The sequence below is a fragment of the Streptomyces rectiviolaceus genome (assembly GCF_039533825.1).
GTDB classification, from domain to species: Bacteria; Actinomycetota; Actinomycetes; order Streptomycetales; family Streptomycetaceae; genus Streptomyces; species Streptomyces rectiviolaceus.
In genome coordinates this window covers 111,563-158,889 of the sequence record NZ_BAAAUG010000031.1, presented here as the reverse complement: position 1 = coordinate 158,889, position 47,327 = coordinate 111,563, and the positions used below count along the sequence as shown (strand labels likewise).

42 protein-coding genes, 1 tRNA gene and 1 pseudogene are annotated in these 47,327 nt (G+C 69.9%); 30 read left to right on the top strand and 14 right to left on the bottom strand.

Features of this window, described 5'->3' with window-relative positions; genetic code table 11:
* A partial coding sequence (locus tag ABD378_RS11025) for a helix-turn-helix domain-containing protein (RefSeq protein ID WP_344520421.1) occupies positions 1 to 306 on the top strand: 306 nt, incomplete at its 5' end.
* Between the two features lie 151 nt (positions 307 to 457).
* On the top strand, positions 458 to 1,246 hold the full coding sequence (locus ABD378_RS11020) for a phosphatase (protein WP_344520420.1): 789 nt from the start codon (positions 458 to 460) through the stop codon (positions 1,244 to 1,246).
* A gap of 1 nt (position 1,247) precedes the next feature.
* Here the strand turns inward: ABD378_RS11020 and ABD378_RS11015 are convergent, their stop codons facing one another.
* From ABD378_RS11015 to ABD378_RS11000, 4 genes are all read right to left on the bottom strand, one after another.
* Positions 1,248 to 2,237, bottom strand: coding sequence for a cation diffusion facilitator family transporter (locus tag ABD378_RS11015; RefSeq protein WP_344520418.1), 990 nt, complete (start codon positions 2,235 to 2,237; stop codon positions 1,248 to 1,250).
* A 20-nt stretch (positions 2,238 to 2,257) separates the two neighbouring features.
* Positions 2,258 to 3,127, bottom strand: coding sequence for an acyl-CoA thioesterase (locus tag ABD378_RS11010; protein WP_344520417.1), 870 nt, complete (start codon positions 3,125 to 3,127; stop codon positions 2,258 to 2,260).
* A gap of 41 nt (positions 3,128 to 3,168) precedes the next feature.
* Complete coding sequence (locus ABD378_RS11005) at positions 3,169 to 4,326, bottom strand: acyl-CoA dehydrogenase family protein (protein WP_344520416.1); 1,158 nt, start codon at positions 4,324 to 4,326, stop codon at positions 3,169 to 3,171.
* Positions 4,327 to 4,455: 129 nt separating this feature from the next.
* Positions 4,456 to 5,046 carry an SACE_7040 family transcriptional regulator gene (locus tag ABD378_RS11000; protein ID WP_344520415.1) on the bottom strand — a complete coding sequence of 197 codons (591 nt, stop codon included), beginning with the start codon at positions 5,044 to 5,046 and terminating at the stop codon, positions 4,456 to 4,458.
* A gap of 87 nt (positions 5,047 to 5,133) precedes the next feature.
* Here ABD378_RS11000 and ABD378_RS10995 point away from each other — a divergent pair, with 87 nt between their 5' ends.
* The 9 genes from ABD378_RS10995 (at position 5,134) to ABD378_RS10955 (ending at position 17,274) form a co-directional block, all read left to right on the top strand.
* On the top strand, positions 5,134 to 6,750 hold the full coding sequence (locus ABD378_RS10995) for a carboxyl transferase domain-containing protein (protein ID WP_344520414.1): 1,617 nt from the start codon (positions 5,134 to 5,136) through the stop codon (positions 6,748 to 6,750).
* A 35-nt stretch (positions 6,751 to 6,785) separates the two neighbouring features.
* Complete coding sequence (locus tag ABD378_RS10990) at positions 6,786 to 8,732, top strand: acetyl-CoA carboxylase biotin carboxylase subunit (RefSeq protein WP_344520413.1); 1,947 nt, start codon at positions 6,786 to 6,788, stop codon at positions 8,730 to 8,732.
* Positions 8,729 to 9,727, top strand: coding sequence for a hydroxymethylglutaryl-CoA lyase (locus ABD378_RS10985; protein WP_344520412.1), 999 nt, complete (start codon positions 8,729 to 8,731; stop codon positions 9,725 to 9,727). The genes ABD378_RS10990 and ABD378_RS10985 overlap by 4 nt, the downstream gene beginning before the upstream one ends.
* A gap of 6 nt (positions 9,728 to 9,733) precedes the next feature.
* Positions 9,734 to 10,888 (top strand): acyl-CoA dehydrogenase family protein, encoded by a 1,155-nt coding sequence (locus tag ABD378_RS10980; protein WP_344520411.1) that lies wholly within the window; start codon positions 9,734 to 9,736, stop codon positions 10,886 to 10,888.
* Positions 10,889 to 11,007: 119 nt separating this feature from the next.
* Positions 11,008 to 12,045: an ABC transporter substrate-binding protein gene (locus ABD378_RS10975; protein WP_344520410.1), complete on the top strand. Its 1,038-nt coding sequence runs from the start codon at positions 11,008 to 11,010 to the stop codon at positions 12,043 to 12,045.
* Between the two features lie 175 nt (positions 12,046 to 12,220).
* A complete protein-coding gene (locus ABD378_RS10970) occupies positions 12,221 to 13,669 on the top strand; it encodes a pyridoxal phosphate-dependent decarboxylase family protein (protein ID WP_344520409.1) in 1,449 nt (482 codons plus the stop codon).
* Positions 13,653 to 14,936 carry a lysine N(6)-hydroxylase/L-ornithine N(5)-oxygenase family protein gene (locus ABD378_RS10965; protein ID WP_453086959.1) on the top strand — a complete coding sequence of 428 codons (1,284 nt, stop codon included), beginning with the start codon at positions 13,653 to 13,655 and terminating at the stop codon, positions 14,934 to 14,936. The genes ABD378_RS10970 and ABD378_RS10965 overlap by 17 nt, the downstream gene beginning before the upstream one ends.
* On the top strand, positions 14,933 to 15,511 hold the full coding sequence (locus ABD378_RS10960; protein ID WP_344520408.1) for a GNAT family N-acetyltransferase: 579 nt from the start codon (positions 14,933 to 14,935) through the stop codon (positions 15,509 to 15,511). The genes ABD378_RS10965 and ABD378_RS10960 overlap by 4 nt, the downstream gene beginning before the upstream one ends.
* Positions 15,508 to 17,274 (top strand): IucA/IucC family protein, encoded by a 1,767-nt coding sequence (locus ABD378_RS10955; protein ID WP_344520407.1) that lies wholly within the window; start codon positions 15,508 to 15,510, stop codon positions 17,272 to 17,274. Before ABD378_RS10960 ends, ABD378_RS10955 begins: the two co-directional genes overlap by 4 nt.
* Before the next feature lie 76 nt (positions 17,275 to 17,350).
* Here the strand turns inward: ABD378_RS10955 and ABD378_RS10950 are convergent, their stop codons facing one another.
* Entirely contained in the window at positions 17,351 to 18,976 is a 1,626-nt protein-coding gene (locus ABD378_RS10950) for a beta-N-acetylhexosaminidase (protein WP_344520406.1), read from the bottom strand.
* A 129-nt stretch (positions 18,977 to 19,105) separates the two neighbouring features.
* On the opposite strand from ABD378_RS10950, the gene ABD378_RS10945 reads away from it, so the two are divergent.
* From ABD378_RS10945 to glmS, 3 genes are all read left to right on the top strand, one after another.
* A complete protein-coding gene (locus tag ABD378_RS10945) occupies positions 19,106 to 19,990 on the top strand; it encodes a DUF4429 domain-containing protein (protein WP_344520405.1) in 885 nt (294 codons plus the stop codon).
* 133 nt (positions 19,991 to 20,123) lie between these two features.
* Positions 20,124 to 20,381, top strand: coding sequence for a hypothetical protein (locus tag ABD378_RS10940; RefSeq protein ID WP_344520404.1), 258 nt, complete (start codon positions 20,124 to 20,126; stop codon positions 20,379 to 20,381).
* A gap of 10 nt (positions 20,382 to 20,391) precedes the next feature.
* Positions 20,392 to 22,209: a glutamine--fructose-6-phosphate transaminase (isomerizing) gene (gene glmS / locus ABD378_RS10935; RefSeq protein WP_344520403.1), complete on the top strand. Its 1,818-nt coding sequence runs from the start codon at positions 20,392 to 20,394 to the stop codon at positions 22,207 to 22,209.
* A 117-nt stretch (positions 22,210 to 22,326) separates the two neighbouring features.
* Here the strand turns inward: glmS and ABD378_RS10930 are convergent, their stop codons facing one another.
* Positions 22,327 to 22,896: a GPR1/FUN34/YaaH family transporter gene (locus ABD378_RS10930; RefSeq protein ID WP_344520402.1), complete on the bottom strand. Its 570-nt coding sequence runs from the start codon at positions 22,894 to 22,896 to the stop codon at positions 22,327 to 22,329.
* Positions 22,897 to 23,048: 152 nt separating this feature from the next.
* Entirely contained in the window at positions 23,049 to 23,573 is a 525-nt protein-coding gene (locus ABD378_RS10925; RefSeq protein WP_135333169.1) for a universal stress protein, read from the bottom strand.
* 447 nt (positions 23,574 to 24,020) lie between these two features.
* Between ABD378_RS10925 and ABD378_RS10920 the strand changes: the two genes are divergently transcribed.
* The 6 genes from ABD378_RS10920 (at position 24,021) to ABD378_RS10895 (ending at position 28,051) form a co-directional block, all read left to right on the top strand.
* Positions 24,021 to 24,398, top strand: coding sequence for a hypothetical protein (locus ABD378_RS10920; protein WP_386546798.1), 378 nt, complete (start codon positions 24,021 to 24,023; stop codon positions 24,396 to 24,398).
* A gap of 450 nt (positions 24,399 to 24,848) precedes the next feature.
* The gene (locus ABD378_RS10915) at positions 24,849 to 26,084 is read left to right on the top strand and encodes a GlxA family transcriptional regulator (protein WP_344520401.1); all 1,236 of its coding nucleotides are present in this window, start codon (positions 24,849 to 24,851) and stop codon (positions 26,082 to 26,084) included.
* Between the two features lie 10 nt (positions 26,085 to 26,094).
* Complete coding sequence (gene orn / locus ABD378_RS10910; RefSeq protein ID WP_344520400.1) at positions 26,095 to 26,697, top strand: oligoribonuclease; 603 nt, start codon at positions 26,095 to 26,097, stop codon at positions 26,695 to 26,697.
* A 111-nt stretch (positions 26,698 to 26,808) separates the two neighbouring features.
* A tRNA-His gene (locus ABD378_RS10905) sits at positions 26,809 to 26,881 on the top strand.
* 213 nt (positions 26,882 to 27,094) lie between these two features.
* Positions 27,095 to 27,343: a chaplin gene (locus ABD378_RS10900; RefSeq protein ID WP_344520399.1), complete on the top strand. Its 249-nt coding sequence runs from the start codon at positions 27,095 to 27,097 to the stop codon at positions 27,341 to 27,343.
* 201 nt (positions 27,344 to 27,544) lie between these two features.
* Positions 27,545 to 28,051 (top strand): response regulator, encoded by a 507-nt coding sequence (locus ABD378_RS10895; RefSeq protein WP_344520398.1) that lies wholly within the window; start codon positions 27,545 to 27,547, stop codon positions 28,049 to 28,051.
* A gap of 238 nt (positions 28,052 to 28,289) precedes the next feature.
* Here ABD378_RS10895 and ABD378_RS10890 read toward each other — a convergent pair whose 3' ends face one another.
* On the bottom strand, positions 28,290 to 29,345 hold the full coding sequence (locus ABD378_RS10890; protein ID WP_344520397.1) for a LacI family DNA-binding transcriptional regulator: 1,056 nt from the start codon (positions 29,343 to 29,345) through the stop codon (positions 28,290 to 28,292).
* A gap of 324 nt (positions 29,346 to 29,669) precedes the next feature.
* Between ABD378_RS10890 and ABD378_RS10885 the strand changes: the two genes are divergently transcribed.
* The 4 genes from ABD378_RS10885 to ABD378_RS10870 all read left to right on the top strand — a co-directional run bounded on the left by ABD378_RS10885 (position 29,670) and on the right by ABD378_RS10870 (position 34,481).
* Positions 29,670 to 30,983 (top strand): ABC transporter substrate-binding protein, encoded by a 1,314-nt coding sequence (locus ABD378_RS10885; RefSeq protein ID WP_344520396.1) that lies wholly within the window; start codon positions 29,670 to 29,672, stop codon positions 30,981 to 30,983.
* 5 nt (positions 30,984 to 30,988) lie between these two features.
* A complete protein-coding gene (locus ABD378_RS10880; protein WP_344520395.1) occupies positions 30,989 to 31,993 on the top strand; it encodes a carbohydrate ABC transporter permease in 1,005 nt (334 codons plus the stop codon).
* Positions 31,990 to 32,937, top strand: a complete 948-nt coding sequence (locus ABD378_RS10875; protein WP_386545015.1) for a carbohydrate ABC transporter permease — start codon at positions 31,990 to 31,992, stop codon at positions 32,935 to 32,937. Before ABD378_RS10880 ends, ABD378_RS10875 begins: the two co-directional genes overlap by 4 nt.
* Before the next feature lie 122 nt (positions 32,938 to 33,059).
* Positions 33,060 to 34,481 carry a GH1 family beta-glucosidase gene (locus ABD378_RS10870; protein ID WP_344520394.1) on the top strand — a complete coding sequence of 474 codons (1,422 nt, stop codon included), beginning with the start codon at positions 33,060 to 33,062 and terminating at the stop codon, positions 34,479 to 34,481.
* Between the two features lie 88 nt (positions 34,482 to 34,569).
* Here the strand turns inward: ABD378_RS10870 and ABD378_RS10865 are convergent.
* The 3 genes and pseudogenes from ABD378_RS10865 to ABD378_RS10855 form a co-directional block, all read right to left on the bottom strand.
* Positions 34,570 to 35,514: pseudogene (locus ABD378_RS10865) on the bottom strand (chitinase); the annotation flags it as partial.
* A gap of 302 nt (positions 35,515 to 35,816) precedes the next feature.
* On the bottom strand, positions 35,817 to 37,208 hold the full coding sequence (locus ABD378_RS10860; RefSeq protein ID WP_344520393.1) for a sensor histidine kinase: 1,392 nt from the start codon (positions 37,206 to 37,208) through the stop codon (positions 35,817 to 35,819).
* Positions 37,205 to 37,894, bottom strand: coding sequence for a response regulator transcription factor (locus ABD378_RS10855; RefSeq protein ID WP_249589774.1), 690 nt, complete (start codon positions 37,892 to 37,894; stop codon positions 37,205 to 37,207). Before ABD378_RS10855 ends, ABD378_RS10860 begins: the two co-directional genes overlap by 4 nt.
* An 87-nt stretch (positions 37,895 to 37,981) precedes the next feature.
* Here ABD378_RS10855 and ABD378_RS10850 point away from each other — a divergent pair, with 87 nt between their 5' ends.
* Positions 37,982 to 38,506, top strand: a complete 525-nt coding sequence (locus tag ABD378_RS10850; RefSeq protein WP_344520392.1) for a hypothetical protein — start codon at positions 37,982 to 37,984, stop codon at positions 38,504 to 38,506.
* A 38-nt stretch (positions 38,507 to 38,544) separates the two neighbouring features.
* Here the strand turns inward: ABD378_RS10850 and ABD378_RS10845 are convergent, their stop codons facing one another.
* A complete protein-coding gene (locus ABD378_RS10845) occupies positions 38,545 to 39,405 on the bottom strand; it encodes a spermidine synthase (protein WP_344520391.1) in 861 nt (286 codons plus the stop codon).
* A 66-nt stretch (positions 39,406 to 39,471) separates the two neighbouring features.
* Positions 39,472 to 39,966: a hypothetical protein gene (locus ABD378_RS10840; RefSeq protein WP_344520390.1), complete on the bottom strand. Its 495-nt coding sequence runs from the start codon at positions 39,964 to 39,966 to the stop codon at positions 39,472 to 39,474.
* A gap of 268 nt (positions 39,967 to 40,234) precedes the next feature.
* On the opposite strand from ABD378_RS10840, the gene ABD378_RS10835 reads away from it, so the two are divergent.
* A complete protein-coding gene (locus ABD378_RS10835) occupies positions 40,235 to 41,680 on the top strand; it encodes an NsdA family TPR-like regulatory protein (protein ID WP_344520389.1) in 1,446 nt (481 codons plus the stop codon).
* A 13-nt stretch (positions 41,681 to 41,693) separates the two neighbouring features.
* Here the strand turns inward: ABD378_RS10835 and ABD378_RS10830 are convergent, their stop codons facing one another.
* Complete coding sequence (locus ABD378_RS10830; protein ID WP_344520388.1) at positions 41,694 to 42,290, bottom strand: histidine phosphatase family protein; 597 nt, start codon at positions 42,288 to 42,290, stop codon at positions 41,694 to 41,696.
* Positions 42,291 to 42,549: 259 nt separating this feature from the next.
* On the opposite strand from ABD378_RS10830, the gene ABD378_RS10825 reads away from it, so the two are divergent.
* The 4 genes from ABD378_RS10825 to ABD378_RS10810 all read left to right on the top strand — a co-directional run.
* A complete protein-coding gene (locus tag ABD378_RS10825; RefSeq protein ID WP_344520424.1) occupies positions 42,550 to 43,554 on the top strand; it encodes a phosphatase PAP2 family protein in 1,005 nt (334 codons plus the stop codon).
* Positions 43,505 to 44,632, top strand: coding sequence for a hypothetical protein (locus tag ABD378_RS10820; RefSeq protein WP_344520423.1), 1,128 nt, complete (start codon positions 43,505 to 43,507; stop codon positions 44,630 to 44,632). Before ABD378_RS10825 ends, ABD378_RS10820 begins: the two co-directional genes overlap by 50 nt.
* Before the next feature lie 124 nt (positions 44,633 to 44,756).
* Positions 44,757 to 46,352, top strand: a complete 1,596-nt coding sequence (locus tag ABD378_RS10815; RefSeq protein ID WP_344520387.1) for a hypothetical protein — start codon at positions 44,757 to 44,759, stop codon at positions 46,350 to 46,352.
* The coding region (locus ABD378_RS10810) for an AAA domain-containing protein (RefSeq protein ID WP_344520386.1) at positions 46,349 to 47,327 on the top strand (979 nt) is incomplete at its 3' end. The genes ABD378_RS10815 and ABD378_RS10810, both read left to right, overlap by 4 nt.

The window sequence follows — 47,327 nt, the reverse complement described above, 5'->3', positions numbered from 1 at the left end:
GCCGAGGCCACCCGCGCGCCGCTGGTCCGGCACCGCGAGGCGGGCATCGCAGCTCTGGTGGAGCCCGCCGAGGCCGCCGCCCACGCGCGCGTGCTGCTCGCCCCGCTCGGCGGCAGCGAGGCGCTCACCGAGACCCTGCGCACCTGGCTCTCCCTGCACGGCAGTTGGGACCGCACGGCAACGGCGCTGGGGGTACACCGCAATACGGTGCGGCAGCGCATCACCCGGTGCGCGGCACTACTGGGGTCGGACTTGGACGACCCGGACGTACGGATGGAACTGTGGTTCGCGCTGAGGGCCCCGTAAGGGGCGCGGGGAACTGCACGACAAGCCACAACGCCCGCAGACAAAGAAGGCCCCACCCCGCCCAAGCCAAGCGCAGCGCATCGCGCAGGTCACAAGTCCACGGTTCGGGACTGCCCGCCACCAGCCGGTCACCGACGGCAGAATGGGACCCATGCCAATACCCAGCCGCGCCGCGCTTGTCGACCACCTCGTACGCTCCCGCATCGCGGGAGACGTCGCCACGCCCCGCGAGAACAACCTCAGCCACTACAGGAAGCTCGCGAACGGCGACCGCCACTACTGGCTCGGCCTGGAGCTCGGTGACCGCTGGACCGACGAGCAGGACGTCCTCGCGGTGATGGCCGAGCGGTGCGGCGTGATCGACGACGCCGAGTTCCGGCACGGGCAGGACACCATCGACCCGGAGCTGACGGTCGACGCACTGGAGCGGATGGCGGCGCGCCTGCGCAAGGCGGCCGCCGGCAAGGAGAGGGTCCTTTTCGCCACCGGCCACCCCGGGGGCCTGCTCGACGTGCACCGCGCGACGGCGGCCGCCCTGCGCACGGCGGGCTGCGAGATCGTCGTCATCCCGGAGGGCCTCACCGCCGACGAGGGCATGGTCTTCCAGTTCGCGGACGTGGCGATGCTGGAGCGCGGCGCGACCCTGTGGCACACCCACTCCCCCGAGCCGATGAACGCGATCCTGGACGGCCTGGAGCGCGAGGGCCGCCCGCTGCCGAACCTGGTCGTCGCGGACCACGGCTGGGCCGGACGGGCGGGCCAGCGCGGCATCGACTCCGTCGGGTACGCGGACTGCAACGACCCCGCGCTGTTCATCGGCGAGGCCGAGGGCACCGTCCAGGTGACGGTCCCGCTGGACGACCACGTCACGAGCCCGCGCCTCTATGACCCGATGACGGCCTACCTCCTTGACGCCGCGGGCCTCACGCCGGAGGCCTGAGTCACGGCCACGGGTTGAGCCCTTCCTCGCGCCGCTGGGCGTACCCCGGCGTCGGGTCCAGATAGACCCGGCGTACGCCGGGAAACCGCTCCCGCAGCCGACGCTCGGCCTGTTCGCAGGCCCACTCGATCTCCGCGGCCGTGGAGGCATCACGGAAGTCGACCTTGGCGGCAACCAGTGCCTCGCGCGGCCCCTGGAGCAGCGTCGTCAGTTCGAGCACGGCCTCGACGTGCTCGGAGGCAAGCAGCACGTCACGGATCTCCTTACGCATGGGCTTCGGCAGCGGACACCCGATGAGGAGCTGGGCGTTGCTGCGGCCGAGCACCCAGGCGACGTACAGGAGCAGCGCGCCGATGCAGAGCGAGGCCACGCCGTCCCACACGCCGGACCCCGTGAGCTGACCGCCCAGCAGCCCGCCGACGGCGAGCACGAGGCCGGTGAGCGCGGCGGCGTCCTCCAGGACGACGGCCTTCACGGCTGTGTCGGGCGTGTAGCGGAGATAGCGCCCGAAGGACGTCTCGAAGCGCGCCGCCTCGCCGCGCGCCTGTCTGACGCCGGTGCGCAGCGAATAGCCCTCCAGGAGGAAGGCGACGGCGAGCACGATGTACGAGATGAGCGGGTCGCCTAGCTCCTCGCCCGCCACCAGCGTGTGGATGCCGTCGTAGATCGAGAAGACGGCGCCGCCTACGAAGGTGGCGACGGCCGCGAGCATCGCCCAGATGTAGCGCTCGGGGCCGTAGCCCAGCGGATGGTCCTCGTCGGCGGGCTTCTCGCTCCGTTTCAGGGCGGTGAGGAGCAGCACCTCGGTGACGGTGTCGGCCAAGGAGTGCGCCGCTTCGGAGAGCATCGCGCTCGACCCGCTGATGACACCTGCGACGGCCTTGGCGACGGCGATCCCGAGATTGGCGACAGCGGCGACGATGACGGTGAAGGTGCTCTCGCCGCTGCCTTCTGACGGCTCGGGCTGACTGCTGTCCACCGGCTCACTCATGTATCGGACCGTATGTCCGATCAGCGCGGGACGCGAACGACGCCTTCCTGAATCACCGTCACCGCGAGCTGCCCGTCCCGCGTCCAGATCCGCGCCTGCCCCAGGCCACGCCCTCCGGACGCCGAGGGCGACTCCTGGTCGTACAGGAGCCATTCGTCGGCCCTGAAGGGGCGGTGGAACCACATCGCGTGGTCGAGCGAGGCGCCGACGACGTCACCGACCGCCCAGCCGCCCCGGCCGTGCGCGAGCAGCACCGAGTCGAGCAGCGTCATGTCGGAGACGTACGTGGCGAGGCACACGTGCAGCAGGGACTCGTCGATACCGCCGTCGAGCTTGCCGTTCGTGCGGAACCACACCTGGGAGCGCGGCTCGCGCGGCTGCCCGACCGATGCCCAGGGCGGTGCGTCCACGTAGCGCAGGTCGACGGCCGCGCGGGCCTCGATCAGACGGTCGGCTACGTGCTGCGGCAAGTGGCGCGGCAGCATCTCGGCGGCGGTCGGCAGTGTCTCCGGGTCCGGCGCCGAAGGCATCCCCGTCTGGTGCTCCAGGCCCTCCTCGTACGTCTGGAAGGACGCGGAAAGGTGGAATATCGGCTGCCCGTGCTGGACGGCGACGACCCGGCGCGTGGTGAAGGAGCGGCCGTCGCGGATCCGGTCGACGGTGTAGACGATCGGCGCGCCCGGGTCCCCCGCACGCAGGAAGTACGCGTGCAGGGAGTGGGCGGGCCGGTCGGCGGGGACCGTGCGTCCTGCCGCCACCAGCGCCTGGGCGGCTACCTGGCCGCCGAAGACGCGCGGGACGAGCGCCGAACGGCTCACGCCCCGGAATATGTCCTCCTCGATCTGCTCCAGGTCGAGCAGATCGAGGAGTGACTCAAGTGCCTTGTTCATGAATCCAGTTCTACAGGGCGGTCTTTACAGGCCCATGTCCTTTACAGGCCCATGTTCTTGGCGATGATCATCTTCATGACCTCGCTGGTGCCGCCGTAGATGCGGTTGACGCGGTTGTCCGCGTACAGGCGGGCGATGGGGTACTCGTTCATGAAGCCGTAGCCGCCGTGCAGCTGGAGGCACTTGTCGATGACGCGGTGCGCGACCTCGGTGTTGAACAGCTTCGCGGACGCGGCCTCGGCCGCGGTCAGCTCGCCCGCGTCCAGGGCCTCCAGGGCGCGGTCGGCGACGGCCTCGGCGGCGTCCACCTCGGCCTGGCAGGCGGCAAGCTCGAACTTGGTGTTCTGGAAGGAGGCGACCGTCTTGCCGAAGACGGTGCGGTCCTGCACGTACTCCTTGGCGAACCGGACGGCGGCCTTGGCCTGCGCGTACGCGCCGTAGGCGATGCCCCAGCGCTCGGAGGGCAGGTTGCTGCCGAGGTAGTAGAAGCCCTTGTTCTCCTCGCCGAGGAGGTCCTCGACGGGGACCTTGACGTCGACGAACGCCAGCTCGGCGGTGTCGGAGGTCTTCAGGCCGAGCTTGTCGAGCTTGCGGCCGATGGAGTAGCCGTCGGACTTGGTGTCGACGGCGAAGAGGGAGATGCCGAAGCGGCGGTCCTCGGCGGTGGGCGCGGAGGTACGCGCGCAGACGATCACGCGGTCGGCGTGCACACCGCCGGTGATGAAGGTCTTGGAGCCGTTGAGGACGTAGTGCGTGCCGTCCTCGGAGAGCTTGGCCGTGGTCTTCATGCCCGCGAGGTCGGAGCCGGTGCCCGGCTCGGTCATCGCCAGGGCCCACATCTCCTCGGCGGAGACGAACTTCTCGAGGTAGCGCTTCTTCTGCTCGTCGGTGGCGAGCGCCTTGATGTACGGCAGGGCGAGCAGCACGTGCACACCGGAGCCGCCGAAGCTGACGCCCGCGCGGGCCGTCTCCTCGTACTGGATGGCCTCGAACTTGTGCGACTCGATGCCCGCGCCGCCGAACTCCTCGGGGACGCTGATGCCGAAGATGCCGAGCTCGGCGAGCTTGTAGTAGAACTCGCGCGGCACCTGACCCGCGGCGAACCACTCCTCGTGGACCGGGACGACCTCGGCCTCGATGAAGGCGCGCAGGGTCTCCCGGAACGCCTCGTGGTCCTCATTGAAAACGGTACGGCGCACGGAGCACTCCTTCGATACGGCACCAGGCTCGACCAAGCGCCACACGACTAAGCGCTTGCTCAGACAAACGTTACCCGCCGGTCACCGGGCCGTCCAGAGAGAAGTCCTGTCGCTCCCGTCACGCCGCCGTCACGTCGCCGTCGCCGCGAACGCCCCGCGCGCGAGGCTGTGCAGCAGCTCCGCCATGGCCGTCCGGCTGGGCAGCGCGTCGCGCCGGCTCAGGTGCGGCGTGGAGTTGAGCAGCCCGAAGACCGCGTGCACGGAGACGCGGGCCGCGTTCTCGGCGAGGTCCGGATAGACCTTGCGCACGACGTCGACCCAGATCTCCACGTACTGCCGCTGGAGCTGGCGGACCAGCTTGCGGTCGGTGTCCCGCAGCCGGTCGAGCTCGCGGTCGTGCAGGGTGATCAGGGAGCGGTCGTCCAGGGCGAAGTCGATGTGCCCCTCGATGAGCGCGTCGAGCACCCGCTCCGGCGACCCGTCCGCTTCGGCCACACACCGCTTGCCGCCGGTCAGGAGCTGCCCGCTGATGCCGACGAGCAGCTCGGCGAGCATCGCGTCCTTGCCCGCGAAGTGGCGGTAGAGGCCCGGCCCGCTGATGCCGACGGCCGCTCCTATCTCGTCCACTCCGACTCCATGGAAGCCGCGCTCGGCGAAGAGCCGGGCGGCTTCCCTGAGGATCTGCTCGCGACGGGTGGGGGCGTCGGTTCTGGTGGCCATGGAATCAATTCTAGACAGGGCGGTTAGCGCTCGTTAACCTATTGGAAATGCGTTAACGCTCATTAACCGAGCAAGGGGGCTCGACTGATGCTGCAGGCACCGGTGCTGGTGAGCGCGGCTGATCCCGCGTCCGAAGCATGGCGGACGAACGAGGCGGCGCACACCGCCCTCGTCGACGACCTGCGGGCCAAGCTCGCCGCGGCCAGGCTCGGCGGTGGCGAGCGGGCCCGGGCCCGTCATGTCGCGCGCGGCAAGCTGCTGCCCCGCGACCGCGTGGACGCCTTGCTCGACCCCGGATCACCCTTCCTGGAGCTGGCACCGCTCGCGGCCGACGGCCTGTACGGCGGGGACGCCCCGGCGGCCGGGGTCATCGCCGGCATCGGCCGGGTCTCCGGGCGCACGTGCGTGATCGTCGCCAACGACGCCACCGTCAAGGGCGGGACGTACTACCCGATGACGGTGAAGAAGCATCTGCGCGCCCAGGAGGTCGCGCTGGAGAACCGCCTCCCCTGCCTGTATCTGGTGGACTCGGGCGGCGCCTTCCTGCCCATGCAGGACGACGTCTTCCCGGACCGCGAGCACTTCGGGCGGATCTTCTACAACCAGGCGCGGATGTCCGGTGCGGGCGTCCCGCAGATCGCGGCCGTGCTCGGCTCGTGCACGGCGGGCGGTGCCTATGTCCCCGCGATGAGCGACGAGGCCGTGATCGTCCGCAATCAAGGGACGATCTTCCTCGGCGGCCCGCCCCTGGTGAAGGCCGCGACCGGCGAGGTCGTGACGGCCGAGGAGCTGGGCGGCGGCGAGGTCCACTCCCGGGTCTCCGGGGTGACGGACCACCTCGCGGAGGACGACGCGCACGCGCTGCGGATCGTGCGGACGATCGTCTCCACGCTCCCCGACCGCGCCGAACTCCCCTGGTCCGTCCGCCCGGTCGAGGAGCCGAAGGCCGATCCGGCCGGGCTCTACGGAGCGGTGCCGACGGACTCCCGCACCCCCTATGACGTCCGCGAGGTCATCGCGCGCGTGGTCGACGGCTCGCGCTTCGCCGAGTTCAAGGCGGAGTACGGCCAGACGCTCGTGACGGGCTTCGCCCACCTCCACGGCCACCCGGTCGGCATCATCGCGAACAACGGCATCCTGTTCTCCGAGTCCGCCCAGAAGGGCGCCCACTTCATCGAGCTGTGCGACCAGCGCGGCATCCCCCTGGTCTTCCTGCAGAACATCTCCGGCTTCATGGTCGGCCGGGACTATGAGGCGGGCGGCATCGCCAAGCACGGCGCCAAGATGGTCACGGCGGTGGCCTGCACACGCGTGCCGAAGCTGACGGTCGTGATCGGCGGTTCGTACGGCGCGGGGAACTACTCGATGTGCGGCCGGGCCTACTCCCCCCGCTTCCTGTGGATGTGGCCGAACGCCAAGATCTCCGTCATGGGCGGCGAGCAGGCGGCCTCGGTCCTCGCGACCGTCAAGCGCGACCAGTTGGAGTCGCGGGGCGAGGAGTGGTCGGACGCGGACGAGCAGGCCTTCAAGGACCCGGTCCGCGCCCAGTACGAACAGCAGGGCAACGCCTATTACGCCACCGCGCGGCTGTGGGACGACGGCGTGATCGACCCCATGGAGACCCGGCAGGTCCTCGGCCTCGCCCTGACCGCGTGTGCCGAGGCTCCGCTGGGCGAGCCCGGCTTCGGCGTCTTCCGGATGTGAGGCGGACGATGACTGACTTCAGCAGGAGAGGGACGATGTTCGACACCGTGCTGGTCGCCAACCGAGGCGAGATCGCGGTCCGCGTGATCCGGACGCTGCGGGCGCTCGGCGTGCGCTCGGTCGCCGTGTTCAGCGACGCGGACGCGGACGCCCGGCACGTCCGGGAGGCCGACACGGCGGTACGGATCGGCCCGCCCCCGGCCGCCGAGAGCTACCTGTCGGCCGAGCGGCTGCTCGAAGCGGCGGCCCGCAGCGGCGCCCAGGCCGTCCATCCGGGGTACGGCTTCCTCGCGGAGAACGCGGAGTTCGCGCGGGCCTGCGCGGATGCGGGCCTGGTCTTCATCGGGCCGCCCGCCTCGGCGATCGACCTGATGGGCGACAAGATCCGCGCCAAGGAGACGGTCAAGGCCGCCGGGGTCCCGGTGGTCCCCGGCTCATCGGGCAGCGGCCTGACCGATGAACAACTGGCCGCCGCCGCCCGGGAGATCGGCATGCCGGTGCTGCTCAAGCCATCAGCGGGCGGCGGCGGCAAGGGCATGCGGCTCGTGCGGGACGCATCGCTGCTCGCGGACGAGATCGCCGCCGCGCGGCGCGAGGCGAGGTCCTCCTTCGGTGACGACACGCTGCTCGTGGAGCGGTGGATCGACCGCCCCCGGCACATCGAGATCCAGGTCCTCGCGGACGGCCACGGCCATGTGATCCACCTCGGCGAGCGCGAGTGCTCGCTCCAGCGCCGCCACCAGAAGATCATCGAAGAGGCACCCAGCGTCCTGCTCGACGAGGCCACGCGCGCGTCGATGGGCGAGGCGGCGGTCCAGGCGGCGCGCTCCTGCGGGTATGCGGGCGCGGGCACGGTGGAGTTCATCGTGCCGGGCAAGGACCCGGCTTCGTACTACTTCATGGAGATGAACACACGTCTCCAGGTGGAGCACCCGGTCACGGAGCTGATCACCGGCATCGACCTGGTGGAGTGGCAGCTGCGAGTCGCCGCCGGTGAGGAACTCCCGTACGGGCAGGACGACATCACGCTCACGGGCCACGCGATCGAGGCGCGCGTCTGCGCCGAAGACCCATCCCGCGGCTTCCTGCCGTCCGGCGGGACGGTCCTCGCGCTGCACGAGCCGCAGGGCGACGGCGTGCGGACCGACTCCGGGCTGAGCGAGGGCACGGAGGTCGGGAGCCTGTACGACCCGATGCTGTCGAAGGTCATCGCGTACGGCGCCGACCGCCCGACCGCGCTGCGCAAGCTGCGCGCCGCCCTTGCGGAGACGGTCACCCTGGGCGTGCCGACCAACGCGGGGTTCCTGCGGCGGCTCCTCGCCCACCCGGCGGTGGTCTCCGGGGAGTTGGACACGGGCCTGGTGGAGCGCGAGGCGGACGGCCTGATCCCCGAAGGGGTACCGGACGAGGTGTACGGGGCCGCGGCAGCGGTCCGCACCGCCGCCCTGGAACCCACCGGCGACGGCTGGCGAGACCCCTTCTCGGTGCCGGAGGGCTGGCGCCTTGGCGGCACCCCGGCCCCGCTCACGCACCACTTCCGCGTGCCGGGGCACGAGCCTGTCGCGCACATCGCGGGCGAGGGCCCGCGCACGGTGGAGCCTGGCCGCGTCACGGTCCATGTGGACGGCATCACCCATACGTTCCACCGCGCGGGCGACTGGCTGGGCCGGGACGGCGACGCCTGGCACGTCCAGGACTTCGACCCCGTCGAGGCGAGCCTCACCGGCGCCGCCCACAGCGGGGCCGACGCCCTGACCGCCCCCATGCCCGGCACGGTCACGGTCGTCAAGGTGTCCACCGGCGACCGCGTGACCCAGGGGCAGAGCCTCCTCGTGGTGGAGGCCATGAAGATGGAGCACGTCATCTCCGCCCCGCACGCGGGCACCGTCAGCGAACTCGACGTCACACCGGGCTCGACCGTCGCCATGGACCAGGTCCTGGCCGTGGTGATCCCCGACGAGGCGGAGGAGGACAAGAAATGACCGCCGAAGCAACCACCGGAGCACGGCCCGGCGGCCTCCCCATGGTCGTCCCCGCCCAGGACCTCCCACCCCGCGTCCGCATCTACGAAGTGGGCGCACGGGACGGCCTGCAGAACGAGAAGGCGGTCGTCCCCACGGAGATCAAGGCGGAGTTCATCCGCCGCCTCGCCGCCGCGGGCCTCACGACCGTCGAAGCGACCAGCTTCGTGCACCCCAAGTGGGTGCCCCAACTTGCCGACTCCGAGCAGCTGTTCCCGCTCGTACGGGACCTCGAACAGGACCTCGAACGGGACGGGGCGGCGAAGCTCCCCGTCCTGGTGCCGAACGACCGCGGCCTGGACCGCGCCCTGGCGCTCGGCGCCCGCGGCATCGCCGTCTTCGTCAGCGCCACGGAGTCCTTCGCCAAGGCCAACCTCAACCGCACGATGGCCGAGGCGCTCGCGATGTCGGAGCCGGTCGTGGCCCGCGCCCACGAGCAGAAGGTGCATGTGCGGGGCTATCTCTCCATGTGCTTCGGCGACCCGTGGGAGGGCCCGGTGCCCATCGCCCGGGTCGTCCGCACCGCGAAGGCCCTGCTCGACATGGGCTGTGACGAGCTGAGCCTCGGCGACACCATCGGCGTGGCCACGCCGGGCCATGTCCTCGCCCTGCTCGCCGAGTTGAACGAGGAGGGCGTGCCGACGGACCGCATCGGCGTGCACTTCCACGACACGTACGGCCAGGCGCTCTCCAACACCCTCGCCGCCCTGCAGCACGGCGTGCGCACGGTCGACTCCTCGGCGGGCGGCCTCGGCGGCTGTCCGTACGCGAAGAGCGCCACCGGCAACCTCGCCACGGAAGACCTCGTTTGGATGCTCGACGGCCTCGGCATCGAGACCGGCGTCGATCTCGGCCGGCTCACCGCCACCAGCGCGTGGATGGCCGAACAACTGGGCCGACCCAGCCCGTCCCGCACCGTCCGTGCCCTGACGGGCACCTCCCACCAGGAGCAGTGAAGAACGATGGACCACCGTCTGTCCCCTGAGCACGAGGAACTCCGCCGCACGGTCGAGGAGTTCGCGCACGACGTCGTCGCCCCGAAGATCGGCGACCTCTACGAACGCCACGAGTTCCCGTACGAGATCGTGCGCGAGATGGGCCGCATGGGCCTGTTCGGCCTGCCCTTCCCCGAGGAGTACGGCGGCATGGGCGGCGACTATCTCGCCCTCGGCATCGCGCTCGAAGAGCTGGCGCGTGTCGACTCCTCGGTGGCGATCACCCTGGAGGCGGGCGTATCCCTCGGCGCCATGCCGATCCACCTCTTCGGCACGGAGGAGCAGAAGCGCGAGTGGCTGCCCCGGCTCTGTTCCGGTGAACTCCTGGGCGCCTTCGGCCTGACCGAGCCGGACGGCGGCTCGGACGCGAGCGGCACCCGTACGACCGCGGTGCGGGACGGCGACGAGTGGGTGATCAACGGCTCCAAGTGCTTCATCACCAACTCCGGCACGGACATCACGGGGCTGGTCACGGTCACCGCCGTCACCGGCCGCAAGGCGGACGGCCGTCCGCTCATCTCCTCGATCATCGTGCCGTCCGGGACCCCCGGCTTCACGGTCGCGGCGCCGTACTCGAAGGTCGGCTGGAACGCGTCGGACACCCGCGAGCTGGCCTTCTCGGACGTGCGGGTCCCGGTGGCGAACCTCCTGGGCGAAGAGGGGCGCGGCTATGCCCAGTTCCTGCGGATCCTCGACGAGGGCCGGGTCGCGATCTCCGCGCTCGCGACGGGCCTCGCGCAGGGCTGCGTCGACGAGTCCGTGAAGTACGCCAAGGAACGGCACGCCTTCGGGAAGCCGATCGGGGCGAACCAAGCGATCCAGTTCAAGATCGCGGACATGGAGATGCGGGCGCACATGGCCCGGGTCGGCTGGCGGGACGCGGCGTCGCGCCTCGTCGGCGGCGAGTCCTTCAAGAAGGAGGCGGCCATCGCGAAGCTCTACTCCTCCACGGTCGCGGTCGACAACGCCCGTGAGGCCACGCAGATCCACGGCGGGTACGGCTTCATGAACGAGTACCCCGTGGCACGGATGTGGCGGGACTCCAAGATCCTGGAGATCGGCGAGGGGACCAGCGAGGTCCAGCGCATGCTGATCGCCCGGGAGCTGGGGTTCGCGGGATAACACCCGCACACCTGGGAAGGCGACCGCGGGGGCCACTGGACAGCTGCTTAGGTTAGGTTAACCTAAGCGCTAGTTCCGGCCAGTGGCCCGCCGTCGTCTTCACGAAAGCAGAGACCCATATGTCCCACTCCCGCCTCCCTCAGCCCTCCCGCCGCGGCATTCTCGCCGCCGGCGGCGCCCTCGGCCTCACGGCCCTGCTGGCAGCCTGCGGGGACGAGAAGAAGGACGGCTCGGGCGCGGCCGACTCCGGGGACTCCGGCCCCTGGAGCTTCAAGGACGACCGCGGCACGACCGCCAAGAGCAAGGGGACGCCGAAGAACATCGTCGCCTTCACCGGCGTCGCCGCGGCCCTCTTCGACTACGGCATCGAGGTCAAGGGCGTCTTCGGCCCGACGAAGACCAAGGACGGCAAGGCCGATGTCCAGGCCGGTGACATGGACATCAGCAAGCTGACGATCCTCGGCAACGAATGGGGCAAGTTCAACATCGAGAAGTACGCGGGCCTCGCCCCCGACCTCCTCGTCTCCACGATGTTCGACGAAGCGGGCACCCTCTGGTCCGTTCCCGAGGAGAGCAAGGACAAGATCCTCAAGCTCGCCCCCAGCGTCGGCATCAGCGTCTACGACCGCCAGATGACACAGCCCCTCCAGCGCCTCCTCGCACTCGCCGAGTCGCTCGGCGCGGACGTGAAGGCCGACAAGGTCGTCAAGGCGAAGAAGCGCTTCGAGGCCGCCGCCGAGCGGCTGCGCAAGGTCGCCAAGGCGAACAAGGACATCAAGGTCCTCGTCGGCTCGGCGAGTCAGGACATCTTCTACGTCTCCGGGACGAACCTCTCCGCGGACCTGGAGTACTTCAAGTCCCTCGGCGTGAACTTCGTCGAGCCGTCCGAGCGCGCCAAGAAGGCGAGCGGCGGCTGGTTCGAGAACCTGAGCTGGGAGAACGTCAACAAGCACGCCGCGGACGTCATCATGATGGACAACCGCACCGCCACCATCCAGCCCGCCGACATCGAGAAGCCGACCTGGGCGAAGCTGCCCGCGGTCAAGGCCGGCCAGGTCATCCCCCGCGTCACCGAGCCCATTTACTCGTACGACAAGTGCGCCCCGATCCTCGAGGACCTCGCCGACGCGATCGAGAAGGCCAAGAAGGTCAGCTGACCCGCTCTCCCCCACACGCGAGCGCATGCGCACAACAGCCCTCTCCGCATTCCGGAGAGGGCTGTTCCGTTTTTGTGCCTCCTGGTGACCACAGGGACCCCCTGGGTTTAACACGCAAGGAAGTTAGGTTAGGCTTACCTCACTTCCCCCAAGTCCCCTCACCCAGAGGAAGTTCATGCGCTCGCACCTGCTCAACGACACCACCGCGGAGCGTTACCGCAGTTCCGTGACCGAAGGAGTCGAGCGGGTGGCGGCCAGGATCGCCACCACGTCCCGCCCTTTCACCGGCATATCCGTCGACGACCTCGCGCCCCGCATCGAGGCCGTCGACCTGGACGAGCCGCTGCACGACACCATCGCCGCCCTGGACGAGCTCGACGAGCTCTACCTGCGCGACGCCGTGTACTTCCACCATCCCCGCTACCTCGCGCACCTCAACTGCCCGGTCGTCATCCCGGCCGTGCTCGGCGAGGCCGTGCTCTCCGCCGTCAACTCTTCCCTCGACACCTGGGATCAGTCCGCGGGCGGCACACTGATCGAGCGCCGTCTCATCGACTGGACAGCCGAACGCATCGGGCTCGGCCCGGCCGCCGACGGCGTGTTCACGAGCGGCGGCTCGCAGTCCAACCTCCAGGCCATGCTGCTCGCCCGCGAGGAAGCGGCCAAGGCGGGCAAGCCCGCCGACCAGCTGCGCATCTTCGCCTCTGAGGTCGGTCACTTCAGCATCCAGAAGGCCGCGACGCTGCTCGGCCTCGGCGAGGACGCCGTGATCGTCATCCCCACCGATCACAACAAGCGCATGCAGACCGTGGCACTCGCCCACGAACTGGAGCGCTGCCTGGACGACGACCTCACCCCCATGGCGGTCGTCGCCACCGCGGGCACCACCGACTTCGGGTCCATCGACCCGCTCCCCGAGATCGCCGAACTGTGCGAGCAGTACGGCACCTGGATGCACGTCGACGCGGCATACGGCTGCGGTCTGCTCGCCTCGCTCAAGAACCGTCACCTCATCGACGGCATCGAGCGCGCCGACTCCGTGACCGTCGACTACCACAAGTCCTTCTTCCAGCCGGTGAGTTCCTCCGCCGTCCTGGTCCGGGACCGGGCGACGCTGAGCCACGCGACGTACCACGCGGAGTACCTCAACCCGCGCCGCATGGTGCAGGAGCGCATCCCCAACCAGGTCGACAAGTCCCTCCAGACCACGCGCCGCTTCGACGCCCTGAAGCTGTGGATGACACTGCGCGTGATGGGCGCCGACGCCATCGGCGAACTCTTCGACTCCGTCTGCGACATGGCGGACGACGGCTGGCGGCTGCTCGCCGCCGACCCCCGCTACGACGTCGTCGTGGAGCCCCAGCTCTCCACGCTCGTCTTCCGCTACATCCCCGAGTCGATCTGCGACCCGTCCGCCATCGACCGCGCCAACCTGTACGCCCGCAAGGCCCTGTTCGCCTCCGGTGACGCCGTCGTCGCGGGCACCAAGGTCGGCGAGCGCCAGTACCTCAAGTTCACCTTGCTCAATCCCGAGACCACGGTCGCCGACATCACGGCCGTCCTCGATCTGATCGCCGGCCACGCCGAGCAGTACCTGGGAGAGACCCTTGACCGCGCTTCCTGATCACCGAGAATCACTGGAACCTCTGGACTTCATCGGTATCGGCCTTGGCCCCTTCAACCTCGGTCTCGCCTGTCTGACCGAACCCATCGACGAGCTGAACGGCCTCTTCCTGGAGTCCAAGCCGGACTTCGAGTGGCACTCGGGCATGTTCCTGGAGGGCGCTCACCTCCAGACCCCGTTCATGTCGGACCTCGTCACCCTGGCGGACCCGACGTCCCCCTACTCCTTCCTCAACTACCTGAAGGAATCGGGGCGGCTCTACTCGTTCTACATCCGCGAGAACTTCTATCCGCTGCGCACCGAGTACAACGACTACTGCCGCTGGGCCGCCGCGAAGCTCTCCTCGGTCCGCTTCAGCACGACGGTGACGGAGGTGACGTACGCCGATGATCTGTACGTCGTCCACACCACGACCGGCGACACCTTCCGCGCCCGCCACCTCGTCCTGGGGACCGGCACCCCGCCGCACATCCCCGAGTCGTGCGCGGACCTCGGCGGGGACTTCATCCACAACTCCCGCTATCTGCAGTCCAAGCAGGAGCTCCAGCGGAAGGATTCGATCACGCTCGTCGGCAGCGGCCAGTCCGCCGCCGAGATCTACTACGACCTCCTGAGCGAGATCGACGTCCACGGCTACAAGCTCAACTGGGTCACGCGCTCCCCGCGCTTCTTCCCCCTCGAGTACACGAAGCTGACGCTGGAGATGACCTCTCCGGAGTATGTCGACTACTTCCACGCCCTGCCGGAAGCGACCCGCTACCGCCTGCAGGATCAGCAGAAGACGCTCTTCAAGGGCATCGACGGCGACCTGATCAACGAGATCTTCGACCTGCTCTACCAGAAGAACCTCGGCGGCCCGGTGCCGACGCGTCTGCTCACCAACTCCTCGCTGCAGAGCGCGCGTCACGAGAACGGCACCTACAGCCTGGGCCTGCACCAGGACGAGCAGGGCAAGGACTTCGAGCTTGAGTCCGAGGGCCTGATCCTCGCCACCGGCTATCAGTACGTCACGCCCGACTTCCTTGAGCCGGTGCGCGACCGGATCCGCTGGGACGGCCGCGGCCGCTTCGAGGTCGCCCGCAACTACTCGATCGACACCACGGGACGCGGCATCTTCCTGCAGAACGGCGCCGTGCACGCCCACTCCCTGACCAGCCCCGATCTGGGCATGGGCCCGTACCGCAACGCGTACATCATCGGTGAGCTGCTCGGCTCCGAGTACTACCCCGTCGAGAAGTCCATCGCGTTCCAGGAGTTCGCCGTATGAGCAACACTTCAGAACACACTTCAGACCTGACCCTGCGCCCCCTCGATCCGCTGAAGGACGCCGAGCTCCTGCACGGCTGGGTCACCCACCCCAAGGCCTCGTTCTGGATGATGCAGGACGCCACGCTGCCGGACGTCGAGCGCGAGTACATGGCGATCGCCGCCCACGAGCACCACGACGCGTTCATCGGCCTGCACAAAGGCGTCCCCGCCTTCCTGATGGAGCGCTACGACCCGCGACACGTCGAGCTGGTCGGCCTCTACGACCCCGAGCCCGGCGACGTGGGCATGCACTTCCTCACCGCGCCCTCCGACGTCCGCATCCCCGGCTTCACGCGTGACGTGATCACCAAGGTCATGGCGACGCTCTTCGCCGACCCTGCGGTCCAGCGCGTGGTGGTCGAGCCCGACGTCGACAACAAGGCCGTGCACGCCCTCAACGAAGCCGTCGGGTTCCGCGCGGCCGAGGTCATCCAGAAGCCGGAGAAGAAGGCTCTGCTGAGCTTCTGCACCCGGGAGCAGTTCGAAGCAGCAGTACGCGAACAAGCAGTACGTGAAAGGGAATCGGCGATATGACCCTGTCCGACGCCACGGCGCACCTCTCCCCCGAGCGCTGGGAGCAGGCCAACCGCCTCCTCATCCGCAAGGCCATCGCCGAGTTCGCCCACGAGCGGCTCTTCACCCCGGAGCCCCTGGGTGACGACAAATACGTCATCCGCAGCGACGACGCCCTGACCCGCTACCGCTTCACCGCCAAGCGGCTCAGGCTCGACCACTGGCAGGTGGACGCCGACTCCATATCCCGGCACCGCGACGGCACCGAACTCCCGCTGAACGCCCTCGACTTCTTCATCGAGCTGCGTACGGCGCTCGGCTTGAGCGACGAGATCCTGCCGGTCTACCTGGAGGAGATCTCCTCCACCCTCTCCGGCACCTGCTACAAACTCACCAAGCCCGCGATCCCGGCCGCCGAGCTCTCCCGCTCCGGCTTCCAGGAGATCGAGACGGGCATGACCGAGGGCCACCCCTGCTTCGTCGCCAACAACGGGCGGCTCGGCTTCGGCGTGCACGAGTACCTCTCGTACGCTCCCGAGACCGCGAGCCCCGTACGCCTCGTGTGGCTGGCGGCGAGCAAGGAGCGCGCCGCGTTCACGGCGGGCGCGGGCATCGACTACGAGTCGTTCTTCCGGGCCGAGCTGGGCCAGGAGACCCTGGAGCGCTTCGACCGCAAACTCCGCGACCAGGGCCTGGACCCGGAGGACTATCTCCTGATCCCGGCACACCCCTGGCAGTGGTGGAACAAGCTGTCGGTGACCTTCGCGGCCGAGGTCGCCCAGCGGCATCTGGTCTGCCTGGGCGAGGGCGACGACGAGTACCTCGCCCAGCAGTCGATCCGTACGTTCTTCAACCAGAGCGACCCGGCCAAGCACTACGTCAAAACGGCCCTCTCGGTCATCAACATGGGCTTCATGCGCGGGCTTTCGGCCGCGTACATGGAGGCGACCCCGGCGATCAACGACTGGCTCGCGAACCTCATCGACACCGACGAGACCCTGAAGTCGACCGGCCTCACGATCATCCGCGAGCGCGCGGCCGTCGGCTATCGCCACCTGGAGTACGAGGCCGCGACCGACCGCTACTCCCCGTACCGCAAAATGCTCGCGGCCCTGTGGCGCGAGAGCCCCGTCCCGTCCCTCGCGGAGGGCGAGCAACTGGCCACGATGGCCTCGCTCCTGCACACCGACCGCGACGGCGCGTCCTTCGCGGGCGCCCTCATCGAGCGCTCGGGACTCACCCCCGCCGAGTGGCTGCGCGGCTATCTGCACGCCTACCTGACGCCGCTCCTGCACAGCTTCTACATGTACGACCTCGTCTTCATGCCGCACGGCGAGAACGTCATCCTGGTCCTGAAGGACGGCGTCGTACAGCGGGCGATCTTCAAGGACATCGCCGAGGAGATCGCGGTCATGGACCCGGACGCGGTGCTCCCGCCGACGGTGGAGCGGCTGCGGGTCGAGGTCCCCGACGACCAGAAGCTCCTGTCCATCTTCACGGACGTCTTCGACTGCTTCTTCCGCTTCCTGTCCGCGAACCTCGTCACCGAGGGCCTGGTGGACGAGGAGACGTTCTGGGGCGCCGTCGCCGAGTGCGTGAACGCCTACCAGGAGGCCACGCCCCAACTGGCGGACAAGTTCAAGCAGTTCGACATGTTCGCCCCCGAGTTCTCGCGCTCCTGCCTGAACCGGCTTCAGCTGCGGGACAACGAACAGATGGTGGACCTCGCCGATCCGGCGGGCGCGCTGCAACTGGTCGGGACGCTGAAGAACCCGATCGCTTAACCCCCTATGCCAGGTGGGGCTCGGGAGACGGTCCTCCCGAGCCCCACCTTCGTACACGCATCCTTAAGTACTGCTCCTAATTACCGGGCCAAGGCACGTCCGGCGCCTTGTAGTAGCCGATTCCCAACGCGTCCCAGCGCGGCCCCTGTTCGGCGAGCCGCACCTTGTACGTGTCCCAGTCGTGCGTCGACGCGGGCGACCAGCCGAGCTCGGCGATGCCGGGCAGCCGCGGGAACGCCATGTACTCGATGTGCGGGGAGGTCGAGATCGTCTCCGACCACAGCGGCGCCTCGACACCCTGGATCGAGTCCGCGGGCGCGCCCGTCAGGTACGTCCCCGGGTCCCAGTCGTAGCTGCGCTGCACCGAGACGTAGCCCGCCCAGGCCAGGCCCAGCGGGGTGTCCTTGTCGTACTTCATGTCGAGGTAGGCGCGGTCCGCGGGCGAGAGGACCAGCTTGGTGCCCTTCTTCGCCGCGTTCACGACCTGCTCGCGCTCGGCGGCACCGGTGGCGTCGTAGCCCCAGTACTGCGCGATGGCGCCCTTGGCGGGTGTGGCGCCGGTCAGCTGGTGCCAGCCGATCGCGGTCTTGCCGTACTTGGCGACCACGGGCTGCACCTTGTTCATGAACGCCACATAGTCCTCGTGGCTGGTGGAGTGCGCCTCGTCGCCGCCGATGTGGATGTACTTGCCGGGCGTCAGGGCGGCGATCTCACGGATGACGTCGTCCACGAAGTCGTACGTGACGTCCTTCTTCACGCACAGCGAGCTGAAGCCGACCTCGGTGCCGGTGTAGAGCGGGGGCGCGACGCCGTCGCAGTTCAGCTCGGCGTACGAGGCGAGCGCGGCGTTCGTGTGGCCCGGCATGTCGATCTCGGGGATCACCTCGAGCTGCCGCGATGCCGCGTACTGGACGATGTCCTTGTACTGGGCCTTGGTGTAGTAGCCGCCCTTGCCGCCGCCGACCTGCGTGGAGCCGCCGTACGTCGCGAGCTTGGGCCAGGAGTCGATCGCGATGCGCCAGCCCTGGTCGTCGCTCAGGTGCAGGTGCAGCTTGTTGACCTTGTAGAGCGACATCTGGTCGATGTAGCGCTTGACCTTGTCGACCGAGAAGAAGTGCCGCGACACGTCGAGCATCGCGCCGCGGTGTTCGTAGCGGGGCGAGTCCTTGATGGTGCCGCCCGCGACCAGCCAGGGGCCCTTCTGCCTGGTCTGCTTCTCGGCGGCCGCGGGAAGCTGCTGGCGCAGCGTCTGGACGCCGTAGAAGAGCCCGGCGGGCTTGCGGGCCGTGATGGTGACGGAGCCGCGCGAGGACTCCAGGCGGTAGCCCTCGCTGCCCAGGGACTTGTCCTTGGAGCTCAGCCGCAGCCGGATGCCGTCGCGGCCCTCGTCGTCGGTGACCTTCAGTGGGTAGCCGGTGGAGGGGCGCAGGACGCCCGCCAGATAGCTGCCGATCCGGTGCGCGTCACGCGAGTCGTCGTCGACCCGGATGCGGGTCTTGGAGTTGATCTCGTACGGGGATCCACCGGGGACGGCGGACGCGGGGGCCGGGACGATCTGGCCGAGCGGGGTCGGGGTGGTGGCCGTGGTTGCCTCCTTCACACCGCTGCCGCCGCCCGGCACAGCGGCCACGGACGAGAATCCGGCCGCGGCCACGAGCAGCAACGAGCCGAACAGGCGGGTCGATCTGTGGTGCTGTCTCACGAGCGGGTCCCTTCGACGGGCCATCACTGTGGTGCATCGCAATCGAACGGTCACCATGGGTACCTTGCGCCCCGTGGCGGGTCAAGGGTGTAGACCACTTCCGCCGCCCGCCGATGGAAGAATCCTCCCATGGCGGAAATCATCCAGCGCGACGGAACCTGGACCTTCGACGGAGAGACGCTGCGCCTTGTGCCGGGACGCGACAAGAACGTGTCTCTGCTGCGCAAGTCGCTGGGAGAACTGGCCGTGCCGCTGGGCGCGTTGGCGGGCATCGCCTTCGAACAGGGCAAGAAGTCGGGGCGCCTGAGGCTGCGGCTGCGGGACGGCGCGGATCCGTTGCTGCAGGCGGCCGGGGGCAAGTTCGGGGACGCGGATCCGTATCAGCTGACGGTGGAGTCGGACCGCTACGGCGTCGCGGAGTACGTCGTGGACGAGGTCCGCAACGCCCTCCTTGTCGAACAGGTGCCGGCCGCGTCCTGCGACAGCTATCTGCTGCCGGGACCCTCTGTGCCGCTCTCGGTGTCGGCGGGGGACGGCACGGCGAGCTTCGACGGCGAGCACATCCGTCTGGAGTGGAACTGGAAGACGGAGGAGGCGAAGTCGGCGGCCGGTACGCGGTCGCTGGCCCTTGCGGATGTGGCCGGGGTGGAGTGGCAGCCCGCCGTGGGCCTTGAGAACGGCTACCTCCGCTTCACTGTCCGGCACTCCCCCACGAAGGCCCCGCCGAAGTACGACCCGAACTCGGTCGAGCTGTGGGGGTTCAAGAAGGATCCGCTGATGGCGCTGGTCGCTGCGGCCGTGCAGGTGCGGTTGCCTCATCCGGCGGGGGCCTTGGCGGAGTCCTCGGAGGCGCCGCCTGCCCTGGCTGCGCAGTCCGCGCCTGCCGCTCCGGCCGAGGATGATCACGATGCGTTGCTGCGGCGCCTGCGGGAGCTCGGGGATCTGCATCAGACCGGGATACTCACCGATGAAGAGTTCGCCGCCGCCAAGCAGGCCGTCCTGAAACGGCTCTAGGACGCCGCTTCGCGGCGGATTTTTCCCGCCCACCCACCCGATTGCCCCGCATCGGGGCTGATTCTCGCCGCGCTCCTGCCCGATACCGGGCAGGATTGTTGCACCCAGAGGGCTGTTCCTTCAGGATCAACGAATGCACGACGACCTGGTGGACCACCTCACCCGCAGCACCCCGCTCCAGCGGGGCGAAGCCCTGCGGGTCATCCAGGACGTGCTCGCCTACTTCGACGAGACGACCGAAGAATTCGTCCGTCGCCGCCACCGCGAACTGCAAGGTCAGGGCCTGCTGAACGCGGCGATCTTCGAAAAGATCTCGGCGGATCTCACTTACCGCGCGGTCGCGCCGCCCGAGCTCACCCTCCGGCAGCTGCGTCGCATCATCTACGGCTAGGACACCCTCTATGTGTGGAATCGTCGGTTATATCGGCAAGCGTGACGTGGCCCCGCTCCTCCTCGAAGGCCTGCAGCGCCTGGAGTACCGCGGCTACGACTCCGCGGGCGTCGTCATCACCAGCCCCAAGGCCTCCGGCCTGAAGATGGTCAAGGCGAAGGGCCGCGTCCGCGACCTGGAGGCCAAGGTGCCCGCCCGCTTCAAGGGCACCACCGGCATCGCCCACACCCGCTGGGCCACGCACGGCGCCCCGTCCGACGAGAACGCCCACCCGCACATGTCGGGCGACAACAAGGTCGCCGTCGTCCACAACGGCATCATCGACAACGCATCCGAGCTGCGTGCCAAGCTCACCGCCGACGGCGTCGAGTTCCTCTCCGAGACGGACACCGAGGTCCTCACCCACCTCATCGCCCGCGCCCAGGCGGACAAGCTGGAGGACAAGGTCCGCGAGGCCCTGCGCCACATCGAGGGCACGTACGGCATCGCCGTCCTGCACGCCGACTTCAACGACCGCATCGTCGTCGCCCGCAACGGCTCCCCCGTCGTCCTCGGCATCGGCGAGAAGGAGATGTTCGTCGCCTCGGACGTCGCCGCGCTCGTCTCGCACACCCGCCAGGTCGTCACCCTCGACGACGGCGAGATGGCCACCCTCAAGGCCGACGACTACCGCACGTACACGACCGAGGGCTCGCGCACGACGGCCTCGCCGACCACCGTGGAGTGGGAGGCCGAGTCGTACGACATGGGCGGCCACGACACGTACATGCACAAGGAGATCTTCGAGCAGCCCGACGCCGTGGACCGCGTCCTGCGCGGCCGCATCGACGACCGCTTCTCCACCGTGCATCTCGGCGGCCTGAACCTCGACGCGCACGACGCCCGCAAGGTGCGCCGCGTCAAGATCCTCGGCTGCGGCACCTCGTACCACGCGGGCATGATCGGCGCCCAGATGATCGAGGAGCTGGCCCGCATCCCCGCCGACGCGGAGCCCGCGAGCGAGTTCCGCTACCGCAACGCGGTCGTGGACCCCGACACCCTCTACATCGCCGTCTCCCAGTCCGGCGAGACCTACGACGTGCTCGCCGCCGTCCAGGAGCTGAAGCGCAAGGGCGCCCGCGTCCTGGGCGTCGTGAACGTCGTCGGCTCCGCGATCGCCCGTGAGGCGGACGCGGGCGTGTACGTCCACGCGGGCCCGGAGGTCTGCGTCGTCTCGACCAAGTGCTTCACCAACACCACGGTCGCCTTCGGCCTGCTCGCCCTGCACCTGGGCCGCATCCGTGACCTGTCGGTCTCCGACGGCAAGCGGATCATCGAGGGCCTGCGCAAGCTGCCCGGTCAGATCTCGGAGATCCTCAAGCAGGAGGACGAGATCAAGAAGATCGCCAAGGAGTACGCGGACGCCCGCTCGATGCTCTTCATCGGACGCGTACGCGGCTACCCCGTCGCCCGCGAGGCCTCGCTCAAGCTCAAGGAGGTCTCGTACATCCACGCCGAGGCCTACCCCGCGTCCGAGCTCAAGCACGGCCCGCTCGCACTCATCGAGCCCGCGCTCCCGACGGTCGCGATCGTCCCGGACGACGACCTCCTGGAGAAGAACCGCGCCGCCCTGGAGGAGATCAAGGCCCGCAGCGGCAAGATCCTCGCCGTGGCGCACCAGGAGCAGGAGAAGGCCGACCAGACCATCCTCGTCCCGAAGAACGAGAACGAGCTGGACCCGATCCTGATGGGCATCCCGCTCCAGCTCCTCGCCTACCACACGGCGTTGGCCCTGGGCCGCGACATCGACAAGCCGCGCAACCTGGCCAAGTCGGTCACCGTCGAGTAGTCCCGCACCACAGAAGTGATCGCCCACAAGTGAACGACTCCCCGCACGTGCCACCAAGCGTGCGGGGAGTCGTTCTTCAGGGGCCGGGGGCGCCCATTCCCCCGACCCACGCCTGCCTCAGCCGGTAGCCGTCACTCCCCGGCCGGCAGGACGCCCGGGGAGGGCTGTGGGCCAGTGGGCCAGGGCTGCCGTCGCTCCGTACCAGGCGAGCAGGCCCGCGACCGCGGCGAACCAGCCGCCCGCCTCGGCGAGCCCGGCGCTGTCGCCGAACAGCGAGACGGCGATCAGGACGAGGGACACGAAGAGCAGACCGTACGTCCCCCGCGCGAGCGCGGCGCCGCCGGACGCCCCCAGGGCGAGGCTGAGCGTGACGAGCGCGAACAGGAGCAGGAAGAGGCCCGCCGCGTTGGCCGAGACCTGCGCGTCGGCCGAGACGCCCCAGGTGAACCAGAGCGCGCCGAGCGCGGTGAACGCGGTGCCGGTGAACGCGTCGCTGTCGCGGAACGCGAAGAGACCGGCGACGAACAGGGCGACGCCTCCCACGAACGTCGCGAGGGTGACGGCATCCGCCGCCGTCACTCCGTCGATCACTTCGGTGTGACCGATCCCGAAGGCCAACAGCGTGAGCCCCAGGGCGAGATGGCCGAGAGTGGAGGTGGTGCTTCCCGCAGAGACTTCGTTGTCCACGGCGGGCTCCCTTCATGTGCGGTGTGCAGTTGTTGTGCCACCTGTTCGTACCCTTCACAAGGGCACAAACCACCTCTACGCACGAGTAGATTTATCTACACAGGAAGGGAGTTGACGCCCCGTCGCCTCATCTCACCTGGGGCGGAGGTGCGTTACGGAATGACGACGACGGGTCGTTGCGCACGGCGCGCGAGCCGGCCCGCGACCGAACCGAAGATGCGCCCCACGATCCCGTGCGTCGATCCGACGACGATCGCGTCCGCCGAGTACTCCCGGCCGACCTCTTCGAGTTCGTGGCAGATGTCGCCGCCGCGCTCGACGAGGATCCATGGCACCTCGGCCAGATAGTCCGCACAGGCCAGTTCGAGCCCGAGCACTTCCGTGCGGTGGTCCGGCACGTCGACGAAGACCGGCGGCTCACAGCCCGCCCACACCGTGGTGGGGAGCCTGTTGGCGACATGCACGATGATCAGGCCGGAGCCGGAGCGATGGGCCATCCCGATCGCGTACGAGAGAGCGCGCTCACTGGAGGTCGAGCCGTCGAAGCCGACGACGACCCCGTGCCGGAAGGCCGGATCGCAGGAATGACGTGGTTCTTCCGCCGCCTGGGGGGTCGCCGTGGGATCGGCGACCTGCCGCTTGCGGTCCGCGGGTTCGGAGAATTCGTGACCGGCCATGGGTGTCTCGGCGAAGGAGTCCTCTGTGGGAGGGTCGGCTTTGTTCGGGTCTTACGGCGCAGTATGGAGCAGAACGGACAGGATCGGGCAGGGGTGAGGAGGAGCGGCGACGACCACCGGAGCTGTGTCCGGGAATCATCTTCCCAACCCCATACCCCTAAGGGTACGGCGACACTCCTCTCCTGCCCAGAGCTTGCTACCGGCCCTGCGGGAGCCTCACGGCGTTCACCGGAGCATGCATGAGCGGCGCCCGTATGGCAATGGTTGCTGCCTCGTACAGGCGGTTTGGGCACCCACCCGTGTGGGCCGGCATCGGCCACCAGGTTCACGCCAGTGACCGGCCGAGCGACCACGCGTTGAACCCCGGTACACCACCGCCACAGGGAGCCCGCCGTGCCTGGACCGCCGCCCGTGTCCTCACAAGTCACGACGTCCTCACAAGTCACGATGCGGGGCCGCCGACGCCCTCCGGAGGGGGCGCACGAGCGCCCGCGCGGCGGCGTCCCCGCACCGCGCGCCGAGGGGACGCCTCCCACCCCTGCGCAGGACTCCGCGAGCGATGTCGTGCGCTGGGCGGCCTTCAGCTGCGTCCTGGTTCCCGTCGTCCTCGTGGGGTACGGGACATCACTGGCGGGAGCCGCGGGATCGGCCCTCGGGCTCGTGGCCGTGACGGGGGTCTGCCGGCTGCTGCTGCGGCAGTCCGAGCGGGGTGCGGCGCGGCTGGTCGAGGAGCAGGGCCGCGAGCGCCGCGGGCGGCACGGGCGGGCGGGTGCGGGGGCGCACCGGGGCGGTCGGCATTCTGGTGGGTCCACGCCGGGGGACTGACCGATTCACGTGCACTCCCCCGTATCTTTTCAGCCAACTTCCTACGGCCGTGCATTCCTTGGCCGAAGGGGTACTCAACCCCGGTCCCACCAGGGCTGAAAGGCATGCGGAAGGCGCCTGAACCCTACGGGGACCGGCCACGGAGCCGAGGCGCACTTCCCAGCAACGCCCGTGAGTGCAACGCTTCGTGATCGACTGCTTCACGCCAAGTTGCCATGTCGACATAGTGCCGGGTCCTTAACTGGTCACCCCGGCAGCACGGGACGCAGTAGATTCGATCATGACTGTATTACGGCGGGGGACTGGTGGAGGACCGAGGGGAAACGTGCAGGAGCGACAGGTCCGACAGGAACGCCAAGAGCGCCGAGAACGCAGAGACCGTAGAGAACGCCGCGAAACCAGAGCACGCCAAGAACAGGGAGCCGCGACGACCGAGGGGGGCTTAGCACCATGAGCCACGACTCCACTGCCGTGCAAGAAGCCGCGTCGCGGAAGCTTTCCGGACGCCGCCGCAGGGAGATTGTCGCGGTGCTGCTGTTCAGCGGTGGCCCCATCTTCGAGAGCTCCATACCGCTCTCCGTGTTCGGGATCGACCGGCAGGACGCCGGGGTCCCTCGCTACCGGCTGCTGGTGTGCGCCGGCGAAGAGGGACCACTGCGTACGACCGGGGGGCTCGAACTCACCGCGCCACATGGCCTGGAGGCGATAGGGCGTGCGGGCACCGTCGTGGTGCCGGCCTGGCGGTCGATCACATCGCCGCCGCCGCCGGAGGCACTCGACGCGCTGCGCCGCGCGCACGAGGAGGGCGCCCGCATCGTGGGTCTGTGCACCGGGGCATTCGTGCTCGCCGCGGCCGGTCTGCTCGACGGCCGTCCGGCGACCACGCACTGGATGTACGCACCGACGCTGGCCAAGCGGTATCCGTCCGTCCATGTGGACCCGCGTGAGCTCTTCGTCGACGACGGGGACGTACTCACCAGCGCGGGGACCGCGGCCGGAATTGATCTGTGCCTGCACATCGTGCGCACCGACCACGGCAACGAGGCGGCGGGCGCGCTCGCCCGCAGGCTCGTCGTGCCTCCGCGCAGGGCCGGCGGCCAGGAGCGCTATCTCGACAGGTCTTTACCTGAGGAGATCGGCGCCGACCCGCTCGCCGAGGTCGTCGCCTGGGCCCTGGAACATCTCCACGAGCAGTTCGACGTGGAGACCCTGGCCGCGCGCGCGTACATGAGCAGGCGCACCTTCGACCGCAGGTTCCGCTCGCTCACCGGGAGCGCTCCCCTGCAGTGGCTGATCACTCAGCGCGTACTGCAGGCACAGCGGCTGCTCGAGACCTCCGACTACTCCGTCGACGAGGTCGCGGGCCGCTGCGGCTTCCGCTCGCCCGTGGCCCTGCGCGGCCACTTCCGCCGCCAGCTGGGCTCGTCGCCCGCCGCCTACCGGGCCGCTTACCGCGCCCGCAGGCCGCAGGGGGGTGAGCGGACCATGCTGGAACCCCAGGTGTCCGCTCCCACCGGGCCGACGCTGCACGCGGAGAGCGGACCTGTCCCGTCGCAGACACGGCGTACGGCGGCGGCGAGCGCGCTCGGCCCGTCGGCCTCGCTGTCCGCGGACACGGGAAAGCCGAGCTCGGATGTATACGCGCCAGGCCGTCCGCCACTGCCCGGCCAGAGGAGCGCGCCGTAGGGTAAGACGCATGAACGATCGCATGGTGTGGATCGACTGCGAGATGACCGGGCTCTCGCTGACGGATGACGCACTTATCGAGGTGGCCGCACTGGTCACCGACTCGGAACTGAACGTGCTCGGCGAAGGTGTGGACATCGTGATCCGCCCGCCGGACGCGGCGCTGGAGACCATGCCCGAGGTGGTGCGCAAAATGCACACCGCCTCGGGGCTCCTCGACGAACTGGCCGGAGGCACGACGCTGGCCGACGCCGAGGAGCAGGTCCTGGCGTACGTACGTGAGCACGTCAAGGAGCCGCGCAAGGCTCCGCTCTGCGGGAACTCGGTCGGCACCGACCGGGGCTTCCTGCTGCGCGACATGCAGACACTGGAGGAGTTTCTCCACTACCGCATCGTCGACGTCTCCTCGATCAAGGAACTCGCCCGGCGGTGGTACCCCCGGGCGTACTTCAACAGCCCGGACAAGAACGGCAACCACCGGGCACTGGCCGACATCCGCGAGTCCATCGCCGAGCTGCGCTACTACCGCGAGGCGATCTTCGTGCCGCAGCCCGGACCGGACTCGGACACCGCGAAAACCATCGCGGCCAAGTACGTGCTGCCCGCGGAGTAGCCTCCGCGGAACCCCTCTGTACGGGGTCCGGAAAACGCGTGCGCGAGCACCCCTTCGGACCCTGTACACTTTTTCTCGGCCGGTCGGAAGAACGAAAAACGACCGGACATGGTGGGTGTAGCTCAGTTGGTAGAGCACCTGGTTGTGGTCCAGGTGGCCGCGGGTTCAAGTCCCGTCACTCACCCTGATTGATCAAGGCCCGGTCTGCGAAAGCAGTCCGGGCCTTCTTCATGCCCGGACGCTTGGCCAAACCGTGGCCACACCCGCGGGAACGACGCGGCCGGAATCCCACGAAGGGACGGCTCGGTTACCGCAGACGGTCCATGGTCGTTTTATCCGCATGCCGGACCGGTGAGTCCTGGCACTCGAAAGGTCAGTCCCCTCGCCAGGAGGCACCATGCGTTTGCGCACCATCTTCGCCACGGCCGCCCTTGCCACCGCCGCCGTCATCGGCGGGGCCGGCACGGCCGCCGCCGATCCCGGCCCCGGCGCCGACGCCGTCGGCGCGGCGCAGAACTCGCCCGGCGTCATCAGCGGCAACGTCATCCAGGTGCCCGTTCACGTGCCCGTCAACGTGTGCGGCAACTCCATCGACATCATCGGGCTCCTCAACCCCGCGTTCGGCAACACCTGCGTCAACGACTGAGCCTCGCCCCGGAAGACCTCGCGGCAATAGCTCCCGCCCCCTCTCGCCTTCGGGCGGGAGGGGGTGCATTCTCTGTTGCTGCCAGTGCTGTCGGAACCGCCCGTACTGGCGCCTGAACATTGGCCTCAGCCGTGCCGGGACGCATGGGCTCAACAACTCTGCTTTGCCATAGCGTGGTTACGGGGAGAGGGGGCTCAGTTCATGTCGACCGATTCCGCGATCCTCGTCGTCGATGACCACAAGGACACCCTGTTCGCGCTGGAGAGCGCGCTGGTCCCTCTCGGCTACCCGCTGCTGAGCGCCTCCAACGGCGACGACGCCCTCAGGGTGATCCTGCGCGGGGGCGTCGGGCTCATCCTGCTCGATGTGCGCATGCCGGTCGTGAGCGGTCTCGATGTCGTGCGCTACGTACGCCACCTTGACCAGACACGTTCCATTCCCATCATCTTGCTGACGGGTTTCGACGTGAGCCGCGAGGTGGCCACCGCGGCCTTTGTTCTCGGCGTGGCCGACGTGGCTCTCAAGCCCATTGATCCGCTGACTCTGCGCACCAAGGTCCGCTATCTCTTCGAGACCTATACGCAGCTGAGATCCATGCGACAGGAGATCGACGATCTCCGGGCCCAGGTGAAGGCCGGAACCGCCAAGCCGACGAACGACAGCCACTCCGCACCACGGCGCTTGGCCGACCCTCAGGTCGAAACGTGACAGCTCACCGTTGAGGGTGAGCTCTCACACGGGGCGCGAAGGGCGGCCTCATGGTCGATCCGCGCGCACCCTTCACGCCCGCGCGAGGACGGTGCAGAGTGCGTGGGGCGCTTCGTGCGGCCCGTGACGGTACGGGGTCCCGGGGCGCACGGGCCGTCGGTTGCCTCCCGCGTCGGCGGCCCGTCCGGCTGCCCGTCCGGCTGCCCGTCCGGCTGCCGTAGGCCGTCCCGGCGGTCGCTCAGGACGACGCCCGCTCCACCAGTTCCGTCGGCAGCACCAGCTGGCGGTGCTCCAGGCGCCGGGCGGACGCCGGGCGGTCGTCCGCGATCTCGGCGAGCAGAAGATCGATCATCGCCCGGCCCATCTCCTCGATCGGCTGGCGCACGCTCGTCAGCGGCGGGTCCATGTGGCGGGCGATCGCCGAGTCGTCGAAGCCGACGAGCGCCACGTCGTCGGGTATCCGGCGCCCGGCCTCGCGCAGGACCTGACGGGCGCCCGCCGCCATGACGTCGGAGCCCGCGAACACGGCGTCCACGCCGGGGCAGGCCGCGAGCAGCTCCGTCATCGCCCTGCGGCCGCCCTCCTCCGTGAAGTCGCCCGGCGCGATCAGCCGCTCGTCCACGGGACGCCCCGCGTCCGACAGCGCGGCGCGGTAGCCGTCCAGGCGGCGCTGGGCGCCGTACACGTCCAGGCGGCCGGTGATGGTGGCTATGGACGTGCGGCCGCGCGCCAGAAGGTGCTCCACCGCCGAGTGCGCCCCGGCGAAGTTGTCGGAGTCGACCGAGGGCAGCGCCTCGTCGGCCGAGCGGCGGCCGCTGATCACCGCGGGGATCTCCAGCTGGGCAAGGAGGTCCGGCAGCGGGTCGTCCGCGTGGACGGAGACCAGGAGGACCCCGTCGACACGGTGGGCGGCGAGGTACTGCGCCAGACGCTGCCGCCTGCGGTCGTTCCCCGCGAAGATCAGCAGGAGCTGCATCTCCGTCTCGCCGAGCTCCGCCCCGACACCGCGCAGCACGTCGGAGAAGTACGGCTCGGCGAAGAAGCGGGTCTCGGGCTCGGGCACGACAAGGGCGATGGCGTCGGTGCGGTTGGCGGCGAGGGCGCGGGCCGCCGTGTTCGGGACGTAACCGAGTTCCGCGACGGCGGCCTCGACCGCCGTGCGGGTCGCCTCGCTCACCCGCGGCGATCCGTTGATCACCCGGGAGACCGTTCCGCGGCCCACTCCCGCCCTGGCGGCGACCTCCTCCAGGGTCGGTCGCCCGCCACTGCGGTTGCGCGCACCGTGAGCTGCCATTGTCCGCCTCCCGTCGCACATCCCCCGGCGAGGAATGTAGAGGAATGTAACAGCCTGATCATTGCCGGGCAGATGGCCGGACGCTCGGGCGCCCTCGTAACGGCCCGAGTAACAGCCCGATAACTGAAGACATGTCTCTACGTCCGGTCCCTTGACACCCCCGCCCCCAGCCACGACTCTTCAACTCATCACTTGTGGGAGCGCTCCCACACTACCTGACACGTACACAACCCGCACGTTCCCCGCCCGAGCCGAAGAGTCAAACAACGGGGCAAGAAGCGCAGTTGGCCGGGGGGTCGGCACGTCAGGCAACAGGAGGACGCAATGCGCACGAGTTCCCGCCGACCACGTCGGCTGATGGCTTTCGCGGCCGTGGCCGCGCTGGCCACGAGCCTGCTGGCCGGTTGTTCCAGCGACGACGAGAGCGGCTCGGAGGGCGGCGACGGCAAGGTCACGCTCAACGTGGGCACGTTCGGCGTGCTGGGCCTGAAGCAGGCAGGTCTCTACGACGAGTACGAGGAGTCGCACCCGAACATCAAGATCAAAGAGAACGTCATCGAGCGGAACGACGCCTACTACCCGAAGCTCCTCACCCAGCTCCAGTCCGGCGCCGGCGTCAACGACGTCGCCGCCATAGAGGTCAGCAACATCACCGAGGTCGTACAGACCCAGGGCGCCAAGTTCGAGGACCTGAGCAAGGCCGATGGCGTGGACAAGGCCACGTATCTCGACTGGAAGTGGAAGCAGGCCACGACCGAGGACGGCAAGACGGTCGGCCTCGGCGTCGACATCGGCCCGACGGCGCTCTGTTACCGCAAGGACCTCTTCAAGAAGGCCGGTCTGCCCACCGACCGCGAGGAACTCGCCAAGGCGTGGGCCGGCGACTGGGACAAGTACGTCGCGCTCGGCGAGAAGTACATGAAGAAGGCACCCGACGGCACGAAGTTCGTCGACTCCGCCTCCAGCGTCTACAACGCCGTCTTCGCCGGTGCGAAAGAGCGGTACTACGACAAGGGCGGCAAGGAGATCTACGAGGACAGCCAGGGCCGCAAGGACGCCTGGGACGCGGCGATGAAGGTCGCGGACGGCGACATGTCGTCCAAGCTCAAGCAGTTCGACCCGACGTGGGACCAGGGCTTCGCCAACGCCAAGTTCGCCACCGTGGCCTGCCCCGCGTGGATGGCCGGCTACATCCAGGAGAAGACGGGCCCGGAGGGCAAGGGCCAGTGGGACATGGCCAAGGCACCCGAGGACGGCAACTGGGGCGGAACGTTCCTCGGGGTGCCGAGCGCGGGCAAGCACAAGAAGGAGGCGACCGAGCTCGCCGTCTGGCTGACCCAGCCCGAGCAGCTCGCGAAGGTCTTCGCCAAGCAGGCCAGCTTCCCGTCCACCCCGTCGGCGTACGACACGCTGAAGCCGTCGCCGGCGACCAAGGCGTACTTCAATGACGCGCCCATCACGGAGATCTACGCCGACATCGCGAAGAACACCCCCGCGGCCGTGTACGGCCTCAAGGACGCCCAGATCGGACAGTCCATCACGGACATCGGTGTGCTCCAGGTGGAGCAACAGGGCAAGTCTCCGGCGGAGGGCTGGAAGGCCGCTCAGGAGGAGATCAAGGATGTTCTGGGACAGTGACGCGCATGTCCGAGACCGCTGAGTACGCCGAGACCGCGTCCCCCGGTGAGGGGGACGCGGCCCCGGCCGCGTCCGGGAGGCGCAAGTCCTCCCCCACGTCCTCGTGGCGCAGCCGCCTGTACCGCTGGGACATAAAGGCGTCGCCGTACGTCTTCGTCGCGCCGTTCTTCCTCTTCTTCGGCGCCTTCGGCCTGTTCCCGCTGCTCTACACCGGCTGGGCATCGCTGCACCGCCTGGAGCTGACCAACCTCGACGACAGCACCTGGCTGGGCCTGGAGAACTACACCAACCTGCTGCAGAGCGACTACTTCTGGAACGCGCTCGGCAACACCTTCACCATCGGCATCATCGCCACCGTCCCCCAGCTCGCCATCGCCCTCGGCATCGCGCATCTGCTCAACTACAAGCTGCGCGGCTCCACTCTGTGGCGCGTTGCGATGCTCGCTCCGTACGCCACCTCGGTGGCGAGCGCGTCGCTGGTCTTCACGCTGCTGTTCGCGTGGGACGGCGGCATGGTCAACTGGATGATCGGGTCCGTCGGCATCGACCCGATCAACTGGCGCGAGTCGTCATGGGGTTCGCAGTTCGCGGTGTCGTCGATCGTCATGTGGCGGTGGACCGGCTACAACGCGCTGATCTATCTGGCGGCGATGCAGGCCGTGCCGCACGACCTGTACGAGTCGGCCTCGCTCGACGGCGCCTCGCGCTGGCAGCAGTTCCGGCACGTGACGATCCCGATGCTGCGTCCGACGATCCTGTTCACGATCGTCGTCTCCACCATCGGGGCGACCCAACTCTTCGGTGAGCCACTGCTGTTCGGTGGCACGGCCGGATCCAAGGGCGGGGCGGACCACCAGTTCCAGACGCTGGGTCTCTATCTGTACGACCAGGGCTGGATCAACGGCCACCTGGGCCGGGCTTCGGCCGTCGCCTGGCTGATGCTCGTGATCCTGCTGCTCATCGCCGCGGTCAATCTGCTGATCGCCCGACGTCTGAGGAAGGACCGATGAAGTCCCGCAGCACGGGCCCGACGACAGGCCTCGCCACGGACGCGCCGGCCGACGTGGTCACGAGCCCGAAGACCATCCCTGCCCCGAGCCCGAGGAGGGGCCGCCCACTGGGGCTCAAGGCCGGTCGCACGATGCACGCGGGGCCCGTGACCTACATCGTTCTGACGCTGTTCACGGCCGTCTCGCTTGCTCCACTGATCTGGACGGCGATCGCGGCGTCGCGTACGAGCGGGCGGCTGGCCCAGACACCGCCACCCCTGTGGTTCGGCGGAAACCTGTTCAAGAACCTCGAACGGGCGTGGACCGAGGCGAGCCTGGGCGACGCGATGCTCAACACCACGATCGTGGCGGGCAGCATCACCATCGGCACCGTCCTGTTCTCCACGGTCGCCGGATTCGCCTTCGCCAAGCTGAAGTTCAGGTTCAGCGGTCTGCTGCTCCTGCTGACCATCGGCACGATGATGGTGCCGCCGCAGCTGAGTGTCGTACCGCTCTATCTGTGGATCGCCGACCTGCAGTGGACCAATCAGCTCCAGGCGGTGATCCTGCCGACGTTCGTGAGCGCCTTCGGGGTGTTCTTCATGCGGCAGTACCTGCTGCAGGCGCTGCCGAGCGAACTCATCGAGGCGGCGCGGATGGACGGGGCGAGCAGTCTGCGCATCATCTGGCACGTGGTGTTCCCGGCGGCGCGGCCCGCGATGGCGGTCCTCGGACTGCTTACGTTCGTCATGGCGTGGAACGACTTCCTCTGGCCGATCATCGCGCTGAACCAGTCGAACCCCACCGTTCAGGTGGCGCTCAACTCGCTCGGCACGGGCTACATCCCGGACCGGGCGGTGATCATGGCGGGCGCCCTGCTCGGCACACTGCCGCTGCTCCTGGCGTTCATCCTCTTCGGCAAGCAGATCGTGAGCGGCATCATGCAGGGCGCCGTCAAGGGCTGAGGCCCTCTCCGCCTGCCGTATCCCTCTCCCGCCAGGGCCGGGCCGACGCCACCTCGGCCCTGGCGATCACCCCCGCCCTTCGCCCTTCCTCGTCCTCTTCCCCCTTCCATGGGAGCGCTTCCATGCCTGAATCCCTCACCTTTCCCACCGACTTCCTCTGGGGCGCCGCCACGTCCGCGTACCAGATCGAGGGCGCCGTACGCGAAGACGGCCGCACCCCCTCCATCTGGGACACCTTCAGCCACACGCCCGGCAGGACGGCCGACGGCGACACCGGTGACGTGGCCGTCGAGCACTACCACCGCTACCGCGACGACGTGGCGCTCATGGCGGACCTCGGCCTGAACGCCTACCGGTTCTCCGTCTCCTGGTCGCGGGTGCAGCCCACCGGGCGCGGCCCCGCCGTACAGCGCGGACTCGACTTCTACCGGCGGCTCGTCGACGAGCTGCTCAGCAAGGGCATCAAGCCCGCCCTGACCCTCTACCACTGGGACCTGCCGCAGGAGTTGGAGGACGCGGGCGGCTGGCCCGCGCGGGAGACCGCCTACCGGTTCGCCGAGTACGCGGGCTTCGTCGCCGATGCGCTCGGGGACCGCGTCGAGTCGTGGATCACGCTCAACGAGCCGTGGTGCAGCGCCTTCCTGGGCTACGGCTCCGGCGTGCACGCCCCCGGCCGCACCGATCCGGCGGCCGCGCTGCAGGCCGCGCACCACCTCAACCTCGCGCACGGCCTGGGCACCCAGGCGCTGCGCGCCGCACTTCCCGCCCGCGCCCGGGTGGCGGTGAGCCTCAACTCCTCGGTGGTCAGGGCCGTTTCGGACAGCCCCGCGGACATGGACGCCCGCCGCCGCATCGACAACCTCGCCAACGGCGTCTTCCACGGCCCGATGCTGCACGGCGCCTACCCCGCGGACCTGCTCACCGACACGGCCCGGGTCACCGACTGGTCCTTCGTGCAGGACCGCGACCTGGCCGCCGCCCACCAGCCGCTGGACGCGCTCGGCCTGAACTACTACACGCCCGCGCTTGTCTCGGCCGCGCACGACGACCCGGGCAAGCCGCGCGCCGACGGGCACGGCGCCAGCGAGCACTCCCCGTGGCCCGCCTCCGACGACGTGGCCTTCCACCAGACGCCGGGCGACCGCACCGAGATGGGCTGGACCATCGACCCGACCGGGCTGCACGAGCTGATCATGCGTTACACGCGGGAGGCGCCGGGCCTTCCGCTGTACGTCACCGAGAACGGCGCGGCCTACGACGACAAGCCCGACCCCGAAGGACGCGTCCACGACCCGGAGCGCATCGCCTACCTGCACGGCCACTTGGCCGCCGTCCGCCGCGCCATCACGGACGGCGCCGACGTCCGCGGCTACTACCTCTGGTCCCTGATGGACAACTTCGAATGGTCGTACGGCTACGGCAAGCGCTTCGGCGCGGTGTACGTCGACTACGAGACGCAGGCCCGCGTCCCGAAGTCCAGCGCTCACTGGTACGCGGGCGTCGCGTCCACCGGTGAGCTGCCGCGCGAGTACGTCGCGGACTGACCGGCCACGATGTGGGCGCCCCGACCGGGTGGGGGGATGCCGGTCGAGGCGCCGTGGGGGGTGGTGGCTACTGGGGGTTCTCGCGGGTCTACTTGTAGGCGGCGAACGCCTTCGTGAAGGCGAGCGGCTCCTGCTCGATCGACGAACAGGTGGGCTGCGCACCGTTGTTGGCGCCGCCCTCACAGGCCTTGTCGCGGGTCGAGGACCACATGGCCAGCCAGCCGAGGCCCTTCTCCTCGGCGAACTTGACCAGCTCCGTGGCGTCGTCGACCTTGAAGATCTCGGTGGTGACGTCGTTCACGCCGATCATCGGGGTGACCGCGACGGCCTTCCAGGCCGCCTCGTCGGACAGGTCGAGGGCGCCCTTGATCTGCTTCTGCGTGGCGGTCGCGGCGTCGATGGCGTACTTGCCCATGTCGCCGCTGTAGGACGGCCCGTAGTCCATCGCCATGATGTTGACGGCGGAGACCTTCACGCCGTTCTTCTTGGCGTCGGCCACGAGGTCGACGCCCGGCTGGGTAAGGCCCTCGGGCATGACGGGCAGCGTGAACGAGACGTCCAGGCCCTCGTGGTCCTTCTGGAGCTGCGCGATGGCCTGTGCGCGGCGGGTGTTGGCCGCGGTGTCGGGAAGCGCGGCGCCCTCGATGTCGAAGTCGACCTTCGTCAGCTTGTACTTGTCGATGACCTTGCCGTACGCCTTGGCAAGCTCGTCGGCGCTGTTGCACTTGAGGCCCAGCTCGGAACCCGCCGCGCCACCGAAGGACACGCGTACGTCGCCGCCCTTGGCCCGCAGGTCCTCGATCTGCGAGGCGACCTTGTCGTCGTCGAGCCCGGTGGTGCCGCCCCACAGGGGCTCGCAGCTGCCGCCGGAGGTGATGAAGGCGAGGGTGAACTCCTTCACGCCGGTCTTCTCGGCGGTGTCGACGAGGTCGTAGGCGGGGGCGAGCGAAGTGTCAACGAACGGGGCGAACTTGGCCTGGGCGGCCGCCTTGGCGGGGGTCTTCTCCGCGGGCGCCTTGGTCGCAAGCGCCGTCCCGGAGAAGAGGAAAGCGCCGCCGCCGACGAGGCCCGCGGCCACGATGCCGCCTATGACCTTGGACTTGGTGCTCACCGTGCGCCGATGCGTGCTGCTCATCGCGTGCCTGCCTTAGCTGTGCGGGGGTGGGGGTGCGTCAGCAACTTAGCCCCGCGAGGGCGTGACATAGCGGGCAATTGGGGCTCTGCACTGGATCTTAGGGCGGGCTTAAGGGAGCGATCGGGGGTGGTTAAAGGTTGACTGCCGGGTGATCGGGTGGATGGGCGGGACAGACCGCCGCGAAGCGGCAGTTCAGGGCGTCAGCGGAGGCTCGGGCTGCGCTTTCGGCGACGTACGGCAGCACCCCGATGCCCACGGCCACCGGCCACGGGCCTGCGGCCGTCCAGCTGGATCCAGATGCGGACCTCCGTGCCGCCGAGGACGGACCGGCCGATCCGCACATCCCCGCCCGTGGACTCCGCCAGCTGCCGCACGATGTCGAGGCCGAGCCCCGTCGACCCATCGGCCCCCGACCCCGCGCCCCGCGCCAGCGCGGCCTCGGGGTCGGCGATCCCGGCCCCCGCGTCCGACACCAGAACGATCACCGCGTCCTCGCCACTGTGCACGTCCACCGCGAACGCCGACCCCTCCCGCGTGTGCCGGAAGACGTTGCCGAGCAACGCGTCCAGGGAGGCGACAAGTTCGGGGCGCGCCACCGGTATCCACACCGGGCGCTCCACCCCCGCGACCCGCACCTCACGCCCCTCGTCCTCCGCGAGCGCCGACCAGAAGGCCATGCGCTCCTGGATCACCTCGGAGGCGTCGCAGCCCGCGCCGGGGCCGACCGTGACGGTCTGCGGCTTGGCGTCGCGGGCGGTGCGGATGATCGTGTCGACCTCGCGTTCCAGCTTCTCCACCGCGATGCGCGTCTGCTCGGCCGCGGGGCCGTCCCCCAGCGAGGCCGTGTTGAGTCGAAGCACCGTCAGCGGTGTGCGCAGGCGGTGCGAAAGGTCAGCTGCCAACTCCCGCTCGTTCGCGAGGAGTTGGACCACCTGGTCCGCCATTGAGTTGAACGCCACCGCGGCCAGGCGCAGTTCCGTCGGGCCCTCCTCCGGGACCCTCGAGCCCAGCTTCCCCTCCCCGAGGGACCGCGCCGCGCCGACGAGCCGCTTGGCGGGCTGCACCATGCGTACGCCAAGACGGTCCGCCACCGCCACGGACCCGATGATCAGCGCGATGCCGACACCGGCGAGCACCAGCCACGCCGTGGTCACGCCGTTGCTGACCGCGCCCTCCGGCACGAAGATCTCGACCACGGCGATCTGGCCGGAGCTCAGCGCCGTCGGCTGGAGGAGAGCGAAGCCGCCGTCGACCGTCGCCGTCCGCGCGCGGCCCTCCTTGCGCGTGGTCTCCACCGCGTGCGCGTCCGCCCGCCGATCGCCGATCTCCAGGGCGGGCGCCTTGTCGATGGCCGGTACGTACACGGCCATGCGCCCCTCGCCGCCCGCCTCGGACGTGGCGACGGCCCGCGTCAGCTGATCGCGGTCGGTGGTGATGGAGAGCGTGGGACCCATGCCGGCCGCGTGCCGCTCGGCGTTCGAGAAGGCCCGGTCCCGCGCCATCTCCTGGATGACCAGGCCGAGCGGCACCGCGAAGGCGACCACGACCATCGTCGTGACGGCCAGGCACACCTTGACGAGTGCCCACCTCACAGCGGTGGCTCCAGCTTGACGCCGACACCCCGCAGCGTGTGCAGATAGCGCGGCCGTGCGGCCGTTTCACCCAACTTCCTGCGCAGCCACGACAGATGTACGTCGATGGTCTGGTCGTCCCCGTAACTCTGCTGCCACACCTCGGCGAGCAGTTCCTTGCGCGGTACGACGACACCGGGCCGCCCCGCGAGGAAGGCGAGCAGGTCGAACTCGCGCCGGGTCAGATCGAGCCGTGCACCGTCCAGCTCCGCCTGGCGGCGCAGTGGGTCGATGGCGAGCCCGCCGACCCGTATCTCCCGGCTCGGCGGGGCCTCGCCCGCGGTGACGCGCGAGCGGCGCAGCACGGCGGCCATCCGGGCGGACAGGTGCTCGACGGAGAACGGCTTGGTCAGGTAGTCGTCGGCGCCGTCGTTCAGGAGCCTGACGATCTCGGTCTCGTCGTCACGCGCGGTGGCGATGATCACGGGGACGTCGGTGATCCCGCGCAGCATCTTCAAGGCCTCGGAACCGTCCAGATCGGGCAGACCGAGGTCCAGGATCACCACGTCGAAACGGAAATGGGCCACCTCGCGCAGCGCCTCGAGGGCGGTGCCGACGCTGCGCACGGTGTGCGATGCCTCGGTCAGATGCCGGATGAGAGCGGAGCGTACGAACTGGTCATCCTCGACGACGAGCACACTTGCCATGGGCGGCACCGTACGCCATAAGAGTGACCACGGTCCTCCTGGGAGACCGGCGACACCGGCGGGTCCTGTGGTGCAGTATGGCTCGCGATGCGCAGAGGACTCATACACGCAATAGCTTGGTCGCTCGCCACCGGCGCGGCGGTCACGCTCTCCTGGTGGGGTGTCCACACGGTCATGGCGGGCACCGCCTACGACCCGCCGCGTGCCGTTCCGCTGGCCGCCGACGGCGACCGTGCCGAGCCGCTCTCGTCCTCCACGCACCGCCCTGATCCGACGCCGACCCCCTCACCTTCGAAGTCGAAGAAGCCCTCGAAGGAGCCTCCCGAGAGCAAGCCGTCGAAGACGCGGACGAGCGAGCCGAGCACACCCTCCACGCCCGCCTCCACGCCCGGCAACGTGAAGAGCTACTCCTCCGACGGCGGCCGGGTCGTCTTCGACCTCGGCAAGGACTCCGCGACGCTGGTCTCGGCGACCCCGGCGGCGGGCTGGTCCGTGCAGGTGTGGAAGCAGGACACCTGGATCCGGGTGGAGTTCACGGCGGGCGCCGAGAAGGTCTCGGTGTTCTGCACGTGGCACGACCACGCCCCGGCGGTCGAGATCAACGAGTACTGACCGGCCGGTTCAGCGTCCTTTCGTACTGACCGGTCGGCTCAGCGGAACACCGAAGGCGGCGGCGCGGGCGACGCCACCGCGCTCGCGTCCGTGACCGCCGCCGCTCCCCCGCTGAAGTCGACGAGCGCCCTGCCGTGCTCGACCCGCGCCGGATGTGAGTCCCCCGCGCTGCGCCGGGTCAGCTCGGCGATCGGCAGAGGTGTGTCGGAGCCGACGAGCACCGCGTTGCCGAAGCGCTTGCCGCGCAGCACCGCCGGGTCGGCGATGAGCGCGAGCTCCGGGAAGAGCGTGGCGGCGGTGGCGAGCTGGCCGCGCAGATGCGCGAGCGGCGGCCCGTCGGCGAGGTTCGCCGCGTAGAACCCGCCGGGCTTCAGGACCCTGCGTACGTCGCCGAGGAACTCGGCGCTGGTGAGGTGGGCGGGGGTGCGGGCGCCGCTGAAGACGTCGGCGATCACGAGGTCCGCCCAGCCGTCCGCGATCTTCGCGAGCCCTTCGCGGGCGTCGGTGCCCCGCACGCGCACCCGCGCCTGCGGGTCCAACGGCAGCTCCCGGCGGACGAGTTGGATGAGCGCCGTGTCGCGCTCGATGACCTGCTGGGTGGAGCGGGGGCGTGTCGCGGCTATGTAGCGGGCGAGGGTGAAGGCACCGCCGCCGAGGTGCAGGGCCTGGATCGGCTTGCCGGGCGGCGCGACCAGGTCGGCGACGTGGCCGAGCCTTCGCTGGTACTCGAAGTCGAGATACGCGGGGTCGTCGAGGTCGACATGGGACTGCGGGGCGCCGTCCACGAGCAGCGTCCACGCGCGCGGCCTGTCCCGGTCGGGCATCAGCTCGGCGAGCCCGCCGTCGACCTTCTCGACGACGGCTTGCGCCTCTTCCCGGGACCGCCTGTTCCTTGCCATCGGACCATTATCGGCGTACGCGGACGGCGCGGCCCGATGACCTTGGAGCACCGCCCCGCCCCGGGCTCAGCGGCAGTTGTCGGCGGCCTCGATCGTGCGGGCCGCCTGGCCGAGGGCCGCGCGCAGAACGGCGGGGTCGGTGACCGGATCGGTCTCGTCGGGGGGCAGCAGCCAGCCGGTCCCGGCGACCGGGGGCGGCGGGGGGACGGGCTCCGGCTCGGAGTGCAGGCGCATGCCGCGGCCGAAGGTCTGCGTACACGCGCTGCCCGGCAGGTCCCAGGCGTCGGCGGTGCCGGGCGGGACCAGGAAGCCGAGGGTGTCGCAGCTCCCATCGTGCAGGACGGGGCCGACGGCGTCGCCCGCCCCGCGGCGCAGGATGTCGACCGCCTCCAGGCCCTGGCGGGCCGGGACGGTGACGAGATCGCAGAAGCCGGGGGGCTCGGTGGGCTCGGTGAGCCGGACGCCCTGCTGTGGTGGTGCGCTGCGGTCCTGGGTCGGCAGGTGCCGTGCCGTGGTCAACGACGCCCGCGATTCACCGTTCTCCACGCCGATCTCCAACAAGGGGACCCCTCCTCGCCAGGGCGGAAGCCGCGTCGCTCCCTCTCCTCAATGGTTCAACGCGGGACGGCGTCAACAGCTACGGCACAATGCCGCCGCAAAGGATGGCACTTCATGGCAGATCATGGGTGAGATATCCGGTTTGTAGCCAAACTCCGCGTGCCGTCCTCATCACAGCGGGTACGTTCGTGCTCCGCCGGAACAGGGGCAGCATCGCCGGATCCACAGGATTCGGCACACTCCGGCACGATCCGTACGAGAGGGTCAGGCCATGGCGTCGTCACCGATGGCATCGTCAACTCCGTCCCCACGACCGAATCTTCTCTTCCGGCACCTGCGCGGACAGCGCTCGCCGAGCGAGTTCGCCGCCGTGATCCGCCGGGCCGCTCACGAGATCGGTGAGCGCGTCAGCTGCGACGCCCGTTACATCGGACGCGTCGAGGCGGGCGAGATCCGCTGTCCCAACTACGCGTACGAGCGGGTGTTCCTGCACATGTTCCCCGGCCGGACGCTGACGGACCTGGGGTTCGCACCCCGCTCCGCGGTGCGCGGACGGGGGGCGCGCGCCGAGTCCGATGCGCCCGCATCACACACCACGATCCAGCTGTATGAGTCTCCCCCGTCCGGGCCGCTGGGCCCCGAACTGCACGAGTGCGACCCGTACGAGATCCAGAGCCACGAGGAGAGCGACGTGCGGCGTCGCGCATTCATGAGCGGCACGGCCACCGTGGCAGCCGCCTCTCTGGGGCCCTTCGGGCTCACCGGACGGAGCCCTGCCGAGGCCACCGCACAGCGCGGCGGCCGGGCGGGCGAGGCCGAGGTGAGCGCGGTCGAGGAAGCCGTACGCAAGATCCGGCTGCTCGACGACCGGCACGGCGCCGACGGCCTCTACCGCCGGGCCGCAGCCCCGCTGCGGACCGCCTACGCCCTGCTCGACGCGGGCACCACCCGCCAGTCCACGGCGGACCGACTGCACGCGGGCGCCGGTGAACTGGCCATCTCCGTGGGCTGGTTGGCGCACGACTCCGGCCGCTTCGACGACGCGCGCTCGCACTACGCGGAGGCTCTCGCGACGGCACGGATGGCCGGCGATCCGGGCCTGGAGGCGCACGCCTTCTGCAACACGGCCTTCCTGGCGCGCGACGCCGGACGGCCCAGGGAGGCGGTGCGTGCGTCACAGGCGGCGACGCGGGCCGCCCGGCATCTCTCGTCGCCGCGGCTGCTCTCGCTCCGCGCGCTGCGCGAGGCCGGGGGCTGGGCGGGGCTCGGCGACCGCGCGGGCTGCGAGCAGGCGCTGACCCGCGCGCACGCGCTCTTCGACCAAGGGCCTTCGGACGCCGACCCGGAGTGGATGAGCTTCTACGGCCCGGCCGAGCTTGAAGGCCTGGAGGCGCAGTGCTGGTCCGCGCTCGGCGACTGGCCCCGGGCGGCCCGGCACGCTCGGCGCGCGGCGGGCGTGGCATCGGCGCAGACCCCGCAGTTCACCCGGAACATCGCCCTCTACACCGCGGAGCTCGCCGACGACCTGGCCCGCGCGGGCCGCCCGGACGAGGCGGCGACGGCGGGCCTGCGGGTGCTCGGGCTCCTGGACGAGGTGCAGTCCTCGCGCATCCAGTCGATGCTCGCCACGACGGCACGGGTGCTGCTGCCACACCGGCGGGCTTCGGGGGTGTGCGGCTTCCTGGAGCGGCATGCTTCGTTGCCGCGGGCCGTATAGAGAGCCGCACTCCCTATAGAGACAGGTGTCCGGTGTCGTTCCACGACTCGACGGCCGGTTCGCCGTAGGCCCAGCCGAGGGTGGAGATCGAGGTCGGGTTGAGGCGGATACGGGCGGCGAAGTCGACGCCCAGGCCCAGCCAGCGTGCGCCGATGGACCGCAGGATGTGCCCGTGCGCGAAGACCAGGACGTCGCGGTCCGCGCTGCGCGCCCAGGCCACCACCTCGTCCGCGCGGGCGGTGACCTGCTCCAGGGTCTCGCCCCTGGGGACGCCGTCGCGCCAGATGAACCAGCCGGGGCGTACGCCCTGGATGTCGGCCGGGGTCATTCCCTCGTAGGAGCCGTAGTCCCACTCCATGAGCGTGTCCCAGGTGGTGGCACGGTCCCCGAAGCCGGCGATCTCGCAGGTCTCCCGCGCACGCGCGAGGGGGCTTGTGCGCACCTCGGCGTCCGGGAGGCCGTCGAAGGGAGCACGGTGCAGGCGCTCGCCCAGGAGCTTCGCGCCGTCGCGGCCCTCTTCGAGAAGCGGGATGTCCGTCCTGCCGGTGTGTTTCCCGGACAGGGACCACTCCGTCTGTCCGTGCCGGGCCAGCAGGATGCGCGGTGCCATGTCGAGCCTTTCCGAGCTGACAGCCGTCGGTGGGGACCATCAGCCGTCATAGAGCGAATTCTGTGGACAGACAGCTGTCCGTACCTTCCATCATCACTCACGCGCCAGGTCGAGATCACAGGTGCCCACGAGGAGCAACCCGCTCGTCGATCTCTGCGTCTAAGACGACCGGGGACCGCCTCAGCGCGCTCTCGCGTACGCCGTAAAGTGAGGCGGCGGCGAACACCGCATGACCACAGATGGATGGGGGACCGACCGGATGCCGCAGACCGACACTCCGGGCACCGGGGGCATCAGCGGGCTTCGGCTTCGCTGGTGGACGGAGCTGCCGCTGCTCGTGCTGGTGTACGCCGCGTATTCCGCGGGACGGCTGCTGGCCCGCGGCGACGTGTCCAGCGCCGTCGACCACGGCCTGGGCATACTCCGGGTCGAGAAGTTCCTGCGCCTCAACGCCGAGCACCCGCTGAACCGTCTCTTCACGGATCACTCCTGGATAGGCGTCCCCGCCGACTTCTGGTACGCGTCGCTGCACTATCTGGTGACGCCCGTGATTCTCGTCTGGCTCTTCCGCAGCCGCGCGGTCCACTACCGTGCCGCACGCACGTGGCTGATGGTCTCCACCCTGATCGGCCTGGTCGGCTTCACGCTCCTGCCGACCTGCCCGCCCCGCCTGCTGAGCGAGGGGTACGGCTTCGTCGACACCATGGCGCAGTACAGCGACTTCGGCTGGTGGGGCGGCGAGGCGAGCGCTCCGCGCGGGCTCGGCGGCATGACCAACCAGTACGCGGCGATGCCGAGCCTGCACGTGGGGTGGGCGCTGTGGTGCGGGGTGATCCTGTGGCGCCACGGCCGTTCGCCGCTGACCAGGGTCGCGGCGGTGGGCTATCCGCTGATCACCACGATCGTCGTGATGGGCACCGCGAACCACTACTTCCTCGACGCGGTCGCGGGCGCCGTGGTGATGGGCCTCGGACTGCTTCTCGTACAGCCGGTGCTGCGGCTCGCGGACCGGGTGAAGGCGAGGGTGCGGCTGCCGCTCGCGGTGGCTGGGTCGTCGTCGGTGGTCACGGGCTCGGGCTCCGCCGCGAGTGGGGGCGCACCGTCGGCCTCGTCCGCCCCAGAGTCCTCAATTGTCAGTGGCGGGTGCCAGACTTCGACAGGTGAGCGAATTCCCCGGCCGCGCAAGCGGCCTGCCGAGCCAGGCGCCGAGCCGAGTGCCCGACCCGCCGACGCGGGGGACAGCACTAAGACAGCGGCTCGCTGAGCTGCGCGGACCGGACGTCCCCGCTCAGCCGCTCGACGCCCGCGCTCTCGCGGCCCTCGCCGCGAATCCTGGGTGCCAAAGGCGCGCGCTGCTCGACGGCGCGGGCGTGGACAAGGCGACACTGGCGCAGTCGCTCGGCTCCCCCGCCTCCTTCGGGCAGTCGCAGTTCGCGTTCATGCGGGGCAATGCCTTCGAGGCGAAGGTCAAGGCGGACGGCGGCGCTGAGCTGCTGCGTCTGGTCCACGGGCGGCTCGGGGGCGGGCCCGAGCCGGTGCCGGGAGAGTCATCGGTCCCGGACCTCGCCGCGGTGGGTCCCGAGGGCCGCGCGGCCCGCACCTCTCTCGCCCTGCGCGAGGCGACATCGGCGGAGGGCTGGACCCTCCTGGACCACCCCATGCTGGCGCTCGACGTCGCCGGGACGCCCGCCTTCCTCGAACCGGACGCGGTGGTGATCCACCCCGACGGCACGTGGACTGTCGTCGAGATCAAGTCCTTCCCGATGATCGACGGTTCGGCGGACGCGGCGAAGGTGGGCGCGGCGGCGCGGCAGGCCGCGGTGTACGCACTGGCGCTCGAGCGGGTCGCGGCGCACCTGGACCCGGCGCCTCGGGTCCGCCACCACGTGCTCCTGGTCTGCCCCAAGGACTTCTCGAACCTCCCGACGGCGTCGGCGATCGACGTACGCAAACAACTCTCGGTGACGAGGCGCCAGTTGGCCCGGCTGACCCGCATCGAGGACATCGCGGCAGCGCTTCCGGAGGGCACCACCTTCGACGTGAACCGTCCCGCGGCCGACCTGACGGCAGCGGTCGAATCGGTCCCCGCGACGTACGCCCCCGAGTGCCTGGCCGCCTGCGAACTGGCCTTCCACTGCCGCGAACGCTCCCGTGAGGAGGGCGCTGTGACGTCCCTGGGCCGTTCGGTGCGGGGCGAGTTGGGTGGTCTGACGACGGTCGCGGGGGTTCTTTCGGCGGCGAACGGCACATCGGGCGATCCCGCGGACCCGGCGGTGGCGGCGCTGCGGAGGGCGGCGGCGCTGAGGCAAGAGGCGTTGGCCGGCGGGGGTGCGGGATGTTGAGGCGTGGGGGTTCCTTGAGCTCGTCGGTGTCGGCTCGGTGCCGGGAGGTCGGGTGGGTGGGTGGGGAGAATCCGCCGCGAAGCGGCGGGGCGATCGCCCACATCCCGCAGGAGAGGACGGCCCGATGTCACTGATCGACAACCTCGCTCGCCTGGAAGCGGTAGCCACAGGCCGCGCCCAGCCTAGAGCGACGGCACGGCACCGGCATCTCTCCCAGCGCCCCCTCGTCCTCGTCCCCCTCATCACCGCGGGCGAGGCAGGCGCCCCGCTCGGCGCCCTCGTCGGGACGGAGCGGACCTCGCCCCGTGTGCTTCTCGTCCCCCAGCCCCGCGACCGCGACCTCCGCTTCACCTTCCTCGCCCAACTCGCGGACACCGTCCTGGAGTACGTCGACTCGTTCGCGGACGACGTCGAGGCGGCGGAGCGCAGCGAGACGGACCCGGAGACCGGCAAGCGCGTCAAGGTGGAGGTCGAACTCTGCGCGGACGCACCGCAGCTGATCGTCCCGAGCCGCGCCGGCATCGACTTCGTACGGCTCATCGGCCGCTCCACCCGCTTCCGCCGCACCGCGGAGCAGGACCCGGAGACGCCGTATCCCGCCCCGACCCGCGTCCCCCTCCTGGGCCGCTGGCTGACCCACTTCGGGGAGCGCGCCCGCGTCCCCGGCTCCTCTCTCCTCGTCGCCATGACCGAGCTGCTCTCCCGGCATTGGGCCACCGGGCAGAGCAGTCTCGAAGACCAGCATCTCGGCGCCCTGCTCGCCTGGATCGAAGCCCCGGAAGGCACATCCGGCGCCGACGCCGCGCTCCACGCCGAGCTGGCGCGGGACAAGGACGGCCAGTTGCTCTGCCCGCCTGCCGGGCCCGCCACGGACCCGGCGTTCGACAACCGTCTCCTCGCCCCGGCCATCGAGCGCTACGACCGCGCGCGCGGCACCCTCGCCACCGCCGAGGACGGCATCCAGGCGGACGTCCGCCTCGCCGAACTGGCCGCGGCCGAGCGGGAGATCCGCTCCCTGATCGAGAGCAGGACCCGCCCCACCTGGGACGCGGTGTGGCGCGGCCTAGACGCGCTCTGCACGCTTCCCCAGGCCCCGCGCGCCGCCGACCGCTGGACGCGCGACCGCTGGTCGTTCACCGGCCACCGGGACCGCGTGACGGCGGGCGAACCCCCGCAGCCCCGCGTCGACGACGCGGTGACGGCAGCGAACAAGCTCGCCACGCGCGAGCGCGAGCAGGCCAGGCTGGAGGCCCAGGAAGCGCTCGACGACCCTCTGGTGATGGCGGGCCGACGGCTCGCGGGCGAGGCCTTCGCCGGCGAGGTGACCGAGGTGGTCATGGCGTACAGCGAGAGCAAGAGCCCAAGGCCCCGCCCCCTGGTCACCGTCCGCACGGACGACCACCCGCACCTGGCCGAGCGCGCGAAGGTGTACCGCTCACTCCAAGGCAAGCCGCAGACGGCCGAGTTCGTCGCGTACGAGGGTGAAGGAAGCGGAGCTTCTGTCGTCCTGCGCATCACCGACAAGATGGGGCGCGGCAAGGAGCCCGAGCCCGGCTCCCTGCCGGAGAAGGGCGACCGGATCTGCTGGACGCTCTTCGAGCACGAGCAGCGCGGCGGCCCCAAGCTGCCCGACCCCGAGGCGACTCCCTGGACCCACGGCGGCCCACCGGGCGACGCCGCCGAGCGCCCTGACCCCGTGACGCCGGAGGACACCCTGTGAGTCCGACCGCCCCCTTCGACCGCGCCTCGTTCGACCCCGGCGCGGCGGCAGGCCGCGCCACGGACGCGATCCTGCACGACACGCTGCACGGCGCGCATCGCGGTGTCGTCGTGGACTCGCCGCCCGGCGCGGGCAAGTCGACCCTCGTCGTCCGTGCGGCCCGCGAACTGGCCGCGGCGGGCCGCCCGTTGATGGTGATCGCGCAGACGAACGCGCAGGTCGACGACCTGGTCCTGCGCCTCGCCGAGAAGGACCCCGAGCTGCCGGTCGGCCGTCTGCACAGCAGCGACCCGGACGCGTACGACAAGGCCCTGGACGACCTGCCCTTCGTCCGTACGTCCACGAAGGCCGCCGACCTCGCCGGGCTCGACGTCGTCGTGTCGACGGCGGCGAAGTGGGCGCACGTCAAAGATGTGGAGCCCTGGCGGCACGCGATCGTGGACGAGGCGTACCAAATGCGTTCGGACGCGCTGCTCGCCGTGGCCGGGCTCTTCGAGCGGGCCCTGTTCGTGGGCGACCCCGGCCAGCTCGACCCGTTCTCGATCGTGGGCGCCGAGCAGTGGGCCGGTCTGGCGTACGACCCTTCGGCGAGCGCCGTGACGACGCTGCTCGCGCACAACCCCGAACTGCCGCAGCACCGCCTGCCGGTGTCCTGGCGGCTCCCGGCGTCGGCGGCTCCGCTGGTCTCGGCCGCGTTCTATCCGTACACGCCCTTCCGCAGCGGCACGGACCACGGCGACAGGACACTCCACTTCGGTGTGCCTTCGGACGGTTCGGGCCCGGACCGGGTGATCGACGAGGCGGCGGAGTCGGGCTGGGGCCTCCTTGAACTGCCCGCGCGGAACACGCCACGCACGGACCCGGAGGCCGTACGCGCGGTGGCCCAGGTCGTCCGGCGCCTCCTGGACCGCGGCGGCGCGGCCACGTCGGAGCGCGGCCCGGACCCCACGCCCCTGACGGCCGACCGCATCGCCG

Coding starts and splice junctions, on each gene's coding strand:
- ABD378_RS11020 (WP_344520420.1), top strand. CDS start 458: ATGCCAATACCCAGCCGCGCCGCGCTTGTCGACCACCTCGTACGCTCC.
- ABD378_RS11015 (WP_344520418.1), bottom strand. CDS start 2,237: ATGAGTGAGCCGGTGGACAGCAGTCAGCCCGAGCCGTCAGAAGGCAGC.
- ABD378_RS11010 (WP_344520417.1), bottom strand. CDS start 3,127: ATGAACAAGGCACTTGAGTCACTCCTCGATCTGCTCGACCTGGAGCAG.
- ABD378_RS11000 (WP_344520415.1), bottom strand. CDS start 5,046: ATGGCCACCAGAACCGACGCCCCCACCCGTCGCGAGCAGATCCTCAGG.
- ABD378_RS10995 (WP_344520414.1), top strand. CDS start 5,134: ATGCTGCAGGCACCGGTGCTGGTGAGCGCGGCTGATCCCGCGTCCGAA.
- ABD378_RS10990 (WP_344520413.1), top strand. CDS start 6,786: ATGTTCGACACCGTGCTGGTCGCCAACCGAGGCGAGATCGCGGTCCGC.
- ABD378_RS10985 (WP_344520412.1), top strand. CDS start 8,729: ATGACCGCCGAAGCAACCACCGGAGCACGGCCCGGCGGCCTCCCCATG.
- ABD378_RS10980 (WP_344520411.1), top strand. CDS start 9,734: ATGGACCACCGTCTGTCCCCTGAGCACGAGGAACTCCGCCGCACGGTC.
- ABD378_RS10975 (WP_344520410.1), top strand. CDS start 11,008: ATGTCCCACTCCCGCCTCCCTCAGCCCTCCCGCCGCGGCATTCTCGCC.
- ABD378_RS10970 (WP_344520409.1), top strand. CDS start 12,221: ATGCGCTCGCACCTGCTCAACGACACCACCGCGGAGCGTTACCGCAGT.
- ABD378_RS10960 (WP_344520408.1), top strand. CDS start 14,933: ATGAGCAACACTTCAGAACACACTTCAGACCTGACCCTGCGCCCCCTC.
- ABD378_RS10955 (WP_344520407.1), top strand. CDS start 15,508: ATGACCCTGTCCGACGCCACGGCGCACCTCTCCCCCGAGCGCTGGGAG.
- ABD378_RS10945 (WP_344520405.1), top strand. CDS start 19,106: ATGGCGGAAATCATCCAGCGCGACGGAACCTGGACCTTCGACGGAGAG.
- ABD378_RS10940 (WP_344520404.1), top strand. CDS start 20,124: ATGCACGACGACCTGGTGGACCACCTCACCCGCAGCACCCCGCTCCAG.
- glmS (WP_344520403.1), top strand. CDS start 20,392: ATGTGTGGAATCGTCGGTTATATCGGCAAGCGTGACGTGGCCCCGCTC.
- ABD378_RS10925 (WP_135333169.1), bottom strand. CDS start 23,573: ATGGCCGGTCACGAATTCTCCGAACCCGCGGACCGCAAGCGGCAGGTC.
- ABD378_RS10920 (WP_386546798.1), top strand. CDS start 24,021: ATGCGGGGCCGCCGACGCCCTCCGGAGGGGGCGCACGAGCGCCCGCGC.
- ABD378_RS10915 (WP_344520401.1), top strand. CDS start 24,849: ATGAGCCACGACTCCACTGCCGTGCAAGAAGCCGCGTCGCGGAAGCTT.
- orn (WP_344520400.1), top strand. CDS start 26,095: ATGAACGATCGCATGGTGTGGATCGACTGCGAGATGACCGGGCTCTCG.
- ABD378_RS10900 (WP_344520399.1), top strand. CDS start 27,095: ATGCGTTTGCGCACCATCTTCGCCACGGCCGCCCTTGCCACCGCCGCC.
- ABD378_RS10895 (WP_344520398.1), top strand. CDS start 27,545: ATGTCGACCGATTCCGCGATCCTCGTCGTCGATGACCACAAGGACACC.
- ABD378_RS10890 (WP_344520397.1), bottom strand. CDS start 29,345: ATGGCAGCTCACGGTGCGCGCAACCGCAGTGGCGGGCGACCGACCCTG.
- ABD378_RS10885 (WP_344520396.1), top strand. CDS start 29,670: ATGCGCACGAGTTCCCGCCGACCACGTCGGCTGATGGCTTTCGCGGCC.
- ABD378_RS10880 (WP_344520395.1), top strand. CDS start 30,989: ATGTCCGAGACCGCTGAGTACGCCGAGACCGCGTCCCCCGGTGAGGGG.
- ABD378_RS10875 (WP_386545015.1), top strand. CDS start 31,990: ATGAAGTCCCGCAGCACGGGCCCGACGACAGGCCTCGCCACGGACGCG.
- ABD378_RS10870 (WP_344520394.1), top strand. CDS start 33,060: ATGCCTGAATCCCTCACCTTTCCCACCGACTTCCTCTGGGGCGCCGCC.
- ABD378_RS10855 (WP_249589774.1), bottom strand. CDS start 37,894: ATGGCAAGTGTGCTCGTCGTCGAGGATGACCAGTTCGTACGCTCCGCT.
- ABD378_RS10850 (WP_344520392.1), top strand. CDS start 37,982: ATGCGCAGAGGACTCATACACGCAATAGCTTGGTCGCTCGCCACCGGC.
- ABD378_RS10845 (WP_344520391.1), bottom strand. CDS start 39,405: ATGGCAAGGAACAGGCGGTCCCGGGAAGAGGCGCAAGCCGTCGTCGAG.
- ABD378_RS10835 (WP_344520389.1), top strand. CDS start 40,235: ATGGCGTCGTCACCGATGGCATCGTCAACTCCGTCCCCACGACCGAAT.
- ABD378_RS10830 (WP_344520388.1), bottom strand. CDS start 42,290: ATGGCACCGCGCATCCTGCTGGCCCGGCACGGACAGACGGAGTGGTCC.
- ABD378_RS10825 (WP_344520424.1), top strand. CDS start 42,550: ATGCCGCAGACCGACACTCCGGGCACCGGGGGCATCAGCGGGCTTCGG.
- ABD378_RS10815 (WP_344520387.1), top strand. CDS start 44,757: ATGTCACTGATCGACAACCTCGCTCGCCTGGAAGCGGTAGCCACAGGC.